53 protein-coding genes and 1 tRNA gene (2 of these 54 cut by a window edge) are annotated in these 57,054 nt (G+C 64.8%); 30 read left to right on the top strand and 24 right to left on the bottom strand.

Annotation, left to right across the window (positions count from 1 at the left end):
• The 12 genes from LV476_RS05270 to LV476_RS05215 all read right to left on the bottom strand — a co-directional run.
• A protein-coding gene (locus LV476_RS05270) for a hypothetical protein (protein ID WP_250074135.1) crosses the window boundary here: on the bottom strand, window positions 1-1,536 show its 5' portion. It extends 624 nt beyond the left edge of the window; only the first 1,536 of its 2,160 coding nucleotides appear in the window; it begins with the start codon at window positions 1,534-1,536; its stop codon lies beyond the left edge, outside the window.
• A gap of 208 nt (window positions 1,537-1,744) precedes the next feature.
• A complete protein-coding gene (locus LV476_RS05265; RefSeq protein ID WP_250074133.1) occupies window positions 1,745-3,082 on the bottom strand; it encodes a phage major capsid protein in 1,338 nt (445 codons plus the stop codon).
• A gap of 228 nt (window positions 3,083-3,310) precedes the next feature.
• A complete protein-coding gene (locus LV476_RS05260) occupies window positions 3,311-3,694 on the bottom strand; it encodes a P27 family phage terminase small subunit (RefSeq protein WP_250074131.1) in 384 nt (127 codons plus the stop codon).
• A 92-nt stretch (window positions 3,695-3,786) separates the two neighbouring features.
• Window positions 3,787-4,110, bottom strand: coding sequence for an HNH endonuclease (locus LV476_RS05255; protein ID WP_250074129.1), 324 nt, complete (start codon window positions 4,108-4,110; stop codon window positions 3,787-3,789).
• A 14-nt stretch (window positions 4,111-4,124) separates the two neighbouring features.
• Window positions 4,125-4,331 (bottom strand): hypothetical protein, encoded by a 207-nt coding sequence (locus LV476_RS05250; protein ID WP_250074127.1) that lies wholly within the window; start codon window positions 4,329-4,331, stop codon window positions 4,125-4,127.
• Window positions 4,328-5,578, bottom strand: a complete 1,251-nt coding sequence (locus LV476_RS05245) for an AAA family ATPase (protein ID WP_250074125.1) — start codon at window positions 5,576-5,578, stop codon at window positions 4,328-4,330. Before LV476_RS05245 ends, LV476_RS05250 begins: the two co-directional genes overlap by 4 nt.
• Complete coding sequence (locus LV476_RS05240) at window positions 5,575-6,084, bottom strand: hypothetical protein (protein WP_250074123.1); 510 nt, start codon at window positions 6,082-6,084, stop codon at window positions 5,575-5,577. Before LV476_RS05240 ends, LV476_RS05245 begins: the two co-directional genes overlap by 4 nt.
• 4 nt (window positions 6,085-6,088) lie before the next feature.
• Window positions 6,089-6,304, bottom strand: a complete 216-nt coding sequence (locus LV476_RS05235; RefSeq protein WP_250074121.1) for a helix-turn-helix transcriptional regulator — start codon at window positions 6,302-6,304, stop codon at window positions 6,089-6,091.
• Window positions 6,305-6,408: 104 nt separating this feature from the next.
• Entirely contained in the window at window positions 6,409-6,996 is a 588-nt protein-coding gene (locus LV476_RS05230) for a hypothetical protein (RefSeq protein WP_250074119.1), read from the bottom strand.
• Window positions 6,993-8,210, bottom strand: coding sequence for a tyrosine-type recombinase/integrase (locus tag LV476_RS05225; protein ID WP_250074117.1), 1,218 nt, complete (start codon window positions 8,208-8,210; stop codon window positions 6,993-6,995). The genes LV476_RS05230 and LV476_RS05225 overlap by 4 nt, the downstream gene beginning before the upstream one ends.
• A 222-nt stretch (window positions 8,211-8,432) precedes the next feature.
• Window positions 8,433-9,524 carry a sensor domain-containing diguanylate cyclase gene (locus tag LV476_RS05220; RefSeq protein ID WP_250074115.1) on the bottom strand — a complete coding sequence of 364 codons (1,092 nt, stop codon included), beginning with the start codon at window positions 9,522-9,524 and terminating at the stop codon, window positions 8,433-8,435.
• Window positions 9,521-9,817, bottom strand: coding sequence for a hypothetical protein (locus LV476_RS05215; RefSeq protein WP_250074113.1), 297 nt, complete (start codon window positions 9,815-9,817; stop codon window positions 9,521-9,523). Before LV476_RS05215 ends, LV476_RS05220 begins: the two co-directional genes overlap by 4 nt.
• A 354-nt stretch (window positions 9,818-10,171) precedes the next feature.
• On the opposite strand from LV476_RS05215, the gene LV476_RS05210 reads away from it, so the two are divergent.
• Window positions 10,172-10,477 (top strand): hypothetical protein, encoded by a 306-nt coding sequence (locus LV476_RS05210; RefSeq protein WP_250074111.1) that lies wholly within the window; start codon window positions 10,172-10,174, stop codon window positions 10,475-10,477.
• A 94-nt stretch (window positions 10,478-10,571) separates the two neighbouring features.
• Here the strand turns inward: LV476_RS05210 and LV476_RS05205 are convergent, their stop codons facing one another.
• Both LV476_RS05205 and LV476_RS05200 read right to left on the bottom strand, forming a co-directional pair.
• Entirely contained in the window at window positions 10,572-11,393 is an 822-nt protein-coding gene (locus LV476_RS05205; protein ID WP_250074109.1) for a mechanosensitive ion channel family protein, read from the bottom strand.
• Window positions 11,394-11,569: 176 nt separating this feature from the next.
• Window positions 11,570-12,181, bottom strand: a complete 612-nt coding sequence (locus LV476_RS05200; protein ID WP_250074107.1) for an OmpA family protein — start codon at window positions 12,179-12,181, stop codon at window positions 11,570-11,572.
• 243 nt (window positions 12,182-12,424) lie between these two features.
• Here LV476_RS05200 and mtnA point away from each other — a divergent pair, with 243 nt between their 5' ends.
• The 12 genes from mtnA to pyrF all read left to right on the top strand — a co-directional run bounded on the left by mtnA (window position 12,425) and on the right by pyrF (window position 26,911).
• Window positions 12,425-13,462 carry an S-methyl-5-thioribose-1-phosphate isomerase gene (mtnA, locus tag LV476_RS05195; protein WP_250074105.1) on the top strand — a complete coding sequence of 346 codons (1,038 nt, stop codon included), beginning with the start codon at window positions 12,425-12,427 and terminating at the stop codon, window positions 13,460-13,462.
• Window positions 13,463-13,614: 152 nt separating this feature from the next.
• Complete coding sequence (gyrA, locus tag LV476_RS05190; RefSeq protein WP_250074104.1) at window positions 13,615-16,191, top strand: DNA gyrase subunit A; 2,577 nt, start codon at window positions 13,615-13,617, stop codon at window positions 16,189-16,191.
• 129 nt (window positions 16,192-16,320) lie between these two features.
• The gene (serC, locus tag LV476_RS05185; RefSeq protein ID WP_250074102.1) at window positions 16,321-17,403 is read left to right on the top strand and encodes a 3-phosphoserine/phosphohydroxythreonine transaminase; all 1,083 of its coding nucleotides are present in this window, start codon (window positions 16,321-16,323) and stop codon (window positions 17,401-17,403) included.
• A 45-nt stretch (window positions 17,404-17,448) separates the two neighbouring features.
• A complete protein-coding gene (locus LV476_RS05180; protein WP_250074100.1) occupies window positions 17,449-18,612 on the top strand; it encodes a 3-phosphoglycerate dehydrogenase family protein in 1,164 nt (387 codons plus the stop codon).
• A 15-nt stretch (window positions 18,613-18,627) separates the two neighbouring features.
• Window positions 18,628-19,773 (top strand): prephenate dehydratase, encoded by a 1,146-nt coding sequence (pheA, locus tag LV476_RS05175; RefSeq protein WP_250074098.1) that lies wholly within the window; start codon window positions 18,628-18,630, stop codon window positions 19,771-19,773.
• Window positions 19,773-20,945 carry a histidinol-phosphate transaminase gene (hisC, locus tag LV476_RS05170; RefSeq protein WP_250074094.1) on the top strand — a complete coding sequence of 391 codons (1,173 nt, stop codon included), beginning with the start codon at window positions 19,773-19,775 and terminating at the stop codon, window positions 20,943-20,945. The genes pheA and hisC overlap by 1 nt, the downstream gene beginning before the upstream one ends.
• Entirely contained in the window at window positions 20,945-21,841 is an 897-nt protein-coding gene (locus tag LV476_RS05165; RefSeq protein WP_250076257.1) for a prephenate dehydrogenase, read from the top strand. The genes hisC and LV476_RS05165 overlap by 1 nt, the downstream gene beginning before the upstream one ends.
• A 53-nt stretch (window positions 21,842-21,894) precedes the next feature.
• A complete protein-coding gene (gene aroA / locus LV476_RS05160; RefSeq protein ID WP_250074093.1) occupies window positions 21,895-23,253 on the top strand; it encodes a 3-phosphoshikimate 1-carboxyvinyltransferase in 1,359 nt (452 codons plus the stop codon).
• A gap of 21 nt (window positions 23,254-23,274) precedes the next feature.
• Window positions 23,275-23,943, top strand: coding sequence for a (d)CMP kinase (cmk, locus tag LV476_RS05155; RefSeq protein ID WP_250074090.1), 669 nt, complete (start codon window positions 23,275-23,277; stop codon window positions 23,941-23,943).
• Window positions 23,944-24,105: 162 nt separating this feature from the next.
• Complete coding sequence (rpsA, locus tag LV476_RS05150; protein WP_250074088.1) at window positions 24,106-25,779, top strand: 30S ribosomal protein S1; 1,674 nt, start codon at window positions 24,106-24,108, stop codon at window positions 25,777-25,779.
• Window positions 25,780-25,908: 129 nt separating this feature from the next.
• Window positions 25,909-26,205 (top strand): integration host factor subunit beta, encoded by a 297-nt coding sequence (locus LV476_RS05145; RefSeq protein WP_250074085.1) that lies wholly within the window; start codon window positions 25,909-25,911, stop codon window positions 26,203-26,205.
• 1 nt (window position 26,206) lies between these two features.
• Window positions 26,207-26,911, top strand: coding sequence for an orotidine-5'-phosphate decarboxylase (pyrF, locus tag LV476_RS05140; protein ID WP_250074083.1), 705 nt, complete (start codon window positions 26,207-26,209; stop codon window positions 26,909-26,911).
• A 93-nt stretch (window positions 26,912-27,004) separates the two neighbouring features.
• On the opposite strand, the gene mltF is transcribed toward pyrF, so the two are convergent.
• The 8 genes from mltF to dapF all read right to left on the bottom strand — a co-directional run bounded on the left by mltF (window position 27,005) and on the right by dapF (window position 34,395).
• Window positions 27,005-28,474, bottom strand: a complete 1,470-nt coding sequence (gene mltF / locus LV476_RS05135) for a membrane-bound lytic murein transglycosylase MltF (RefSeq protein WP_250074082.1) — start codon at window positions 28,472-28,474, stop codon at window positions 27,005-27,007.
• Window positions 28,471-29,214 (bottom strand): bifunctional demethylmenaquinone methyltransferase/2-methoxy-6-polyprenyl-1,4-benzoquinol methylase UbiE, encoded by a 744-nt coding sequence (gene ubiE / locus LV476_RS05130; protein WP_250074079.1) that lies wholly within the window; start codon window positions 29,212-29,214, stop codon window positions 28,471-28,473. Before ubiE ends, mltF begins: the two co-directional genes overlap by 4 nt.
• Window positions 29,215-29,249: 35 nt before the next feature.
• Entirely contained in the window at window positions 29,250-29,678 is a 429-nt protein-coding gene (locus tag LV476_RS05125; protein WP_250074077.1) for a gamma-butyrobetaine hydroxylase-like domain-containing protein, read from the bottom strand.
• 13 nt (window positions 29,679-29,691) lie between these two features.
• Entirely contained in the window at window positions 29,692-31,026 is a 1,335-nt protein-coding gene (gene hslU / locus LV476_RS05120; protein ID WP_284047517.1) for an ATP-dependent protease ATPase subunit HslU, read from the bottom strand.
• Window positions 31,023-31,571 (bottom strand): ATP-dependent protease subunit HslV, encoded by a 549-nt coding sequence (gene hslV / locus LV476_RS05115; RefSeq protein WP_058574362.1) that lies wholly within the window; start codon window positions 31,569-31,571, stop codon window positions 31,023-31,025. The genes hslU and hslV overlap by 4 nt, the downstream gene beginning before the upstream one ends.
• A gap of 121 nt (window positions 31,572-31,692) precedes the next feature.
• A complete protein-coding gene (locus tag LV476_RS05110; protein ID WP_250074074.1) occupies window positions 31,693-32,676 on the bottom strand; it encodes a tyrosine recombinase XerC in 984 nt (327 codons plus the stop codon).
• Between the two features lie 7 nt (window positions 32,677-32,683).
• The gene (locus tag LV476_RS05105; protein ID WP_250074072.1) at window positions 32,684-33,385 is read right to left on the bottom strand and encodes a DUF484 family protein; all 702 of its coding nucleotides are present in this window, start codon (window positions 33,383-33,385) and stop codon (window positions 32,684-32,686) included.
• A gap of 125 nt (window positions 33,386-33,510) precedes the next feature.
• Window positions 33,511-34,395: a diaminopimelate epimerase gene (dapF, locus tag LV476_RS05100; RefSeq protein WP_349665995.1), complete on the bottom strand. Its 885-nt coding sequence runs from the start codon at window positions 34,393-34,395 to the stop codon at window positions 33,511-33,513.
• Between the two features lie 177 nt (window positions 34,396-34,572).
• On the opposite strand from dapF, the gene typA reads away from it, so the two are divergent.
• The 10 genes from typA (at window position 34,573) to LV476_RS05050 (ending at window position 48,214) form a co-directional block, all read left to right on the top strand.
• On the top strand, window positions 34,573-36,405 hold the full coding sequence (gene typA / locus LV476_RS05095) for a translational GTPase TypA (RefSeq protein WP_250074070.1): 1,833 nt from the start codon (window positions 34,573-34,575) through the stop codon (window positions 36,403-36,405).
• Window positions 36,406-36,456: 51 nt separating this feature from the next.
• On the top strand, window positions 36,457-37,812 hold the full coding sequence (gene ffh / locus LV476_RS05090; protein ID WP_250074068.1) for a signal recognition particle protein: 1,356 nt from the start codon (window positions 36,457-36,459) through the stop codon (window positions 37,810-37,812).
• Between the two features lie 121 nt (window positions 37,813-37,933).
• Window positions 37,934-38,018: transfer RNA gene (locus LV476_RS05085), tRNA-Leu, on the top strand.
• 80 nt (window positions 38,019-38,098) lie between these two features.
• The gene (gene tig / locus LV476_RS05080; RefSeq protein ID WP_250074066.1) at window positions 38,099-39,391 is read left to right on the top strand and encodes a trigger factor; all 1,293 of its coding nucleotides are present in this window, start codon (window positions 38,099-38,101) and stop codon (window positions 39,389-39,391) included.
• 78 nt (window positions 39,392-39,469) lie between these two features.
• Entirely contained in the window at window positions 39,470-40,117 is a 648-nt protein-coding gene (gene clpP, locus LV476_RS05075; protein ID WP_284047411.1) for an ATP-dependent Clp endopeptidase proteolytic subunit ClpP, read from the top strand.
• A gap of 110 nt (window positions 40,118-40,227) precedes the next feature.
• Window positions 40,228-41,553: an ATP-dependent Clp protease ATP-binding subunit ClpX gene (clpX, locus tag LV476_RS05070; protein WP_250074064.1), complete on the top strand. Its 1,326-nt coding sequence runs from the start codon at window positions 40,228-40,230 to the stop codon at window positions 41,551-41,553.
• 217 nt (window positions 41,554-41,770) lie between these two features.
• Entirely contained in the window at window positions 41,771-44,206 is a 2,436-nt protein-coding gene (gene lon, locus LV476_RS05065; protein ID WP_250074062.1) for an endopeptidase La, read from the top strand.
• 205 nt (window positions 44,207-44,411) lie between these two features.
• On the top strand, window positions 44,412-44,684 hold the full coding sequence (locus LV476_RS05060; RefSeq protein ID WP_250074059.1) for an HU family DNA-binding protein: 273 nt from the start codon (window positions 44,412-44,414) through the stop codon (window positions 44,682-44,684).
• 241 nt (window positions 44,685-44,925) lie between these two features.
• The gene (locus tag LV476_RS05055; RefSeq protein WP_250074057.1) at window positions 44,926-46,857 is read left to right on the top strand and encodes a SurA N-terminal domain-containing protein; all 1,932 of its coding nucleotides are present in this window, start codon (window positions 44,926-44,928) and stop codon (window positions 46,855-46,857) included.
• Window positions 46,858-46,909: 52 nt separating this feature from the next.
• The gene (locus tag LV476_RS05050; protein ID WP_250074055.1) at window positions 46,910-48,214 is read left to right on the top strand and encodes a dicarboxylate/amino acid:cation symporter; all 1,305 of its coding nucleotides are present in this window, start codon (window positions 46,910-46,912) and stop codon (window positions 48,212-48,214) included.
• Between the two features lie 78 nt (window positions 48,215-48,292).
• On the opposite strand, the gene LV476_RS05045 is transcribed toward LV476_RS05050, so the two are convergent.
• Together LV476_RS05045 and LV476_RS05040 are read right to left on the bottom strand one after the other, a co-directional pair.
• Window positions 48,293-48,979, bottom strand: a complete 687-nt coding sequence (locus LV476_RS05045) for a DUF4395 domain-containing protein (RefSeq protein WP_250074053.1) — start codon at window positions 48,977-48,979, stop codon at window positions 48,293-48,295.
• A gap of 195 nt (window positions 48,980-49,174) precedes the next feature.
• Window positions 49,175-49,966, bottom strand: a complete 792-nt coding sequence (locus LV476_RS05040) for an enoyl-ACP reductase FabI (protein ID WP_250074050.1) — start codon at window positions 49,964-49,966, stop codon at window positions 49,175-49,177.
• A 110-nt stretch (window positions 49,967-50,076) separates the two neighbouring features.
• On the opposite strand from LV476_RS05040, the gene LV476_RS05035 reads away from it, so the two are divergent.
• The 7 genes from LV476_RS05035 to dnaE all read left to right on the top strand — a co-directional run.
• Complete coding sequence (locus tag LV476_RS05035; RefSeq protein WP_250074049.1) at window positions 50,077-52,035, top strand: extracellular solute-binding protein; 1,959 nt, start codon at window positions 50,077-50,079, stop codon at window positions 52,033-52,035.
• The gene (locus LV476_RS05030) at window positions 52,035-52,664 is read left to right on the top strand and encodes a hypothetical protein (protein ID WP_250074047.1); all 630 of its coding nucleotides are present in this window, start codon (window positions 52,035-52,037) and stop codon (window positions 52,662-52,664) included. The genes LV476_RS05035 and LV476_RS05030 overlap by 1 nt, the downstream gene beginning before the upstream one ends.
• The gene (locus tag LV476_RS05025; protein WP_250074045.1) at window positions 52,665-53,723 is read left to right on the top strand and encodes a microcin C ABC transporter permease YejB; all 1,059 of its coding nucleotides are present in this window, start codon (window positions 52,665-52,667) and stop codon (window positions 53,721-53,723) included. It begins immediately after the preceding gene.
• A 145-nt stretch (window positions 53,724-53,868) separates the two neighbouring features.
• Window positions 53,869-54,942 (top strand): ABC transporter permease, encoded by a 1,074-nt coding sequence (locus LV476_RS05020; protein ID WP_250074043.1) that lies wholly within the window; start codon window positions 53,869-53,871, stop codon window positions 54,940-54,942.
• Between the two features lie 109 nt (window positions 54,943-55,051).
• Window positions 55,052-55,438, top strand: coding sequence for a winged helix-turn-helix domain-containing protein (locus LV476_RS05015; protein ID WP_250074041.1), 387 nt, complete (start codon window positions 55,052-55,054; stop codon window positions 55,436-55,438).
• Entirely contained in the window at window positions 55,435-56,271 is an 837-nt protein-coding gene (locus LV476_RS05010; protein ID WP_250074039.1) for a ferritin-like domain-containing protein, read from the top strand. The genes LV476_RS05015 and LV476_RS05010 overlap by 4 nt, the downstream gene beginning before the upstream one ends.
• Window positions 56,268-57,054: the start of a DNA polymerase III subunit alpha gene (gene dnaE / locus LV476_RS05005; RefSeq protein ID WP_250074037.1), read on the top strand. It continues 2,741 nt past the right edge of the window; the window shows 787 of its 3,528 coding nt (coding positions 1-787); it begins with the start codon at window positions 56,268-56,270; the stop codon falls past the right edge of the window. The genes LV476_RS05010 and dnaE overlap by 4 nt, the downstream gene beginning before the upstream one ends.

Here is a 57,054-nt window from a genome sequence, read left to right as displayed (position 1 = left end):
GCGGAGATCCTCGGCAAAGCCATTCATCAGGGCTTCATTGCTCTTCTTGCGAGTGGCCTCTGCCCATTGATTGATGCTGAGTCGTCCCCTGACGAACAGCTCGTCGAGTTCCTCTAGCTCGCGCTTGAGAACGCGCATCGGGTCGAGGCCGTCGAGAACGGCCTTTGCTGCGTCATCCAGCGCTTCGCCATAGATCCGCGCATCCTCGGCGGCACGTTCCATTTTTTCGCGTTGCTTCTCGACAGCCTTCTGGTGGGCCTCGATAGCCTCCGCGTGGCGAACGGACGCGAGTGCACCCTTGATCTCGGATTCGGTCGCTCCGGCTTGCTCCAACCTGTAACGGGCAATCTCGACTGCACTCATGCCAGCGGTTGCACCCATCTCCTTGTAACGGTCGATTAGTCGTGCAATCTGCTTGGCCTGTTCCTTGGTGCGGCTCATCGTGTCGGCACTGCCAGAGGCAATCGCGGCGAGCGGGGACGACGGCAGTCCCTGCATCGCCTTACGCTGCTGCGCAATCCGCCTTTCCGCTTCGCGTAGTGAGTCGAGCGCCTTTGTCTGCATGTCGATCGCTTCCTGCACACCGCCGGCGCGCTTGATAAGCGCCGCGTCTGCGTCAGACAGCAGCATCTTGCTGATGGGCGTTGGGTCATTCTGTACGTCATGCAGGCGCTTGATCTGCTCGCGTAGCCGCTCGGTGGCGTCGGCCGATCCATGGACGATCTTTGCCGCACCCTCGCCGAGGGATTCGGAAAAGCTCGCGAACTTGTCGGCGGCCCACATTGCGCCCTCGGCTACGTCGCCAAGCGCCTCGGCCAGTCGGGTGATCTGTTCGGCGTTCTCTGCCACACGATTGGTGAAATCCGCGCTTATCTGGCTGCGAATGTTCTTCAGCTGCTCATTGGCCTTGGATGCCTTGTCCGCTAGATCGTCGTCGAGCGCCCGACCGGTGTCGACAGCCTCTTGCATGAATCTGCGCATGGCCCTGGCGTTGTCGTCGAGCAGGGGCAGCAGTAGGGACGCATCGTTGCCCAGCGATTCCATGATCTGGATCTTCTCGGCCTGGGTGCCGACGTTATCCAGTTGGTCGGCGATGGCGAGCAATTGCTTGTCGGGTGACAGTTTGACCAGCTGCTCGGCAGACAGCCCGAGGGCGTCTAGTGCGTCCACGGCCTCGCCGCCCCCTGTGGCGTAGGCGTCCCCGATCTTCTCGCTGGTGTCCTTCAGGATGTCCCGCAGCTTCTCGGCTGGCACCTGTACCTTGTCCGCCGCGTACTGCATGGACGTGAGGGCTTCGGTGGTCGTGCCGAGTGCCTTGGCGTAGTCGTGGGCGGCGTCTGCGGCCTCGAGGGAGCGCGTGACCAGGCTGGCCGCGCCGACCGAGCCGGCAATCGCGAACAGGCCCTGTGCGGCGCGTCGTGCCTTGGCGATGCCGCGGTCGAATCGTTTGAGGCGTCGATCGACCTTCTCGATACCTCGGGAAAACTTGGCCGTATTGGTGGCAATGTCCACCGTCAGGCTTGCGAGTGTTGCCATGTCAGTGCCTCGATGTTGGGTAGGCTTGGATCTGAGCCCAAGCCTTGAATGGGTGCTGGCCGCGCACGTGGGGTGCGCTCACACGCCCGGAGGTTGTGCCGCCAGCTGTCGGGGTTTTTGCATTTCTGCGGGCACTCGCCGACCAATCCCGGCACGTTTAGAGGTGGTGAAACCGCCTCAGGGAGTGCCAGGCCCTTGCCTAGGCCGATTAGGCCGGAGTGATGCCCTCGATGACCGAGAACGCGCCAGGCTGAGCGACCGCCACGTCGGCTCGAAGATCCGCGAGGAACCCGTATTGCAGGTTGTTCGCGAACGCTTCCTGCAAGACTCGGATTCGCAGCTGGGTACGAATGCCGATCAGTAGCTGGCTGAAGTCGCCGACGATCAACGGCGAGGCATCGGTCGAAGTGCCCTGGGTGTCGTCGATCGGCACTGAGGTCGACGTGAGCATGGGCACTTCAGACACTGCCGGCGGCGGGTTGAGCGGTTGGCCGGTCGAGTCGGTCAGGCCGGCTACCTGTCGCCAGGTGCGCGGTGCCATGACCATGGCGCTCGGCTCGTTTGCGTTGGCCGCTTTCAGGTCGTGCAGCGCGTCGAGCATGGGGGAGTAATCCGTGATGGCGGCACCATCCGTGCCCATGCTTACCTGGCCGATGTTCGGGTTGTTCACCAGGCCAAGCGGCTCCGGTGCGCTACCGCTACCGAACAGGGCGACTCGGTCGAGTTCTACCGCCATGCTGCCGGCGAAAGCGTTAAGGAGCGCGTCCTCGAGGTTCACCGAATCTTGCAGCAGCTCCTGAGGCACCTTGACCAGGCAGGCGAGGGATCGCGCTTGGAACTGGACCGCCTCAAAGCTCGGGTCGCTCTCGGCGACCGCCGCATTCTCGAGACGCCAGGAAGCGGTCGGATCGCTTGCCAGCCGGGCAATGGTGGTTTTCTCGGTTTCGAGCGGAATGGAAAGCGCGCCGGCCCTGCTAGTCACCAGCTTGGATCGCATGCGGTCGATAAGCCGGCTCATGACGTGCTGCGGCACGGTCACGCCGCCTGCGCTGTCTGTGCCTTCACTCAGGGCGTTGCGCACGTCCATCGAACTGGACTGCCCGACCATGCCGCGAACGAATTCACCGAAGCCGAACTTGCCCGCGTGCGTGGCGGAATGGTTGCCTACTTGGATGCTCGCGAACTTCTCGGAGTGATCCATGGGGCGGACATTGCTGGTTGCCGTGCCCCAGTCGCTGCCATCGTCATTAACGGCTGCAACCTCAGATTGCATGTCGATCTCGTAGTCGAGGGCAGCGATGTAGTCGCCAACGGCATGCATGGCATCGGTGATCGAGTCGGAACGCTCGAAGTCCTTCTTGTCCAGTGACTTGCTCGCCTCATCTCTAAGGGCGTTTAGACCACGGCGAAGCTCAGCCTTTTTCTGGATCAGTTCTTTCCGGTCGGTAGTAGCCGGGTCGCTGGTGTCGTTCAGCAGGTTGGAAAGGGACTGGTCGCCAAGCTTGGACAGCTCGGTGACTGCGTTCATCTTGCGAGCCGGGTCCATGTGGCGGGCTCGTGCTAGGGGGGTCTCGAAAGACATAGCGGTTTCCTCTTGGTCTCTCGGCTGCCGGGTGCCGAATGCAAAACGGGCACACCCCGGCCAGCCGCGTATTCACGTCAGCTTGCGAAGGTGTGCCCGTCTCGTGGAGACCGACCACTTGCAATGCGCTGGAGCAGGCCCGTGGGGCTCCGCTCGAGGCATACTGTAATTATATACACCATTCGCGTCATGTCAAAGCTGCTCCCACGGGTCATCGGTGGCCTGTTCCTCTTTCGGCTTGATCCGCGACCGATCTGCCGGTGTCATGCCGAAGCGGCCTAGCAGGGAGTCGAGGCGAGCGATCCGGCTTGCGTTCATCTCCGCAGGCGATCGGCGTAGCTCGTCGAGCAGGCAGGAGGCAATCTCCACTGCAATGCGGTCTGAGTTGGTCAGGACGCCGGGGGCAGCGTTGCCTGAGATTTCATCCCACGCTTCTTTCTGGCTGTTCGTGAGGTGGTCTGGTGCTGCGCCAAGATCCTCGGCCGGCACAGGCTCTTGAGCGCGCTCTTTCGCTCGTTTTGGGTCGAGCCTGCCCTGTAGCTTGAGCAGCTTGGTCGGCTTCTTGTGTCGTCCCATGGTTTGGTGCTCCGAATTCAAATTTCTCTGTTGGGAAAAAACGGTGTGTGGCCCGGATCGCGCTAGGTGCGGTCTGAAGAACGACGGCGCCCCTATGCCTTGGCGTTGCCGAATCCACCGTCCTGCCGAGCTGTCTTGCGCGAGTGGCATGAGGCGCACAGTGCCGCGAAGTTGTCGGGGCTGTTGTTGTGCGAGTTCCCGTCGACGTGGTCGACCACCTTGGCCGGCGTGACTAGGCCTGACTTCTCGCACTCCTGGCAGAGCGGGTGCTCCCGCAGGAAGGCCGCACGGATCTTCCGCCACCTTCTGCTGTTGGTCCTCATCCCGCGATCCAGTTGCCGCTGTCGGTCGCTGCGGAGTCCGTGACGCTTGGCCGATACCTTGGCCGGGCTGTGTTGCTTGGGTGCGCGTGGCATCTGTCTGTCTCCTGTCACTGGCTGGCGAGTGTCACCAGGTACTCGCGGAAAGGCGGGCAGCCTTCACAGTCCTGGATCGTGTCGGCTATCTCCTGGTCGGTGCTGCCGTACCGTCGACGGCAGTACCTGGCGATGAGTGCCTTTTCCTCTGGTATCAGCTCACGCGGTGCCTCCGTTTCGGCCTTCGTGCCGGCCCGGTCGGCTTCTGCCATGCGACTCATTGGACACCTCCGGCTGACTCATGCCCCGGACGGGACAGACGGACACCCCCAAAGGGGTGTGTCCTGTCCGTCCCGGTCCGGTCATGCGGGACATGTCCGGGACGTGTCCCGTTATGTCCTGCTGTCTTGGAGCGTGCCGCGATCTCTCCAACCTCTGCCCATCGGGACTCGTTTGGAGTCAGTTGATAGACGTACTCGCTCGGTTGGATGATCGCGCCGCCATCGGCCAGGGCGGCCCTCATGCGATTGAATGCCTTGTTCTTGGTGTCGCGGCTGTCGCCGGTGTGCTTCGCGTAGAACGCATGCCGCCATGCCTCAAGACGGACGGTCATGAACTCGTCCATTGCCTCAGCGAACGTCACGACACCGAGACGCTGTGTCGGGGTCATTGGGCGTGGCGCTGCTGCGGGCTTCTCTGTCGGCAATAGAACGCCGGTGACGGCAGGAAAACCCTCGTCGTCGACAATGTCCGGGAGGGTGATCTGCTCGAACTCGAGTCCCAACTCGTCGGGCTCACGGTCGTCCTTCATCTTGGTGCAGGTCAGGAGCGCCGGGGCATCCTTTTCACGGCTCATACAGAACTCCGTGTCGATAGCGCCCTTGAGCCTCGTATGCCCACGTCCACTCTTTGGGTCTGCCTTGCTCGAGTGGTGGACAACCAGAACCGTCGCCGAGTACTCGTGGCGAAGGTGCTCGCATGCGTCGACGAATGCACCCATATCGACGCTCCCGTTTTCGTCTCCGCCGCCGAATGCCCGAGACAGGGTGTCGATCACAAACAATCCAGGTTTATCTGTCATTTGGTCGACTTGGCCTAGCACCTCCCACAAGTGGCCGCCCTCGATCATCGGGACAGCTTTGTCGGACACAAGCATCTGGTCGCCGCCAATCTCGACCTTGTGGTGGCGCTGCCACGCGACCAGGCGCTTTTTGATGCCGTTCGGGCCTTCGCCGTTGATGTAGACGACCGGGGCACGGTGGACCTTTTGACCGTTCCACGGGGTGCCGGTGGCAACGCAAGCAGCCCAGTCGATCGCCTGAAAGCTCTTGTAGACAGCTGGCGGACCGAACAGCACACCAAAGGCCTCTTGGGGTAGGTAGTGCCGGACAAGCCATTGGGTCGGCTTGGCGTTGGCGATCAGCTCAGTGACCGGCACCAGGCGAGGCGGCCGGCGCGTGATAGTGGTATTCCCCGCTTTCTCGGCCTGGTCCGCAATCGCCGCCGCTTGCTCCTCTGCATTGCTCATACTCGAAAGCCTCCCGCCTTGAGCGTTGCCTTGATCCGTCCCTCTGCGTCAGTCAGTGCTCGCATGTCGTCATCGTCGATCCAGCCATCGCGCCGGATCTGTGCGGCGCACAAGGCGACGACGATCACGTCGACGGCGAGCGCCTGCAGGGCTTGCCAGGCGGAAAAGCGCGGGCCTTTATGTGGCGACTTCTGGCGGGCGTAGCGCATGTGCTCGGGGATTAGGTCGACCGGGTCGATGCCGAGCGCGTCGCGCACCTCGAAGAATGAGCAGCCGGCGCGGCAGTGCATGAGGATGTCGCCGTCCTCGCGCTCACTGACCAACAGGCTCGGGCGCTTGTCGTTGTGGGCAGGGCACCGGCATACCGCAGCGCGGGTCATGCCGGGGGCCGGCTTGGCCGGCTTCCCCTCGACCAGCGAGGTGATGAGGTCGAACGGCGGCATGCTATGCTCAAGGTTGTCACTGCCTTGTAGCCCCTGCCGTTTGGTGGGGGTTTGCTTTTTCATGGGCTCACACCTCCTCGGCAGCAGTCCGGGAGGCGCGCTCAGCGAGCCACTTGTCGATAACGTCAGCCGGCCAGATTTTCAGTCCGGGGCTGATCTCGACTCGCGGTGGGAGGTCGCCGCGCTTTTCCATGTTGTGGATGGTTTGGCGCGTGCAGTGAAGGGCTGTGGCAAGGGTGCTTTGCCGATAGCCGAGGGGCTTGATTTGCTGTTTATTCGCCATGTTTGGCTCCTGTCTGCGCTATTGGACATTGCGTCAATGACAGGGCCGCATGCTCCGCTCTTGGCGATTTCGCTAGGAGGTCAACCCGACCAGAAAGATCGGCGTCAGATTGACCCTAAAAACTCGTTGAATGTGTTCTTAGAGAGCGGGGGCTCGCCCCGGATGGTGCAAAGCTCGAGATAGAACTTGCGGAAGTTGGTGTCTTCACCTTTCGGCGCGGGCCTACCAAATACCTTCCGATACTCGGTTGCCAGCATGGCGACTAAATGCTTTTCCTTGCGCCGATCCTCTCCCCCCGTGTTTTTTAGGGCGGAAACCCGGCCCGATGCCTCGATCAGTTGGTCGAGGTCATGTGTCCATGCCTCATGCACTCGGCTGCGGTGGTTCCTGGTGACAGCCACTAACTCGGCCTCGAGCATGTCCATGAATTCAGGGGGCGCGTTGCCCAATGCACGAGCGAGCACGCTGGCTGCCTTCTCTATCTCGACCGCTCGGGTGCGCATTTCCTCGGCGTCAACCGGAGCATCAAGGGACTTCCAGAGTTCGACAATATGCTCGGCCAGATTGACGAACTCACGGGCATTTGAGTGTTGAGACTTGCGCTTCCAGACTGAAAGCAGCTGCTCTTTCTCGTCTTCTGTGAATGAAAACGGCTCGACCCAGCCGCCGGTGCCTCGCTGAATAGTCGTCATTCCAAGCCCTCCTTAGCTGGCTGGCAATAGTCGGCCCATTCCTGCATCAGCGCCCGGCGCTTCTCGAGCAGGTCGCCGCGTCTGTAGGCGGCTTCGGCCTTGTTCTTGATGGTGTGGGCGAGCGCCATCTCGACCACCTCGTGCGGGTAGTGGGTCGTTTCGGCTGCCCAGTCGCGGAAGGTCGAGCGGAAACCGTGAATGGTCACGTCGCGCCGATCCATGCGCTTTAGCAGGGCAAGCATGGCGTTCTCGCTCATGGCGCGGCCGGTAGTCGACGGGAATACGATCTCGGGATGATCGCCCCGGACGCTCTCGAGGATCTCGACGGCGCGGTCGGATAGCGGGATCTTGTGCTCGCGCCGTTGGTTCTTGCGTCCCTTCATGCGCTCGGCGGGGATCGTCCAGACGCGGGCCTCTAGGTCGATCTCGTCCCAAGTCGCGCCGCGTACCATCGTTGTGCGTGCGGCCGTGAGGATGACGAACTCGGCGGCCTTGGCTGACATGCCGGCACGCCCGCGAAGGTCGCCCACGAAATCGGCCACCTGGTCATAGGGCAGGGCGGCGAAGTGCTGCTCGTTTTTCGCTGTGGTCGGGTCGGCCAGCAGCTCTTTAAGGTTTCCGCGCCACCGGGCCGGGTTGTCGCCCTCGCGATGCTTGGCCGCTGTAGCCCAGTCGAGGATCTTCTCGATCCGCCCGCGCACGCGGTTCATGGTCTCGGTTTTCTTGAGCCATTGGCCCTCGAGCACGCGCAGCACGTCGTCGGTGGTGATCTCGGAGACCGGCATGCTTCCCAGCTTCGGCAGGGCGTACTGGGTCAGTGTCGAGCGCCACTGTTTCGCGTGCTTGTCGTTGGACCACTGTGCCGACTTGGCCGCGAGGAAACGATCCATCGCCTTCTCGAAGGTCATGGCGCGGCTGGTGCGGGAGACAGTGGCGGCGTAGTTCTCTCGCCGCTTGCTCATGGGGTTGATGCCGCGTTTTACCTCGGCACGGAAGGCTGCGGCCTGTTCGCGTGCCTCAGCTAGCGGAAGCTCCTCGATCGACCCGAGGCCCATCCAGTGACGCTTGCCGTCGTGAGTGAACCGGAACAGCCAGGAGCGGTGTCCATGCTCGCGGTTCTGTAGGTAGAGCCCGCCGCCGTCATGGTGAACGCCCGGTGGTAGGCTTTTAGCTGTCACCTGTCGAGCGGTGAGTCGGTGGAGTGTCTTTGCCATTGCCGATTCCCTGCATACCGTCTACATACCTTCGAGTGTACGGTCGCATAACGACAATGCAAGTAAAAAGGCTCTAACCCTCTGTTTATATTGCCCCTGTTTTACCTGATTTTGCCGGGTTCTTCGGCCTGCCTCTCCGCCATATCACTGGTTCAACGAATTGGACCCACCGCGCCTGCCGGCTTGTGCCGCAGGCGTTTTTTTTTTGGCTTTGTCAGGGCGTCAGTTCGTTTCGGGAGCCGTGCTGCCTTCTACGCAGACGCGGTTCCGGCCGGATTGTTTGGCGCAATACAGCTCCCGGTCGGCTCGGGCGATCAGGGTTGAAAGGGATTCGCCCTGTCGGTGGGTGGCGACCCCGGCACTCAGCGTGACGCTCAGCACCGAATGACCGGCCCGTATTGCCGCGTTTTCCACTGTTTGCCGGATGCGCTCGGCACATTTCCGCCCTTCCGTGAGCCCTTCGCCCGGCAGGAATACAGCCATCTCCTCCCCACCGTAACGAACCGGGATGTCGCCGGCGCGGACCTCTTCGCGGATTATCGAGCCGACGTAGGCAAGTACCCGGTCGCCGGCGAGGTGGCCGTGATGGTCGTTGACCCGTTTGAAGTGATCGATGTCGAGCATGACCATCGTGAAGCCTTGGTCGGGATGCCTGTCGTGCATGGCGACGAGCGGTGGAATGGCTTCCTTCATGTACAGCCGGGTAAACAAGTCGGTCAGCGGGTCGCGCACTGCGGTGCGCAGCATCTGGGCACGGGTCATCTCCCGGAACACCAGCACCACTCCGATCAACGTGATGGCCAGGGCCGTTATGCCGCCCATCGCCGCGTAGGCCATGGCGAGCGGGGCCGAGCCGTGGGTGGACGTGAAGAAGGTAATCCGCCAGTCGGTACCCGATATCGGCGCCGTTGCGGTGCCGACGTGGTCGCTCAAACGCATGATGAGCGAATGATCGGCGCCTTCGTGACGGCTGCGGTAGGGGGCGGGCATGACGGAAGGCTGCGTCCCCGGGTAGCGGCGTTCCTGCCGGAGGCGATCCAGAGTCGCGGTCGATAGCGGGTGACGGCTTCGATGAAGCCATTCATCACGCGAGGCGGCGAAAATCACGCCGTATTCGTCCGAAAGGGCCCAGTCAACCCCATGCGTTTCGTCTTCACCCAGCTGGTGGAGCAGGTCGCCAATGGAGGACGAACGTATCTTTATTGCGATCACGCCGACGATCTGATCATCCTGGCGGATGGGGCCCGCGACGTAATAGCCGGTCTCGCGCGATGTGCTTCCCAGGGCCACATAGTGTGAGATTTGGCCGTTCATGGCGTTCTGGAAATAGGGACGGAACCCGTATTCTCGCCGACGAAATTCTCGTTGCTTGAGGCTGCTGTCGTGCCCGAGGGGCCGATCACGTAGACGGCGTCCAGTTCTAATCGACTGGCCAGGGTGCTCAGGAACGAGTTGGCGGACTCCGGCGAGGCAGAGGTAGGAATGTTTCGGACGCTGGGGAGCAGTTCGAGGGCGCGGGGCAGTAGGGTATAGCGGGAGAAGAAGGAGCTGACGGCGGGGTCCCATCGTTGCGCGAGATCGGTGGCTCGTTCATCGGCTTGCTGCATTACTGCGTTAGCGCCCCACAAGTAGCCACCTGCGGCGCCAAGTAGCGTCATGCTGAGGGTTGTAGCCAGCAGCCACCGATTTCCGACAGGACAGGTGGGGGTGTCAGCGCTCCGGCTCGTCAAGCGAGGAATCATTCGGACTCCCGACACGATTGTGTCCACCAGCATAGACGACGCAATGGTCTTTGTTTCTCATGGGTGGCGCCTCCGTGGTTTGCCACATCGTGGGGAGCCTGTCGAGCATATTCGGCAAAGCGGAACTTTTGCCTGCCGTCACTATCTGAGCTTATGCATGACAAGAATATGGTTATATTCTCATGCAAGTATGTAAGGTGACTGTACGAGAGGTACACCATGATCAAGACAAAGACCATTGCTCCTGCCCTGCTCGCTACCGCGGCCTTCCTGACTTCAGGTGTGGCCCTGGCTGACCACAACAGCCCGACGGGTGCCGGCACGGCCAACATGCCGAACGACATCCACAATACGCGCATCGATACACTGGATGACAGCGACAGCTTCGTTGCCTTTGTCCAGGGCGGTGGGGGCGCCGATTCCGTCAACCGATACCTTGACGACGATGATACGACCGTCTCTGCCGGTGGTGGCATGGGCCCCGGTGCCGGTGGCATGGGTGGCGGCTACGCCGGCGGTCGATAAGGCGCTTGTCACGTGACGGGACACGGTGTCCCGACACACATAAAAAAGCCCCGCTTCGGCGGGGCTTTTTCGTGCGTTCGGGGTTTCCCGTTCATCAGTTTTTCGACTTTTCCTCGTCGGTCGCGGCCGAGGTGATCACCATCTGTGGGAAAGGAATCGTGATGCCGTTGGCGTCGAACGTCTCCTTGATCTGCTGCTGCAGGTCGGACTTGACCAGCGGCATGTCGGCCGACCGGATCCAGGGGCGAATCAGCAGGTCGACGCTGGAGGCACCGAACTGGTTGACCAGGATTACCGGTGCCGGGTCCTTCAGGACGCGATCGTCCTTTTCGAAGACCTGCATGACCAGTTCCTTGGCCTTGGCGATGTCGTCGGCGTAGTCGATGCCCACGGCAAGATCCAGGCGACGGGTGTCGCGCACGCTGTAGTTGGTGATGGCCGCACTGTAGAGGTTGCCGTTGGGCACGATCATCTCGACGTTGTCCGGCGTGTTCATCCGGGTGTGGAAGATCCCGATCTCGTTGACTGTGCCCATCAGGCTGCCGGTGATGATGAAGTCACCGCTGCGGAACGGACGGAAGGTCAGGATCATAACGCCGGCGGCGAAGTTGCTCAGTGAGTCCTTGAGCGCCAGGCCGACGGCGATGCCGGCGCCTGCCACCAACGCGACCAGTGACGTGGTGTCCAGCCCGAGTTTCGACAGGGCGGCGATGGCGACGAACAGCAGGAACGCAGCCCGGGCGATCGCGACAACGAAGCCTACCAGCATGTTGTCCATGCCGGTCCGTTGCAGCAGCCGGGTCAGCGAGGGCGTGCCGATTTTGGCGAGGTAGTAGCCACCCACGGCGATGGCGATCGCCAAGAGAATCTTGATGATCCACGGCAGCACGTAAATAGAGAAAAAGCTCGCTTCCATGATGGGGCTCTCCTGATTTGTGACTTGCGATGGTCGTTTCGCGGGCAGGGAGTGAGTGTAGGCCGGTTATCCCGTTCGAGTCGGGTTTCTGTTTCCCATTCGGGGCAGCGTCCTACAAACAAAAAAACACCGCCCGAAGGCGGTGTTTATCGTATCCCCGCTCGTGGAGAAGGGGATTACTGGGCAGTGCCCTTGATGGTCACTTCTACGCGACGGTTCTTCTGACGGCCTTCGCGCGTCTCGTTGGTCGCGACCGGCTGGGACTCGCCCATGCCCTCGGTCTCGATCCGGTCGGCCGGGACGCCTTGCTCGATCAGGTATTCCTTGACCGAAGCGGCGCGGCGCTCGGAGAGGCCCTGGTTGTACTCGTCGGTGCCGATGCTGTCGGTGTGGCCGACGGCAGTGACTTCAGCGACCGAGTTGAGGTCACCCATGTCGCGTACCAGCGCGTCAAGCGTGTCCTTGCCTTCCGGACGGAGGAACGACTTGTCGAAGTCGAAGTAGGTGTCCGCCTCGAGGGTGACGGTCTTCATCTCCGGTGCCGGAGGCGGCTCAACCACCGGCTTCGGCGCCGGCTCGGCTTTCTGTACCAGTTCCGGGTTGCACTCCTCGATGGCCGTCTCGCTGTTCAGCGTGCCGTGGTTGTTGTACAGGCACGGGCCGTGGCCGGTCTTCACCGGGTCACCGTTGCTGTTAAACACGTACGGGGACTGACCCCCGGCAAAGGTCTGGCCAGAGAAGGCAAACGTGGCTGCGACGGAGGCAGCGATCACGGTCATTTTCTTCATCTGTGAAATCTCCTTGTTTCTTCTGAGGTCAGAGATGACTTTTATGGCTGTTGCTAGCGAAAGCCTGATTCAGGTCCGGCAACGGGTGAATCTGACCAAAATAGTAGTCGTCCATTCCGGCAAAGTGCAAAAATAGCGAAATTCAGATGGAATGTCGGGCGCAAAAACCGGTTTATCGAGCGTTCGATGACTGTGCCGGCCGTCTGATATCGGCATTTTCGATTAGTTTCACATCGGGGTTCTGTGTTGCTTAAGGCACTGATATTCAAGAAAAACGAGTTGTGGGTTCTCGATCAGCGGCTGCTGCCTCATCAGGAAGAGTGGCTGTGTTGTTCAGACGCAACGCGCGTAGCGAAAGTGATACGGGACATGGCGGTGCGTGGAGCGCCGGCCATCGGTGTGGCGGCAGCTTACGGCTACCTGCTCGGTGCCCACCGGGGGTGTGAGGAGGGCAGGGTGCTGACGCCCGAGGCGCTTCGCCCGGTCTACGACGAGCTTGCCGCGGCGCGCCCCACCGCGGTGAACCTCGTCTGGGCGCTCGATCGGATGGTGGCGTGTCTGGCCAATTGCGCCGGGCTGGATGCCGAATCAAGCCTGCAGCGGCTTGCCGACGAGGCGAGCGCCATCGAGTCGGAGGATGTCGAGTCGAATCTCGCAATGGGCCAGTACGGCTCGGCCCTGATCGAGCCGGGTCAGTGGGTCCTGACTCACTGCAACACGGGCGCGCTGGCCACTGCCGGTCAGGGGACGGCCCTCGGTGTGGTGCGAGATGCCTGGTCGGCAGGTCGACTTGAGGGCGTCTACGTTGACGAAACGCGGCCCTGGCTGCAGGGCGCTCGATTGACCGCCTGGGAGCTGGCGCAGGAGGGGATTCCCTACCGGCTGATCTGCGACAGCGCCGCGGCGAGCGTGCTGGCGAGCGGCCGCGTGGGCTGCGTGCTCGTCGGTGCCGACCGCATTGCGGCCAACGGTGATACCGCCAACAAGATCGGCACCTATTCGCTTGCCGTGCTGGCGCGCCACCACGGCGTCAAGTTCATGGTGGTCGCACCGCGCTCGACGATCGACCGGGACTGTGCCGACGGACGATCGATCGAGATCGAGCACCGTCCGGCGGACGAGGTGCGCAGCCTCGCCGGGCGTCCGGTGGCGCCGACTGACGCACCAGTCGAGAACCCCGCCTTCGACGTGACGCCGGCGGCGCTGATCGACGCGCTTGTCACCGAGGCCGGGGTGGTGCAGCGCCCCGACCGTGGCGGGATTGCGCGGCTGTTCGAATGAGCCGGGACGCTCCGCGCTCGGGGAGGGTCTCTGTGGTACTATGCCCCGGTTTATCGGCGCCCCCTCAGGAGGCGATTCCGTAGTGAGCCGGTCGCTTGCATGACGCGTTCGCGCGGATCAATCAGGACACTCGTGGGTACCAGGACACTCGAATGACTCAGTTCGCTTCAGAAATCTTCCCGGTCAATCTCGAAGACGAGATGCGGCAGTCCTATCTCGATTACGCCATGAGCGTGATCGTGGGGCGTGCACTGCCGGATGCCCGCGACGGCTTGAAGCCGGTGCACCGCCGCGTGCTCTACGCCATGCGGGAGCTGTCCAACGACTGGAACCGTCCGTACAAGAAGTCGGCACGTGTCGTCGGTGACGTCATCGGTAAATACCACCCGCACGGCGACTCCGCGGTCTACGACGCGCTGGTGCGCATGGCGCAGGACTTCTCCATGCGCAACATGCTCATCGACGGGCAGGGCAACTTCGGCTCGGTCGACGGCGACGCGCCGGCGGCCATGCGTTACACCGAAGTGCGCATGGCGAAGATTGCCCACGAACTGCTCGCCGACATCGACAAGGAAACCGTCGACTTCATCGACAACTACGACGGTTCGGAATCCGAGCCGCAGGTGCTGCCGGCCCAGTTCCCGAACCTGCTGGTCAACGGCTCTTCGGGCATTGCGGTCGGCATGGCCACCAACATCCCGCCGCACAACCTCGGCGAGGTGCTCGACGCCACGGTCGCCCTGATCGACGAGCCGGAAATCAGCGACGACGACCTGCTCGCTTACGTGCCGGCGCCGGATTTTCCCACCGCCGGCATTATCAATGGCGCGGCCGGCCTGCGTGACGCTTACCTGACCGGCCGCGGCCGCTGCGTGATGCGCGCCCGCGCCGAGTTCGAGGACAGCGAGAAGACCGACCGCACCTCGATCGTCATCACCGAGCTGCCGTACCAGGTCAACAAGGCCCGTCTGATCGAGCGCATCGCCGAGCTGGTGCGCGAGAAGAAGATCGAGGGTATCGCCGAGCTGCGTGACGAGTCCGACAAGGAAGGCATGCGGGTCGTGATCGAGTGCAAGCGCGGCGAGATGCCCGATGTGCTCCTGAACAATCTCTACCAGCAGACCCAGCTGCAGAGCGTCTTCGGCATCAACATGGTGGCGCTGGTCGACGGCCAGCCGCGTACGGTGGGTTTGCGCGAGGTCCTTAACGTCTTCCTGCGTCACCGCCGTGAGGTGGTCACCCGCCGCACCATCTACGATCTGCGCAAGGCGCGTGAGCGGGCCCATATCCTTGAGGGCCTGGCCGTGGCCCTGGCGAACATCGACCCGATGATCGCCGTGATCAAGTCCGCGCCGACACCGGCCGAGGCCAAGACCAAGCTGCTCGACGGCACCTGGGAGTCGGGTGTGGTCCGCACCATGCTGGAGAAGGCCGATGCAGCCGCCTCGCGTCCGGAGGCCCTCGGCGACGAGTTCGGCCTGCAGGACGACGGCAGCTACCGCCTCTCGCCCGAACAGGCGCAGGCGATTCTCGAGATGCGCCTCAACCGCCTGACCGGCCTGGAGCAGGACAAGATCGTCGAGGAGTACGCCAATCTGCTCGAACGCATCATCGACCTGCTGGACATCCTGCGTTCCGACGAGCGCCTGATGCAGGTGATCCGCGAAGAGCTGCTACGGATCAAGGACGAGTACGCCGACCCGCGCCGCACCGAGATCATCGTCGACTACGAGGACCTCTCCATGGAGGACCTCATCGCCGAAGAGGATCGTGTGGTCACGCTGTCGCGTGAGGGTTACATCAAGACCCAGTCGCTGGCCGACTATCGCAGCCAGCGCCGCGGCGGCCGGGGCAAGGCCTCGACCCGCATGAAGGACGAGGACGTCATCGAACAACTCTTGGTGGCCAGCACCCACGCCTGGGTGCTGATGTTCACCAATTACGGCCGGGTCTACTGGCGCAAGGTCTACCAGCTGCCGCAGGGGGCGCGTGGCGCCCGCGGCCGGCCGGTGGTCAACGTCCTGCCGCTGCAGGACGGCGAGTGCATCAATACGATGCTGCCGGTCCGCGAATTTGTCGACGACCACTACATCTTCTTCGCCACCCAGAATGGCCAGGTGAAGAAGACCCCGCTGGTCGACTTCTCCCGCCCGCGTCAGGCCGGCATCATCGCCATCGACCTGCGCGAGGGTGACCGGCTGGTGGGCGCGGCGCTGACCGACGGCACGCGCGAGATCATGCTGTTCTCGAACGCCGGCAAGGCGACGCGGTTCGTCGAGGAAGACGTCCGCTCGATGGGTCGGACCGCTGCCGGGGTGCGAGGCATCCGACTGCAGGACGGTCAGTACGTCGTCTCGCTGATCGTGGTCGACGAGGGCGAGGTGCTCACCGCGACCGAGAACGGTTTCGGCAAGCGCACGCCCATCGACGAGTTCCCGGTCTACAACCGCGGCGGGCAGGGCGTGATCGCGATCAACACTAGCGAGCGCAACGGCCAGCTGGTCGGTGCGGTGCTCGTGCGCGAGGCCGACGAGGTGATTCTGATCTCGAACCGCGGTACACTCGTGCGCACCGAGGTGTCCCAGATTTCCTCCCTGTCGCGCAATACCCAGGGCGTGACCCTCATCCGCCTGGGCAAGGACGAGCGCTTGGTCCAGGTCGAGCCGGTCACGGCGATGGACGACGAAGGCGACGAGGAGGAAGTCGAGGAACAAGACGCGGAGGAGTGATCCCCGCCGTGGCCAGGGAACGTCGCCACACCGTTACAGCCCCCGTCTGATCGGGCGGCTCTCGATTGAATATAGACCGGGCGAGACATCGCCCGGTCGCTTGTTTTCTGTTTCTGTTCAGGAGTAGTCATGGCTCGCGTTTACAACTTCAGCGCCGGTCCGGCGATGTTGCCCACCGAGGTTCTCACCCGCGCACGGGACGAGATGGTCGATTACCAGGGGACCGGCATGTCGGTCATGGAAATGAGCCATCGTGGCAAGCATTTCGTCGGCATCGCCGAGCAGGCGGAAGCCAATCTGCGCAAGCTGATGAACATCCCGGACAACTACAAGGTGCTGTTCCTGCAGGGCGGCGCCTCGACCCAGTTCGGTGCGATCCCGCTGAACCTGGGCAACGGTTCGGGCAAGGCCGACTACCTCAACACCGGTCACTGGTCGGTCAAGGCGATCAAGGAAGCCAAGCGCTTCGTCGACGTCAATGTCGTCGCCGACACCAAGCCGGACAACTTCACCACGCTGCCGGCCGAGGGCGAGATCCAGTTTTCCCCGGATGCCGACTACGTCCACTACACGCCGAACGAGACCATCGCCGGCGTCGAGTTTCCCTACATCCCGGACACTGGTGACGTGCCGCTGGTCGCGGATATGTCCTCGACCATCCTGTCGCGCCCGATCGACGTCTCCAAGTTCGGCGTCATCTACGCTGGTGCGCAGAAGAACATCGGTCCGGCTGGCCTGACCATCGTGATCGTTCGCGAGGACCTGCTGGGCAAGTCGCGCGAGAACACGCCGGCGATGATCGACTGGGCCACCCAGGCCGACGCCGATTCCATGTTCAACACGCCGCCGACCTACGCCTGGTACATGGCGGGTCTGGTCTTCGAGCACCTGCTCGCCAAGGGCGGCCTCGAGGAGATGGGCAAGATCAACCAGCGTAAGGCCGAGAAGCTCTACGCCGCCATCGACGGCAACGACTTCTACCGCAACCCGGTCGAGCCGGCCTACCGCTCCTGGATGAACGTGCCGTTCATGCTGGCCGACGACTCGCTGGACAAGACCTTCCTCGAAGAGGCCGGTCGCCAGGGTCTGGTCACGCTCAACGGCCACCGTTCGGTCGGCGGCATGCGCGCAAGCATCTATAACGCGATGCCCGAAGCCGGCGTCGACGCGCTGATCCACTTCATGAACGACTTTGCCAAGCGCCACGGCTGAGCCCCGCTCGCCGAATCGCAAGACACCCGTTTCAAGGAATCCGTCATGTACAAGATTCACACCCTCAACGCCATCTCCAACAAGGGCCTCGAGCGCCTGCCGAACGAGCAGTACGACATCGGCGCCGAGCTGAACGACGCCGACGCCATCCTGGTCCGCTCGGCCAAGATGCACGACATGGACCTGCCGGAATCGCTGCTGGCCATCGGCCGTGCCGGCGCCGGCGTGAACAACGTTCCGGTCGAGCGCATGACCGAGAAGGGCGTGGTGGTCTTCAACGCGCCGGGCGCCAACGCCAACGCGGTCAAGGAGCTGGTGATCGCCGGCATGCTGATGTCCATCCGCAACATCGGCCCGGCCTGGGACTTCGCCCGCAACCTCGAGGGTAGTGACGAGGAAATCCACAAGGCGACCGAGGCCGGCAAGAAGAACTTCAAGGGCTTCGAACTGCCGGGTCGCACCCTGGGCATCATCGGCCTCGGCGCGATCGGCGTGCGCGTGGCGAACTCGGCCAAGGCGCTGGGCATGCGCGTGATCGGCTTCGACCCGGGCATCAGCGTCGAGCGCGCCTGGGAGCTTTCCCCGGACGTCCACCAGGCGGGCAGCGTCGACGAAGTGCTGGCCAAGGCCGACTTCGTCTCCCTGCACGTGCCGCTGATGGAGCAGACCAAGGACCTGATCAACGCCGAGCGTCTGGCGTTCATGAAGGACAACTGCGTCGTCCTCAACTTCGCCCGTGACGGCATCGTCAACGAGCAGGACATGGTCGATGCACTGGACAACGGCAAGGCGCTGTCCTACGTCTGCGACTTCCCGACCAACCTGACCAAGAACCACCCGAAGTGCCTGACCCTGCCGCACCTGGGCGCCTCCACCGACGAGGCCGAGGACAACTGCGCGGTCATGGTCGCCGACCAGGTGCGCGACTACATCGAGAACGGCAACATCAAGAACTCGGTCAATATGCCGCACGTCCAGATGGCCCGTTCCGGTGCGCAGCGCATCGCGATCGCCAACCTCAACCGTCCGGACATGGTCGGTCAGATCTCGCACATCCTCGGCAAGTCCGGCGTGAATATCGAGCACTTGGTCAACGAGTCGCGTGACCAGGTCGCCTACACGCTGCTGGACGTCGACCGCGAGGTGCCCGCCGAGACCCGCGACGAGCTCGCGGCGATCGACGGCGTCCTGCGCCTGCGTCTGCTCTGATCACCGTTCGGGGCCATGGGCGGCACTGATGCCAACGCCGCGGCGAACGCGGCACTGCCCGAGAGCCTGGACGAGGTCCGCGGGCTGATCGACTCGATCGATCGGCAGATTCTCGACCTGCTCAGCCAGCGTGCGCGCCTGGCCGAGCAGGTCGCGTTGATTAAGGAGCGCGACCCCGACCATCGCCCGGGGCAGTCCTTCTATCGTCCGGAGCGCGAGGCGCAGGTGCTCTCGCGCATCCGCGAACTCAATCCCGGTCCGCTGGACGACGACACCGTTGCCTGGCTGTTCCGCGAGATCATGTCGGCCTGTCTGGCCCACGAACGGCCGCTGGCAATCGCCACGCTCGGCCCGTCCGGCACGTTCTCCGAGCTGGCCGCGGTCGAGGCCTTCGGTCACGGCGGGCAGTTGCGGTTCGAGCCGGGCATTCCCGAGGTCTTTCGTGCGGTCTCGGCCGGTAGCGTCGACTACGGCGTGGTGCCGCTGGAGAACTCCACGGAAGGCAGTGTCTCGGTCACGCTCGACTCGCTTGCCGGCAGCGACCTGCTGCTCTGCGGCGAGGTGGCGCTGCGCATCGACCAGCAGCTGATCGCGCACCCCGAGGCGCCAGATACCCCGCGCGTGATCGTCTCGCACGCCCAGTCGCTGGCGCAGTGCCGCGAGTGGCTGGACGCCCACTTCCCCGGTATCGAGCGCATGGCCGTGGCCAGCAACAGTGCCGCGGCCCAGCAGGCAGCGCGCGACCCCGAGGTCTTCGCCGTGGGGCCGGCATTCGCCGCCGAGCGCCATGGACTGGTGGTGCGGGCATCCAACATCCAGGACAACGTCCAGAACACCACCCGCTTCGCCGTGCTCGGTCGCGAACCGATCGCTCCCTCGGGCAACGACAAGACCGCGCTGCTGCTGTCGGTGACCAATGAGCCCGGCGCACTCTCGCGACTGCTGGTGCCGTTGTCCGATGCCGGCATCGACGTGCTGCGGATCGAATCCCGGCCGGCACGTGACCGGGTCTGGGACTACGTCTTCTTCATCGACATCGCCGGGCACCGCGACGACCCCAAGGTCGCCAAGGCGCTCGAGCAACTGCGTCCGCACTGCGGTCAGCTGCGGGTGCTGGGTTCCTATCCGGTGCCGGTAATCGGCCACCCGGGAGGCGAGTGATGGCAGAGACGCCAAACGGACTCGCCGGCGGACAGGCGCGGGCCTGCGTCGAGGCAATCAGCCCCTATGTGCCGGGCAAGCCCGCCGAAGAGGTCGCCCGGGAGTACGGGATCGAGGAGGTGGTCAAGCTCGCCTCGAACGAGAACCCGCTCGGTCCGTCGCCGCGCGCCATCGAAGCGCTCCACGAGGGCATTGCAGACCTGCACGTCTACCCTGACGGCAGCGGTTTTCACCTCAAGCGGGCCATCGGCGAGCATTACGACGTCCGTCCCGAACAGGTCACGCTCGGCAACGGTTCGAACGACGTCCTCGAGCTGGTGGCGCGTGCCTACCTCGAGCCGGGTGTCAACGCGGTGTTCTCCCAGCACGCCTTTGCGGTCTACGCGCTTGCCACGCAGGCGGCCGGGGCCGAGGCCAAGGTGGTGCCTGCCCGTCCGGCGGATGATCCGGAGATGCCTTTCGGTGCGGATCTCGAGGCGATGGCCGCCGCGGTCGACGAGCAGACCCGCGTGGTGTTTCTCGCCAACCCGAACAACCCCACCGGCACCTGGGTCGAGTCAGCCCAGCTGCGTGCGCTGCTGGATGCCGTGCCGCCGGAGGTGATCGTGGTGCTCGACGAGGCCTACACCGAATACGTCGACGACCCGGCCTTCCCGGACGGGCTCGAGCTGTTGGCGCACTACCCGAATCTCGTGGTGACGCGCACCTTCTCCAAGATCTTCGGCCTGGCGGCCCTGCGGGTTGGCTTCGCGGTCAGCGATCCCGCGATCGCGAGCCTGCTCGATCGGGTCCGCCATCCGTTCAACGTCAATGCACTCGCGTTGCGTGCTGCCGAGGCGGCCCTGGACGACGGCCAGTTCATTGCCGAGAGTCGGGCGGTCAACCGCATCGGGCTGGCGCAGTGGCAGCGTGCGGCCGAGGCGCGCGACTGGCAGACCGTGCCGAGCCGGGCGAATTTCATCACCGTGATCACGCCGTTCGCCGCCGGCCGCGTGTTCGAGGCCCTGCTACGCGAGGGCGTGATCGTCCGCCCGCTCGGTGGCATGGAGGCCTGTGGCGGTCTTTCGCAGGCGCTGCGGATCACCATCGGCACTGAGGCGCAGAACGCCCGCGCCATCGAGGCGCTCGAGCGGGTGCTCCAACGGCTGGTCGGGGAGGGCGCCTCGGCATGATGTTCCGTCGCGTCGCACTGATCGGTACCGGCCTGATCGGCGGCTCGCTGGCATTGGCTCTGCGCGAGCGCGGCGAAGTGGGTGAGGTGGTCGGTTACGCCCGGCGCCTCGAGACCCGCTTGGCCGCCGAGCGTCGCGGCCTGATCGACCGGCCGGCCGATTCGATCGCCGAGGCGGTCGAGGGGGCGGATCTCGTCTTTCTTGCCACGCCGGTCAAGGCGATGGACGCGGTGCTCGGCGAGCTGGCAGGCGTCCTTCCGGACGATGCCCTGATCACCGATGGCGGTAGCGTCAAGGGTGCGGTGGTCGAGCGGGCGCGGGCGCAGCTGTCGGCCGAGCAGCTTGCCCGCTTCGTGCCGGGTCACCCGATCGCCGGACGCGAGCGCAGCGGTCCCGAGGCGGCCACGGCGGAGCTCTACCGTGGCCACCGCGTGATCCTGACCCCGATCGAGGAAAATCGCGCCGAGGACGTCGCCCGCATCGAGGCGATGTGGCAGGCGACGGGCGCCCGCGTCGAGCGTCTCGACGTCGCCCATCACGACCACGTCCTCGCGGCGACCTCGCACCTGCCGCATGCAGCGGCCTTCGCCATGGTCTCCTCGCTCGCCCGGCTGGCCGAGCGTTACGAGGTGTTCCGCTACGCCGCCGGCGGCTTCCGCGACTTCACCCGCATTGCCAGTTCCGACCCGGTGATGTGGCGTGACATCTGCCTCGACAACCGCGACGAGATCCTCCAGATGCTCGATCACTATCGGGCCGAGCTCGACGGGCTACACGACATGCTCGCGTCTGCCGATGGCGAGGCGATCGAGCGCTACTTCGCCGAGGCCAAGGCGGTGCGCGACGCGCTCTATCCCGTCGTCGAGGCCGGTGACGGCGAACAGGACGATGGCTGACGCCGACCCGCTCCGCATTCTTTCTCTCAGTCCAACCTCCGGATGACCGCGCCATGACCGCAGCTCATGATTCCGCTTCCCTGACCTTCCGCAGCACGGCCGCCGCCCAGCCCCTCGAGGGCGAGGCGCGCGTGCCGGGCGACAAGTCGATCTCACACCGCTCGATCATGTTCGGCTCGCTCGCCGAGGGGGCCACCGAGGTGACGGGCTTTCTCGAGGGCGAAGACAGCCTCAACACGCTGCGCTGCTTCCGCGCCATGGGCGTGTCCATCAGCGACCCGGTCGACGGCCGGGTGACCATTGAGGGGGTGGGTCTGCACGGCCTCAAGGCACCGGGGAAACCGCTGTACGTGGGCAATTCAGGCACCTCGATGCGTCTGATGTCCGGCATCCTGGCCGGACAGGCGTTCGACTCGGTGCTCGAGGGCGACGCCTCACTGTCGCGTCGACCGATGAAGCGCGTGATTGACCCGCTGACCGCGATGGGTGCGCGGATCGAGTCCGGTCCGGAAGGTCGTTCGCCGTTGATCATCCGTGGCGGGCAAGCCCTTAAGGCGATCGATTACGCCATGCCGATGGCCAGCGCGCAGGTCAAATCCTGCGTGCTGCTCGCCGGTCTGTACGCCGAGGGACGCACCTGCGTCACCGAGCCGGCGCCGACGCGGGATCACACCGAGCGCATGCTCTCGGGGCTGGGTGTGTCCGTGGCACGCGAGGGTGCCCGTGTCTGCCTCGACCAATCCGACCCCGCCGAGCGCCGTCTGGTCGGTCGTGAGTTGGAAGTCCCGGCGGACATTTCCTCGGCGGCCTTCTTCCTGGTCGCGGCGAGCATCGTGCCGAATTCGGAGGTCGTGCTGACCCACGTCGGTCTCAATCCGACCCGCACCGGGGTGATCGACATCCTCCAGGCGATGGGTGCGGACATCCGAATCGAGAACCGCCGCGAGGTCGGTGGCGAGCCGGTCGGCGATCTGCGGGTCATGAGCGCCGAGCTCCACGGCATCGAGATCGACGAGGCGCTGGTGCCACTGGCGATCGACGAATTTCCGGTGATCTTCGTTGCCGCCGCCTGCGCGAAGGGGCGGACGGTGTTGACCGGCGCCGAGGAGCTGCGGGTTAAGGAATCCGATCGCATCGCGGTAATGGCCGACGGCCTGGAGAAGCTCGGTGTTGATGCCACGCCCACCGAGGACGGCATGGTCATCGAAGGGCGGGGTGAGCCGCAGCCGTTCGGTTCGGCCACCATCTACGCTCAGGGCGATCATCGCATCGCGATGGCGTTTGCGGTGGCCGGCCTGAAGGCGCGCGGCGAGATCACGATTCACGACTGCCAGTTCGTCGAGACCTCGTTCCCGGGGTTTGCCGAGCTGTTCAACCGTCTCGGCGGCTGCCTCGAGCTGTCGCGTCACTGAATTTTCCCTCAAGGAGGTCCCATGGTTCCCGTCATCACCATCGATGGTCCCAGTGGTTCGGGCAAGGGCACCGTTGCTCGTCGACTGGCCGTGCGACTCGGCTTCGGCATGCTCGATTCCGGCGCGCTGTACCGCCTGACTGCCCTGGCCAGCCAGCAGGCAGGTCTTGCGCCTCAGGCCCCCGAGATCGTCGACATCGCCCGGCATCTGGCCTGTCGTTTCGACGAGGAGGGCAACGTCTTTCTCAACGAGGAGAACGTCAGCCGCGAACTGCGTACCGAGACCACCGGCGCGATCGCCTCGCAGATCGCCGCCCGTCCCGAGGTGCGCGAGGCGCTGCTGCAGCGCCAGCGCGACTTTGCCAAGGCCCCGGGGCTGGTCGCCGACGGCCGCGACATGGGTACGGTGGTGTTCCCGGACGCGCCGGCGAAGATATTCCTCGATGCCAGTGCCGAGGTCCGCGCCGATCGACGTTATAAGCAGTTGATCGAGAATGGATTCGATGCTAGTTTTACCGCCCTCGTCGAGGAGATCCGCCAACGGGATGAGCGGGATCGCAATCGATCGGTCGCGCCGCTGCGCCCGGCCGAGGATGCGTTAGTCGTTGATTCCAGCGATCTTTCCATCGACGAGGTGGAGGCCACGCTGTGGCGCTACATCCAGGATCGGCTCGCCGATCAGGACGTGTAGCGGCCCGGCGGGGCCGTTGACTCGTGTTTTTGTGCGGGCAATGTCGCCCGGTCATCAACCCGTGAGTCTGGCAAACCCAGGGACCGGATACGCCAGTGTTTTTTCACCACGACGGACAGCTTTTGGAACGTCCAGTCGTCAACCCTTTGGAAATGCGGATTAATGTCTGAAAGTTTTGCCCAGCTTTTTGAAGAAAGCCTCCAGAATGCCGTCATGCAGGCGGGCTCGATCGTCTACGGCAAGGTCGTGGACATCAACGACGATTACGTCACTGTCGATGCCGGCCTGAAGTCGGAAGGGATCATCCCCACCGACCAGTTCCGTGACGAGAACGGCGAAGTCAATATCACCGTTGGTGATGAGGTCGAGGTTGCTCTCGATGCCGTGGAAGACGGCTTCGGCGAGACCCGCCTGTCGCGCGAGAAGGCTCTGCGTGCCCGCGCCTGGAAGAAGCTGGAGAAGGCTTTCGAGGCAGACGAGATCGTCACCGGCCGCATTTCCGGCAAGGTCAAGGGCGGCTTCACCGTCGAGCTTGGCGACGTCCGTGCGTTCCTGCCGGGCTCGCTGGTCGACGTCCGCCCGATCCGGGATACCACGTATCTCGAAGGCAAGGACATCGAGTTCAAGATCATCAAGCTCGACCAGCGCCGCAACAACGTGGTCGTATCCCGTCGCGCGGTTGTCGAGGAAGAGTACAGCGCCGAGCGCGAAGCGCTGCTCGAGCAGCTGCAGGAAGGCATGGTCCTCCGCGGTATCGTCAAGAACCTCACCGACTACGGTGCGTTCCTGGACCTCGGCGGCATCGACGGCCTGCTGCACATCACCGACATGGCGTGGAAGCGCGTCAAGCATCCGTCCGAGATGGTCAACATCGGCGACGAGATCGACGTCAAGGTGCTGAAGTTCGACCGCGAGCGCAACCGCGTTTCGCTGGGCCTCAAGCAGCTGGGCGAGGATCCGTGGAACGACATCTCCCGTCGTTACCCGACCAGCACCCGTCTGTTCGGCAAGGTCACCAACATCACCGATTACGGCTGCTTCGTCGAAATCGAGGATGGCGTCGAAGGTCTGGTACACGTCTCCGAGATGGACTGGACCAACAAGAACGTGAACCCGGGCAAGCTGGTCAACGTCGGCGACGAGGTCGAGGTGATGATCCTGGACATCGACGAGGATCGCCGCCGCATCTCGCTGGGCATGAAGCAGTGCCAGCCGAACCCGTGGGACGCCTTCGCCGCGTCGCACACCAAGGGCGACAAGGTCGTCGGTCAGATCAAGTCGATCACCGACTTCGGCATCTTCATCGGCCTGGAAGGCGGCATCGACGGTCTGGTTCACCTCTCCGACCTGTCCTGGAGCGAGCCGGGCGAAGACGCCGTTCGCCAGTTCAAGAAGGGCGAGGAACTCGAGGCGGTCGTCATCGCCATCGATCCGGAGCGCGAGCGCATCTCGCTGGGCCTCAAGCAGCTCGAGGACGATCCGCTGTCCAACTGGGCGGCCGAGAACCCGAAGGGCAGCATCGTCAAGGGCACGCTGCGTGAAGTCGACGCCCGTGGCGGCGTGGTCGAGCTGGCCGAAGGCATCGACGGCTACATCCGTGCCTCCGACATCGCTCGCGAGCGCATCGACGACGCCCGAACCGTCCTGAAGGAAGGTGAGGAAGTCGAGGCCAAGTTCATGGGTATCGATCGCAAGAACCGCATGATCAGCCTGTCGATCCGCGCCAAGGATCACGCCGAGGAAGCCGAGGCGATGGACGAGCTCAACAAGCAGCCGTCCACCTCCTCGCCGACTCTGGGCGACCTGCTCAAGGAACAGCTCGGCAAGTCGGAGTAATCCGGTTCGTTTGAGTCTGGGAAAACGCCATCCTATGTGATGGCGTTTTTTGTGGGTGGCCGGTTCGGGCCGGCCACCGCCGATTTCAGAAGCGTGCCCATCGTGGGGCGCCGAAGGGAGTTTTGACCGATGACCAAGTCGGAACTGATCGAACGGCTGGCGGATCGCCAGCAGTACCTGCCCATGCGCGACATCGAGACCTCGGTGCGTCTGATGCTCGACGAGATGATGGATGCCCTGAGCGCCGGCGAGCGGATCGAGATCCGCGGCTTCGGCAGCTTCTCGCTGAACTATCGTCGCCCGCGCCTGGGGCGCAACCCCAAGACCGGCGAGACCGTGTCGCTTGGGGCCAAGTATGTGCCGCACTTCAAGCCGGGCAAGGAACTGCGCGAGCGGGTCAACGCTGCCGTGAAGCTGGGTGACTGAGATGGCGACGCATCGTCCCCAGCCGCGCATCTACGTGGCGCTGGATGCGGCCGATAAGACACGGATCCGTTTCCTCATGGAGGCGCTCGATCCGGCGCTGTGCGGGATCAAGATCGGCAAGGAGGCATTCACGGCCTTCGGCCCGCAGGTCGTGGGTTGGGCGCGGGAGCGAGGCTTCCCGGTCTTCCTCGACCTCAAGTTCCACGACATCCCCAACACGGTCGCTCAGGCCTGTCGTGCCGCTCGTGATCTGGATGTCGCCCTGGTGAACGTTCATGCCAGCGGTGGGCGCCGGATGCTTGAGGCGGCACGCGAGGCCCTGCCAGCCGGCGAGGAGTCGCCGGGGCTGATTGCGGTGACCGTGCTGACCTCGATGGAGGATGCCGACCTGGCCGAGATCGGGGTCGGTGGCACTGCCGAGGCACAGGTGGAGCGGCTGGCGCGTCTCACGGCTGACTGCGGACTTGACGGGGTCGTGTGTTCGGCGCGTGAGGCGTCGGCCATGCGGGCGGTATTCCCGGGCGAGACCGGGCTGGTCGTGACACCGGGCGTGCGCCCGGCGGGGAGTGCCGCTGACGATCAGCGTCGTGTGGTGACGCCGGCAGAGGCGCTCTCGGCGGGCGCGACCAGCCTCGTCATCGGCCGACCGATTACCGGCGCTTCCGATCCGGGCAAGGCCCTGGAGGCCATTGTCGCCGAGTTGTGACGTGGAGAGGGTGCCGCTTGGAACCCGCCCACAAGAAAGGCCCGTGACCGCATGGCGGTGCGGGCCTTTCTTTTTGCATTGATCCCGCCCGACTTACTGTCGCGCGGCGAGGAGGTTCTCGCGGGTCGCCATCCAGATCATCAGATCGTGGAAGGCGCGGATGTTCTCGACGTAGTTCACCGTCTCGCTGCCGCGCGCGTAGCCGTAACGCATGTCACGGTAGATGGCCGGGTCGGAGAGCTGCGGCAGCCGTTCGCGGACGGCAGCCCACTGGGTGGGGTCGCCGCCCTGGCGGCGGGTGAGCACCAGGGCGTCACTCAGGTGGCCGATGCCGACGTTGTAGGCAGCCAGGGCCAGGTAGGTGCGATCCGGTTCGGTGGCTTCCTCCGGCACCAGTTCACGCAATTGAGCAATGTACTTCGCCCCGGCCATGATGTTCGCCGTGGGGTTGCTGGGGTCGGTCAGGCCGAGCCCGCGGGCCGTGGGCAGGATGATCTGCATGAGCCCGTAGGCGCCCTGGTGGGAGACCGCGTCCGGTTGCCACTTTGATTCCTGGTAGCCCACCGAGGCGAGCAGCCGCCAGTCGATCTCGTAGCGTTCACCCGCGCGGCGGAAGGTGCGCAGGTAGGGGCGGGCGCGGGTCTCCAGATCCTGCAGGAAACGACGCGAGAGCGACTCGTCGAGCCGTTCGAACTGGGCGTAATGACGATCGACCAATCCGCGGAGCTGCTGATCACTGCGGATCTCGGCGAAGAAGCGACGTGCCGCCTTGAGCAGCGAGTCGTCGGCCTCGCGCGAGAAGGCCCATGCCAGCGAAACCGGCGGGCCGACGATCGGGCCGATGGCGACGTCGTCGGAGAGCTTGTGGGCGAGCAGGGCCGTGTGGGACAGGGTCAGGGCGTATTCGATATCGCCATGGCGAATGCCTTCGAGAATCGCCAGCTTGTCCTGCCGTTCCTCGATGGTCAGCGGTACCGCGCCCGGCTGACGGCTGATGCGCTCGAGCCAGTGTCGATTCGCCGAGCCGGCCGGCACCGCCACCGTCAGACCGGCGAGCTCGGTCAATCCCGAGGGAATCGGCTGATCGACGGCGTGAATCAGCTTGCGGCTCACGGTGAGGTAGGGCGGGCTGAAGGCGAAGCGCTCCTGGCGTGCCGGGTCGATTGCCAGCCCGGCGGCCGCCAGATCGGCGCGGTTCTCGGCCACCGCCTCGTACGCCGCATCGATGTTCGGGACCACCAGGTATTCGACGTCGACGCCGAGCCGGTCGGCGAATCGCCCGGTGAGGTCGTACTCCAGCCCCTGCGGACGATAACTATCCGGAATGTACAGGGTGGGTTCGATCATGGTGGCGACCCGCAATACGCCACGATCGCTCACCTGGGTGAGTTGCGGCGTGCGCTTGAAGCTGTCGGCGACGTCGATGGCAGCCAGACGGGTCGGCTGCTCGCCCGGCGTCCAGGTGTGGATCCACCAGGCGAGCGGGGCGGCGAACAACGCGCCCACGCCGACGAGCGGGATCAGCCAGCGGCCGATCCCGCGTTTCCGCCGGGGCTGCTTCAAAACTTGAAGCCCACGTGGATGGCCACCACGCCGAAGGTGAGGTTGTGGACGTCGACGTGGTCGAAGCCGTTGTCGAGCATCATCTGCTCGAGGTTCTCCTGGTCCGGGTGCATGCGGATCGACTCGGCCAGGTAGCGGTAGCTGTCGGCATCGTTCGCCAGTAGCTTGCCCATGACCGGCAGCGCGGAGAAGGAGTAGGCATCGTAGACGCGCTCGACCAGCGGGCTGGTCGGCTTGGAGAACTCGAGGATCACCACCCGGCCACCGGGTTTGACCACGCGGGCCATCTCGGCAAGCGCTCGGGCCTTGTCGGTGACGTTGCGCAGGCCGAAGCCGATGGTGACGCAGTCGAAGCGGTTGCTCTCGAAGGGCAGGGCCTCGGCGTTGGCCAGCCCGTACTCGACGTTGTTGAAGATGCCTTGCTCGTCGAGCTTTTCGCGGCCGATCGAGAGCATGCTGGCATTGATGTCCGAGAGCACCACCAGCCCGGTGTCGCCGACGATGCGTGCCATGCGCGCGGCGAGGTCGCCGGTGCCGGAGGCGAGGTCGAGCGCCTGGCCGCCACGCTTGAGGCCGGTGTATTCGAGCGCCACCCGTTTCCACAGTCGGTGGATGCCGAACGACATGGCATCGTTCATCAGGTCATAGCGGCCGGCGACCGAATCGAAGACCGACCCCACCAGCCGGGACTTTTCCTCACGGGGGACTTCCCGGTAGCCAAAGTGCGTCTTCTCGGTCATGGTCGGCTCTCTCGTCAGGGAAACGGGGTCTCGATTCAGTCCGGCTTGGCCGGTTTCGATGACGATAATACATCGTACGGCCCGGCCGGTTCCTCACGATCCGGGTTGCGCTCGATGCCGGCGGATGCCAGTCGGTCGAGGTAATAGGTCCAGTTCCCCTCGCGCCGATCGCCCAGCTCGCGCAGCAGCCCCCAGTCGTACAGACCGCTGTCGTGGCCGTCGTCGAACACGAGTTTGACTGCGTACCGGCCCACCGGTTGCACATCGAGAATCTTCACCTGCTCCTTGCCGAGCACCAGCATCATCTCGCCGCCGCCGTGACCGCGCACCTCCGCCGATGGGCTGAATACACGCAGGTACTCGGCGGAGAGATCGAAGGCGGCCCCGTCGGGGAAGACGAGGCTCAGCGAGCGGCGGTCCTTGCCCAGACGGATCTGGCGCGGGGCGGGGTGGTTGTCTGCCATGGCGTGCCTCGACTTACAGGATGTAGCGGCTCAGGTCTTCGTCGCGCGCCAGCTCGCCCAGGCGCTCCTCGACGAAGTCCGCGTCCAGCGTCAGGGTCTTGGACTCGCCGTCGGCCTCGAAGCTCAGATCCTCGAGCAGGTGCTCCATGACCGTGTGCAGGCGCCGGGCCCCGATGTTCTCGGTGCGGTGGTTCACCTCGAAGGCGATCTCGGCGATCCGTCGGATGGCATCGTCGGTGAAGTCGATCGAGAGGCCATCGGCGGACAGCAGGGCGGTGTGTTGGCGTGTGAGCGCGGCATCGGGCTCGGTCAGGATGCGCACGAAGTCGTCGCTGGACAGCGCCTGCAGTTCGACGCGAATCGGCAGCCGGCCCTGCAGTTCCGGAATCAGGTCCGAGGGGCTGGCGACGTGGAAGGCGCCCGAAGCGATGAACAGGATGTGGTCGGTGCGCACCATGCCCACCTTGGTGTTGACGGTCGAGCCCTCGATAAGCGGCAGCATGTCGCGCTGCACGCCCTCGCGGGAGACCTCGCCACCGCCGTGCTCGGCGCGCTTGGCGACCTTGTCGATCTCGTCGATGAAGACAATGCCGTTCTGCTCGACGCGCTCGGCCGCCTCGGCGCGGATCTCCTCTTCGTTGATGAGGTTGGCCGCCTCTTCCTCGGTCAGCGCGGCGAGGGCCTCGGCGACCGTCATGCGTCGGGTCTGAGTCTTGTCCTGCCCCATGTTCTGGAAGACCGAGCGCAGCTGGCTGGCCATTTCCTCCATGCCCGGCGGGGTCATCACGTCGATGCCGGCCGGTGCCTGGCGCAGTTCGATCTCCACCTCGCGCTCGTCGAGCTCGCCGCGGCGGATCTTGTCGCGGAATTTCTCGCGGGTGCTGCGGTAGGCCTCCTCGCCGTGGCTGTCGTCGCTTTGCCACGGATCCCGCGGAGCAGGCAGCAGGGCGTCGAGCACGCGATCCTCGGCGGCCACCTTGGCCCGATCCTTGACCTCGGCCATGGCCTCCTGGCGCACCATCTTCAGTGCGTACTCGGCCAGGTCGCGGATCATCGATTCGACGTCACGGCCGACGTAGCCCACCTCGGTGAACTTGGTCGCCTCGATCTTCAGGAACGGCGCGTTGGCGAGCTTGGCCAGACGGCGGGCAATCTCGGTCTTGCCCACGCCGGTCGGGCCGATCATGAGGATGTTCTTGGGCGTGATCTCGCTCTTGAGCGGCTCGTCGACCTGCTGGCGGCGCCAGCGGTTCCGCAGGGCGATGGCCACCGCCTTCTTGGCGGCGTTCTGGCCGACGATGTGCTTGTCGAGTTCCGAGACGATCTGGGTCGGTGTCAGGTTCATCAGTCGAGTTCTTCGATGGTGAGCTTGTGATTGGTGTAGATGCAGATATCGCCGGCAATGTGCAGTGCCGTCTCGACGGTCTCCCGCGCGGGGAGTTCCGAGTGGCGCATCAGGGCGGTGGCTGCCGACTGGGCGTAGGCGCCGCCGGAGCCGATCGCAATCAGCGAATCCTCCGGCTCGATCACGTCGCCGTTGCCGCTGATGGTGAGCATGGCGTCACGGTCGGCCACCACCAGCATCGCCTCGAGCCGGCGCATCATCCGGTCGGTGCGCCAGTCCTTGGCCAGCTCCACGGCCGAGCGCAGCAGGTTGCCGCTGTATTTTTCCAGCTTGGCCTCGAAGCGTTCGAACAGGGTGAAGGCATCCGCGGTCGCGCCGGCGAAACCGGCGAGCACCTGCCCGTTGTAGAGCGTGCGCACCTTGCGCGCGTTGCCTTTGACCACGGTATGGCCGAGCGTGACCTGGCCGTCGCCGCCGATGACGGTCTGACCGTTCTTGCGCAGGCAGAGGATGGTGGTGCCGTAAAGGGTTTCGTCGTGATGAGCCATGGAGTTATGGGTCGGTCCGATTGATTGTTAGGCGAGTCGATGATGGGCGTCGTGCCGGTCCAACAGGTGGTGTGGGCCGGAGCGCCTGAACCGGGGACAGTGTAGGCGACCGGTCGGGTTTTCAACCCTGATCGTCGGCGGGCGGCTCGGACTGGCTGTCTCGACGGGCGGCTCGTGGGTGGGCGCGCTCGTAGACATTCATCAGATGCTGGAAGTCGAGGTGGGTGTAGATCTGCGTGGTCGTCAGGCTTTCGTGGCCGAGCATTTCCTGCACGGCGCGCAGGTCGCCTGAGGACTCGAGCACGTGGGTGGCGAAGGCGTGGCGCAGTTGGTGTGGATGCAGCGGGGCATCGAGGCCCGCCTGGCGACTCGCGCGGTTCAGGCGCAGTTGCACCGAGCGCGCCGACAGTCGCCGGCCGCGATCGCTGATGAAAACGGCCGGAGAACCCTGCCGGTCCCATTGCCGCCGTTGTGACAGCCAGTCGCGCATGGCGCGAGCCGCTGCCCGTCCTACCGGCACGATGCGGGTCTTGTCGCGCTTGCCGGTAACGCGTGCCTGCCCGGCGGCCAGATCGATATCGGTCAGGTCGAGCGACACGAGTTCGGCCAGTCGCAGGCCACTGCCGTAGAGCCACTCGAACAGGCAGTGGTCCCGGCTGCGGCGGATCTCGTCGGCACGCCTGGCGGCGGGTGAGGATTTGTTGTTGCTGTTCTCGGTCGGATCGCTGTCGAGCAGTCGCGTCACCGTCTCGATGTCCGGAGCGTCCGGCAGGCGCTTCGGGGCGCGCGGGGCCTTGAGCAGCAAGGGATCGGCCGTGAAGGGAATATCGAGCCGTTGCCAGAATCGCAGCAGACGCTTGAGTGCGCTGACATGGCGGGCGATGGAGCGGGGCGACTGGTCGTCACGGGACAGTTGGGCGAGAAAACGGCGCAGGCAGCGGTCGTCGATCGCCTCGGTGGAGGAAACGTCCCTTTCGTCGAGATAACGCCGGAACCGCGCCCACGAGGCCTGATAGGCCTTACGGGTGAGCGGGTTGAGGCGATGGTCGGCGGCGAGCGCCTCGCCGGCCTGGTCGAAGGCCGTGGTCAGCGGGGCGGTGCCCATGGGTGGGTCAGGCGTTGTCCTTTGCCGCCGACGGGCTGAGGAAGGCTGCCGCAAGCTCACCGATCTGCTCGAGGAAATGCGTGCCCTGCGCCGGGTTGAAGCCGTCTGGCAGGCGGCGGCCAAGCGCGACGATATAGCGCGCGCTGGCGTCGCCGTCGGTTGTGACCGAGATCAGGGCCGCCGATCCGGTCTGGGGCAGGGCGTCGCCGAAGAGTGTCTCGCGGACCGTGTCGTGGAGCCGGCCGCAGTGCGGCACCGGGTTCTCCAGCCAGCCGGCCAGTTGTCCACGGGTCTCACCGTCCAGTTCGCTCAGCGGGGCCACCCGGCAGGCGTCGACCTCGAAGGTTTCACCGATCAGCCGTTCCAGCGTAGCGGTGGAGCGGTCGGTCGCCCCGAGCAGCGTCTGGCAGAAACGGTGCAGGAGGCGGTCGGCCTCGGCATTGTCGGCTGCCACCTGGTGGAGCTGGTCGAGGGCGCTTTTCTGGCTCATGGCGCGATGGCGCCAGCGGCGCAGCTGCCAGTGATGCAGCGAAACGATCGGCTGCGGCGGTCCAGGCAGTTCGACGGCGTCGAGGATCTCCGGGTGGTCGAGGAACAGCTCCGGGTGGGCCCGGAGGTAGTCGAGCACCGCTTCGGCGGTAGGTTTCTCCCCGCCAGATTCGGCGGTGGCATCCGTGTCGGCAAGTTCGAGGGCCGCGTTCTCGTTCATGCGATTTCCCTTGGCGATGTTCGTGGTGTTTGGTTCCGGGTTCTGTGTCCGGTTGGCAAGCGCCTCTTCGGGCGTTTGTTCCACCTTACTCGCCCCCCGGCGCGGCGGCAATCCTTGCTCATGGGTCAGTCAGTTGACTCGACGACCACCTCGCCGTCGAAGACGAATTCGGCCGGACCGGTCATGAACAAGGTGTCGCTCTCACGGCCGGACCAGTCGATGACCAGCGTGCCGCCGGGCAGATCCACCCGGCAGGGGGTCTGCAGTCGATCGGCTCGGATGCCGGCAGCGACTGCCGCGCAGGCTCCGGTGCCGCAGGCCAGCGTTTCGCCCGCGCCGCGCTCGTAAACCCGCAGCCGGATGTGGTCGTCGGCCTGCTGTTCGACAAAACCGACATTCACCCGCCGCGGGAAGGCCGGATGGGATTCGACCACCGGGCCGACCGCTTCCACCGGGAAGGCGTCCACGTCGTCGACCTGGATTACCGCGTGAGGGTTGCCCATGGAGACCGCCTCGAGGGTGACCTTGTCGAGCCCGCCGGGCCGGCCACTGAGCATCAGCGTGTAGGGCGAACCGGTCGCGGTTACCGGCGGCTTGAACGGGATTTCCTCGGGGGTGAAGCGCGGTCGACCCATGTCGACACAGACCTGGCCGTCGTCGGTCAGGTGCAGCACGATCGGGCCGCCGGCGGTCTGCACCCGGATCTCGCGGCGATCGGTCAGCCCGCGTTCGGCGACGAACCGGGCGAAGCAGCGCGCGCCGTTGCCGCACTGTTCCACTTCGCTGCCGTCACCGTTGAAGATGCGGTAGCGAAAGTCGGACTGGCGTCGGGCCGGCGGTTCAATCAGCAACAGCTGGTCGAAGCCGATGCCGAAATGGCGGTCTGCCCAACGACGGATGCGCTCCGGGGTCAGCCATTTCGCGACCGGGAACTTCTGACTCACGGCATCGATGACCATGAAGTCGTTGCCCAGTCCCTGCATCTTGGTGAAAGCCAGCCGGTCGGCCATCGGAGCGCCTCTTGCCATGTCGAATGAATGTAACGGTCATTTTATCATCCGGCCGACGCCACCGACGGACCATCGACGAAGAGCCGATTCGGCGATGGATTTCCAGATTCACCTCGGTCCGAAGGGCAATTGTGTTTATACTGCGCGCCCTTATTTCAATCCCTTGGACCGTTTTTCGTGATCGCCAATCTCCGTAATATCGCCATCATCGCCCACGTTGACCACGGCAAGACCACGCTGGTCGACCGCCTCCTGCAGCAGTCCGGCACCCTCGATGCCCGTGCCGACCACGGCGACCGGGTGATGGATTCCAACCAGATCGAGAAGGAACGGGGCATCACGATCCTGGCCAAGAACACGGCGATCAAGTGGCACTCCCCCGAGGGACAGGACTGGCGCATCAACATCGTCGACACCCCGGGCCACGCCGACTTCGGCGGCGAGGTCGAGCGGGTCATGTCGATGGTCGACTCCGTGCTGCTGCTGGTCGACGCGGTCGACGGCCCGATGCCGCAGACGCGCTTCGTCACGCAGAAGGCCTTCGAGCACGGCCTCAAGCCGATCGTGGTCATCAACAAGATCGATCGTCCGGGCGCGCGTCCGGACTGGGTCATCAATGAGGTGTTCGACCTGTTCGACCGCCTGGGCGCGACCGACGACCAGCTCGACTTCCCGATCGTCTACGCCTCGGCCCTGAACGGCTACGCCAGCCTGGACGAGAACGTCCGCGAGGGCGACATGACTCCGCTGTTCGAGGCGATCGCCGAGCGCGTTCCGGCCCCGGACGTCGATCCGGACGGCCCGTTCCAGCTGCAGGTCTCGAGCCTCGATTACAACTCCTATGTCGGCGTCATCGGCGTCGGCCGGATCAAGCGCGGCAAGGTCTCGACCAACACGTCGGTGAAGGTCGTCGGTCGCGACGGCGAGGTACGCAACGGCCGCGTCCTGCAGATCATGGGCTTCCACGGTCTGGACCGCGTCGAGGTCGATTCCGCCCAGGCCGGCGACATCATCGCCTTCTCGGGTATCGATCCGCTCTACATCTCCGACACGCTCTGTGACCCGGAGGCCGTCGAGGCGCTGCCGGCACTGACCGTCGACGAGCCGACCGTCTCGATGACCTTCCAAGTCAACACCTCGCCGTTCGCCGGTCGCGAGGGCAAGTTCCTCACCAGTCGTCAGATCCGCGAGCGCCTCGACCGCGAGCTGGTCCACAACGTGGCCCTGCGCGTCGAGCAGCTCGACGACCCGGACAAGTTCCGCGTCTCCGGCCGCGGCGAGCTGCACCTGTCGGTGCTGATCGAGAACATGCGCCGCGAGGGCTACGAGCTGGGCGTCTCCCGACCGGAGGTCATCGTCCGCGAGGTCGACGGCGAGAAGCAGGAGCCCTACGAGCAGCTGGTCGTCGACATCGAGGAGCAGCACCAGGGCGCGGTGATGGAGAAGCTCGGCCTGCGTCGCGGCGAGATGCGCAACATGGAGCCGGACGGCCAGGGCCGCGTGCGCCTCGAGTTCATCATCCCGTCGCGTGGCCTGATCGGCTTCCGCACCGAGTTCCTGACCGCGACCCAGGGCACCGGCCTGATGTTCTCGGTGTTCGACCACTACGGCAAGTACCAGCCGGGCATGGTCGGCCAGCGCATCAACGGCGTACTGATCGCCTCCGAGACCGGCAAGGCGCTCGCCTACGCCCTGTTCAACCTGCAGGACCGCGGTCGCCTGATGATCGGCCACGGCGATGAGGTCTATGAGGGCCAGGTGGTCGGTATCCACGCCCGCGACAACGACCTGACCGTCAACGTGCTCAAGGGCAAGAAGCTGACCAACGTCCGTGCCGCCGGTACCGACGAGGCGCTGACCCTGACCCCGCCGGAGCGCTACACGCTTGAGCAGGCGCTGGAGTTCATCGATGATGACGAGCTGGTCGAGGTCACCCCGGAATCCATCCGGATTCGCAAGAAGCACCTGACCGAGAACGAGCGCAAGCGCGCCAGCCGCGCCGCCTCCTAAGGGGCAGCCGGTCGGAAGACCGGTGGCGCATCGGGATGAGAGTGGCAAGCGATGTTTGACAATCTTTCCAAGCGACTCGGCGGATTGCTCGACGGCCTCAAGGGCCAGGGGCGACTGACCGAGGACAACATCAAGGATGCCCTGCGCGAGGTGCGCATGGCACTGCTGGAGGCCGACGTGGCCCTGCCGGTGGTGCGCGAGTTCATCAAGGACGTGCGCGAGCGGGCGGTTGGCGCCGAGGTGGCCAAGAGCCTCCAGCCGGGCCAGGTGTTCGTCAAGATCGTCAACGACGAGCTGACCCGCCTGATGGGCTCGGAGAACGCCGAGCTCGATCTCGCCGCCCGTCCGCCGGCGGTCATCCTGATGGCCGGCCTGCAGGGCGCGGGCAAGACGACCACGGCGGGCAAGCTCGGTCGCTGGCTGAAGAAGAATCAGAAAAAGAAGGTGCTGGTGGTTTCCTCGGACGTCTATCGTCCGGCGGCGATCGACCAGCTCGAGACGGTGGCCAAGCAGGTCGGCGTCGACTTCTTCCCTTCGTCGAGCGATCAGGATCCGGTCGAGATCGCCAAGGCCGCCCGCGCCGAGGCGGAGCTCAAGTTCTACGACGTGTTGATCGTCGATACCGCCGGTCGCCTGCACGTCGACGAGGAGATGATGGGCGAGGTCGCCCGTATCCACGGTGCGGTCGATCCGATCGAGACCTTGTTCGTCGTCGACTCGATGACCGGTCAGGATGCGGCCAACACCGCCCAGGCCTTCCACGAGCAGCTGCCGCTGACCGGCGTGATCCTGACCAAGGCCGACGGCGATGCCCGCGGCGGTGCCGCACTGTCGGTCCGGCAGGTCACCGGCAAGCCGATCAAGTTCCTCGGTGTCGGCGAGAAGCTCGACGCCCTTGAGCCATTTCACCCGGATCGGATCGCCTCGCGCATCCTCGGCATGGGCGACGTGGTCTCGCTGGTCGAGCAGGCCCAGGAGACGGTCGACGCCGACAAAGCCAAGGCGCTGGCGGACAAGGTTCGTTCCGGCAAGGGCTTCACGCTCGAGGACATGCGCGACCAGTTCAGCCAGATGCTGAAGATGGGCGGCATGGGCGGACTGATGGACAAGCTGCCCGGCATGGGCAAGCTGGGCGCCGATGCGCAGAAGCACATCGACGACAAGGACATCAAGCGCATGATCGCCATCATCGACTCGATGACCCCCGGCGAGCGTCAGCGCCCGGACATCATCAAGGGCTCGCGCAAGCGTCGCATCGCGAACGGCTCGGGCATGCAGGTGCAGGACGTCAACCGCCTGCTCAAGCAGTACCGCGACATGCGCGACATGATGAAGAAGCTTTCCGGCGGCGGCATGAAGAAGATGATGCGCGCCATGAAGGGGCGCATGCCCGGCATGCCGTTCTGAATTGGCCGGGCCCGTCCGGTGCGCGTTTGGGTGGCCTGCTTTGGGCGCGCCCTCGGCTCCGGTATACTGCCCGGCTTTGACCGTCAGGGAAGTGCGCCTTCGTGCCCAGCTTCCCTAGCCAGCGAGAGTGGCGGAATTGGTAGACGCACTGGCTTTAGGTGCCAGCGCCTGACGGCGTGAGAGTTCGAGTCTCTCCTCTCGCACCAGATCCCGAACATGAGCCCTGCCGGCGTGCCGGCAGGGCCAGCAACACCACAGACATTCGTTTTTTTGAGGTATCGCATCCATGCAGGTTGAATTGCAGCCGGCCGACGGCCTGACCCGCCGCCTGGCGATCGAAGTTCCCGCCAACGAGATCGACGAGCAGGTCGAGAAGCGCCTGAAGGACATGCGTGGTCGCGTGCGCATCGACGGTTTCCGTCCGGGCAAGGCGCCGCTGTCGGTCATCCGGATGCAGTACGCCGCCCGCGTTCGTGATGACGTCATCGGCGACATCATGGGCCAGAGCTTCCAGAAGGCGGTCGAAGAGAACGACCTGCGCGTCGCCGGCCAGCCGAGCATCGAGTCGATCGAGAACAACAAGCAAGGCGAGGACCTCAAGTTCACCGCCGCGGTCGAGGTCTACCCGGAGATCGAGCTGGGCGACATGTCCAAGCTCAAGGTCGAGACCCTGACCAGCGAAGTGGGTGACGAGGACGTCGACGAGATGATCGACACCCTGCGCAAGCAGCACGCGTCCTGGAAGACCGTGCGTCACATGGCGCGCAAGGGCGAGAAGGTCACCATCAACTTCGTCGGCAAGATCGACGGCGAGGCGTTCGAGGGCGGTTCGGCCGAGGACGTCGAGGTCATCATCGGCGAAGGCCAGATGCTGCCGGAGTTCGAGAAGGGCCTGAAGGGTATCAAGCCGGGCAAGCCGGTCACCATCGAGGTGAACTTCCCGGAGGACTACCAGGCCGAGCATCTCGCCGGCAAGACCGCCGAGTTCGAAATCGAGGCGACCAAAGTCGAGGAGCAGGTGCTGCCGGAAGTCGACGACGAGTTCGCCAAGCAGTTCGGTGCCGATTCGGCCGACAAGCTGCGCGAGGACGTGCGCGAGAACATGGAGCGCGAGCTCAAGCAGACCTCGCGTCGCCGCAACAAGGACCGCACCATCGAGGCGCTGACCGAGTCGCTGGAGTTCGACGTGCCGGCATCGCTGGTCGAGGAAGAGGCCAAGTCAATGCGCGACCAGTTCGTCCGCAACCAGATGCCGCAGGCTGACGCCAGCAAGCTTGACCCGTCCCTGTTCAACGAGCAGGCGGAGAAGCGCGTCCGCATGGGTCTGGTTATCATGGAAGTCGTCAAGGACGCCGACCTCAAGCCGGACGACAAGCGCGTTGACGACTTCATCAACGAAGTCGCCTCGGCCTACGACGAGCCGGATCAGGTCGTTGCCCACTACAAGGGCGATCATCAGATGATGAGCAATGCCCGTACCGTCGTCCTTGAAGAACAGGCGGTCGAGCATATTCTTGGCAAGGCCAAGGTCAGCGAGAAGAAGGTTCCGTTCAAGGAACTGATGAACCCGCAGGGCTGATCGCCCGCGGCTCGCGACCAACCCGTCAGGATCAAGGCCGCCCTCGAGGCGGCCGAACCGTATATACCGAGGTGACGAATGAAAGAGGCGTTTGAAAGCCACAACGGCGGCCAGGCGGAGATGAACGCGCTCGTGCCGATGGTCGTCGAACAGAGCTCCCGCGGCGAGCGTGCCTACGACATCTACTCGCGTCTGCTCAAGGAGCGGGTGATCTTCGTCATCGGCCCGATCGAGGACCACATGGCGAACCTGATCGTGGCCCAGATGCTGTTCCTCGAGTCCGAGAATCCGGACAAGGACATTCACCTCTACATCAACTCGCCGGGTGGCGTGGTGACCGCCGGCATGGCGATCTACGACACCATGCAGTTCATCAAGCCGGACGTGTCGACCCTGTGCATCGGCCAGGCGGCCAGCATGGGCTCGTTCCTGCTGGCCGGCGGGGCGGAAGGCAAGCGCTACGCCCTGCCGAACTCGCGCATCATGATCCACCAGCCGCTGGGCGGCTTCCAGGGTCAGGCCTCGGACATCAAGATCCACGCCGAGGAGATCATCAAGCTGCGCGAGCGCCTCAACGGCATCCTGTCGCATCACACCGGTCAGAGCCTCGAGCAGCTCGAGCGCGATACCGATCGTGACAACTTCATGACGGCCGACGAGGCTTGTGACTACAATCTGGTTGACAAGGTGCTCACCAGCCGCCAGAAGGCCGGCAAGGCGGACTAACTGCCTGCGCACACCGGCCGCGCCTTGGTGGTCGGTGACGCCATTCGGCCGAACGGCCACGCCCGCAACAGCGGCGAGGCCCGACCCAAGAGGTTCGACGAAACACAGCTATGGCTGAGAACACGAAAGATACGCAGGATCTGATCTGCTCGTTCTGTGGCAAGAGCCAGGACGAGGTGAAGAAGCTTATCGCCGGTCCGAACATCTACATTTGCGATGAGTGCGTCGAGCTCTGCAACGACATTCTGCGTGAAGAGGTGGAGAGCGAGGCTGAAGGTGGTCCGGAGCGCCTGCCGACGCCGCAGGAGCTGGTCGAGGCGCTCGACGAGTACGTCATCGGTCAGATGCAGGCCAAGCGCGCGCTCGCCGTGGCGGTCTACAACCACTACAAGCGCCTGAACCTGTTCGGCGAGCGTCGTCGCGAAGCGGAAGAGGACGACGTCGAGCTGTCGAAGTCCAACATCCTGCTGATCGGTCCGACCGGTTCGGGCAAGACCCTGCTGGCGCAGACGCTCGCGCGGGTGCTGGATGTGCCGTTCACCATCGCGGATGCCACCACGCTTACCGAGGCGGGCTACGTTGGCGAGGACGTCGAGAACATCCTGCAGAAGCTGCTGCAGCGCTGCGACTACGACGTCGAGAAGGCTCAGCACGGCATCATCTACATCGACGAGATCGACAAGATCACCCGCAAGTCGGAGAACCCGTCGATCACGCGCGATGTCTCCGGCGAGGGCGTGCAGCAGGCGCTGCTGAAGATGATCGAGGGCACTACCGCCTCGGTCCCGCCTCAGGGCGGGCGCAAGCACCCGCAGCAGGAATTCGTCCAGATCGATACTAGCAACATGCTGTTCATCTGTGGTGGTGCGTTCGCGGGGCTGGAGAGCATCATCCGTCAGCGGGTCGAGAAAGGCGGTATCGGCTTTGCCGCCGAGGTGAAGTCGGAGCTCGACCGGAAGGCCACTGACGAGCTGATGGCGCAGATCGAGTCCGAGGATCTCACCCGCTTCGGCCTGATCCCCGAGTTCATCGGCCGTCTGCCGGTCATCGCGACGCTGACCGAGCTTGACGAGGATGCCCTGATTCGCATCCTGACCGAGCCGAAGAACGCGCTGACCAAGCAGTACGAGCGGCTGTTCGACATGGAGGATGTCGAGATCGAATTCCGCGAGGATGCGCTGCGCGAGATCGCCAAGAAGGCCATCCGCCGCCGCACCGGCGCGCGTGGTCTGCGGACGATCATGGAGCACATCCTGCTCGACACCATGTACGAGGTGCCGTCGCTCAACAACGTCGACAAGGTCGTCGTCGACGGCGCGGTGGTCCGCGACGAGTCCGAGCCGTACATCGTCTACGGCAATGGCCGTGACGCCGCGGCCACGGCGGACGAGGGGAAGGAAGACAGCACACACGACAAGGCGTCGTCGGATCGCTGAACCGCGACTGTCGCGCCAACTCCGACGATCGGACACCCCGGCCCCGGCCGGGGTGTTTTTTTGTCTTCCGATCGTCGCGGCGTGCCTGACAGGGGGTGGTTGAAAAGCTATTCTCAGGACATACGTCAGGGGAAACCCCGATCTTCCGGCCACCGCGATTCAGCGGCCGCCGACACACCGCATACTCGCCACGAAGGCGCTACAGGTATACCGACATATGAGTCACAACGAACAAACATCCGAAGTCATCCCGGGCTCGCCGCGCCAGGTCGACGTCCTGCCGTTGCGCGACGTCGTGGTCTACCCGCACATGGTGATCCCGCTGTTCGTCGGCCGGCCAAAGTCGGTCGCCGCACTGGACGAGGCGGTCAAGGGCAGCAAGCAACTGCTGCTGGTGGCGCAGAAGGATGCCGAGAAGGACGATCCGGGCATCCAGGACCTGCACGGCGTGGGTACGCTTGCCTCGATTCTGCAACTCCACAAGCTGCCCGACGGCACCATCAAGGTGCTGGTCGAAGGCATTGAGCGTGTCGAGCTGGACCGCGTTCATGAACTCGACGGCCACCTGACCGCCGAGGTCCACTCGATCGAGTCCACGGCGGGCCTCGAGGAGCGCGAGGTCGAGCTGGAGGCGCGCGCGCTGCTCAACCAGTTCGAGAGCTACGTCAAGCTCAACAAGAAGACCCCGCCGGAGGTGCTGACCTCGCTGTCAGGCATCGACGACGTCTCGCGCCTGGCCGATACGATCGCCGCGCACATGGCGCTTGGCCTGGAGGAAAAGCAGGCCATCCTCGAGACCATCGACCTGCACCAGCGCATCGAGCGGTTGATGATGCTGATCGAGTCCGAGATCGACACGCTGCAGGTCGAGCGCCGCATCCGCGGGCGCGTGAAGCAGCAGATGGAGAAGAGCCAGCGCGAGTACTACCTCAACGAGCAGATGAAGGCCATCCAGAAGGAGCTAGGCGAGCTCGAGGACGGTGGCAACGAGTTGGACGATCTCGAGAACAAGATCGAAAAGGCGGGCATGACCAAGGAAGCGCGCGAGAAGGCCCGCTCCGAACTCAACAAGCTCAAGATGATGTCGCCGATGTCCGCCGAGGCGTCGGTGGTGCGCAGCTACCTCGACTGGATGGTCGCGGTGCCGTGGAAGAAGCGCACGCGCATCAAGCACGATCTCGAGGCCGCCGAGGCGGTGCTCGAGGCGGATCACTTCGGCCTGGAGAAGGTCAAGGAGCGGATCATCGAGTACCTCGCGGTCCAGACCCGCGTGCGCAAGATGGCCGGTCCGATCCTCTGCCTGGTCGGCCCGCCGGGCGTCGGCAAGACCTCGCTGGGCAAGTCGATCGCCAAGGCGACCAACCGCAAGTTCGGCCGTATTGCCCTGGGTGGCGTGCGTGACGATGCGGAGATCCGCGGCCACCGTCGTACCTACGTCGGCGCCTTGCCCGGCCGGATCGTGCAGGCACTGTCCAAGGTCGGCACCAAGAACCCGCTGATCCTCCTGGACGAGGTCGACAAGATGGCCTCGGACTTCCGTGGTGATCCGGCGGCGGCGATGCTCGAGGTACTCGACCCCGAGCAGAACAAGGCGTTCGCCGACCACTACATGGACGTCGACATCGACCTGTCCGAGGTGATGTTCGTCTGCACGGCGAACAGCTACAACATCCCCGGGCCGCTGCTCGACCGGATGGAGACCATCCGCATCGCCGGCTACACCGAGGACGAGAAGACCGAGATCGCCAAGCGCTACCTGCTGCCCAAGCAGATCAAGGCCAACGGCCTGAAGGACGGCGAGCTCAAGGTGAGCGACAACGCCATCCGCGACATCATCCGCCACTACACCCGCGAGGCGGGCGTGCGCAATCTCGAGCGCGAGCTGGCGAAGATCTGCCGCAAGGTGGTGCGTGAGCTGATCACCGCCAAGGACAAGTCGGGCGTCTCGGTCACGCCAAAGAACCTCGACAAGTACCTGGGCGTGCAGCGCTTCGACTTCGGTCGCGCCGAGGAAACCGACCAGATCGGGCAGGTTACCGGCCTGGCCTGGACCGAGGTGGGCGGCGACCTGCTGACCATCGAGGCGACTACCGTGCCGGGCAAGGGCAACCTCAAGTACACCGGCAAGCTCGGCGAGGTGATGCAGGAATCCATCCAGGCGGCCCTGACCGTTGTGCGTGCCCGTGCCGATGCCCTGGGCATCGATCCGGACTTCAACCAGAAGACCGACATCCACGTGCACGTGCCGGAAGGGGCGACGCCCAAGGACGGTCCGTCAGCGGGTGGCGCGATGTGCACCGCGATCGTCTCGGCGCTGACCGGGATTCCGGTCAAGGCGTCGGTCGGCATGACCGGCGAGATCACCCTGCGCGGCGAGGTTCTGCCTATCGGCGGGCTGAAGGAAAAGCTGCTCGCGGCCCAGCGTGGCGGGATCGAGACGGTGCTGATCCCCGAGCAGAACCGCAAGGATTTGGCCGAGATTCCCGACCAGATCAAGAAGAAGCTCGACATCCGTCCGGTGCGCTGGATCGACCAGGTTCTCGAGGCGGCCCTGATCCGCATGCCGATGCCAAACGAGACCACGCCGTCGGGCGATGTCGGTCTGATCGAGAAGAAGAAGCGCGGCGGCAAAGGCAAGAATCTGGCGCACTGATCGGGGCGAAAATTGTTGGTTATGCCAACCGTCCCCGCCAGAAAGCGCTTTGCGCGGGCGATTTGCGTGTTGACACGCCGAAGGTCGCACTTGTATAACTGTTTTCGCTGTTTCCGTGCGGTGGCCAGCTGCGCGGCGCCCTGGCGGGGACGCGCGTTGAGCCGGGACCCGAACAGACACTTTTTTCACCAAGGGATGACAAGGTATGAACAAATCTGAACTGATCGATGCGATGGCCGAGAACGCTGGTATTTCCAAGTCGGCGGCCGCGAGTGCCCTGGATGGTTTCATCGATGCTGTTGGTGGTGCGCTGAAGAAGGGTGACCAAGTCACGCTGGTTGGCTTTGGCACGTTCCTGGTCCGCGAGCGCGAGGCCCGCACTGGCCGCAACCCGCGCACCGGTGAGACGATCAACATCAAGGCATCCAAGTTGCCGTCCTTCAAGGCGGGCAAGGGCCTCAAGGACGCGGTCAACTAAACGACCAGTCACAGAGAAATTGCGGGTGCAGGCCGGTTCGCCGGCCGCGCATCCAACGAGAAGGGGCGGAGACGCCCCTTTCTTTTTGCCCCTCTCTTTTGCCTGTTGTCGGCTAGGAGGGCAGGGCGCGCATGGGCCCTGAGCTCGGCCCTGCTATCATGCCCCACGATTCGCGGTGCCGATGGGCCGACCGCGGGCAACGCCCCACACAGAACAGACCCGAGACGGGAGTGACGCAGACATGTTGATGGATATCCGCGAGAAGATTCGCGGCTGGCTGGCTTATGTAATCGTTGGTTTGATCAGCATTCCGTTCGCGCTGTGGGGCGTGGGCGAATACCTCGGTGGCGGCAAGGAGCAGCCGGTCGCCGTGGTCGACGGCAACGAGATTACCGCTCGTGAACTGGACCAGGCCTTCAGCGATCGCCGCCAGCAGCTGATCGCGCAGAGCAACCGTCAGATCACTGCCGAGATGATCGAGCAGATGGGGCTCAAGCGCCAGGTGCTCGACCAGATGATCAACGAGCGGCTGCTGGTGACCTTCGTTCGCGAGCAGGGCTACGTCGTCCCCGATCAGCTGGTGGCCGCGACGATCCGCGACATCTCCGCGTTCCAGACCAACGGGCAGTTCGATCGCGAGGTCTACCAGCGCCGTCTGGCCCAGCAGGGCATGACGGTCGATCAGTTCGAGAGCGACGTCCGTCGTGATCTGCTGTTCAACACCCTCGACAACGCGCTGGTCGGCAGCGCCTTCGTCACCGACCCCGAAGTGCAGCAGCTGGTGGCACTGCGCGACCAGTCGCGCCGTCTCGGCCTGATGCGTATCGACCGCGATGCGGTGGCCGATGCGATCGACCCGGCCGACGAGGCCACCCTGCGTGCCTACTACGAGGAGCACGAGGCGGATTTCCAGCGCCCGGAACAGGTGCGCCTGTCCTACGTCGAGATCACCCCCGAGACGCTGGCAGCCGAGCAGGAGATCAGCGAGGCGGCACTGCAGTCCGCCTATGAGGACTTCAAAGCCCGCGAGGCGGGCGAGGCTGTGCGCAAGGCGCGTCATATCCTGATCCAGGTGCCGGGCGACGCCGATGCCGAGACGATCGAGTCGGCCCGCGAGCGCCTCGAGAATGCCCGTCAGGCAATCGCCGATGGTGAGGCGAGCTTCGAGGACAAGGCCGCCGAGCTGTCCGACGATGCGAGCACCAGCGACCGCGGTGGCGACCTGGGTCGCGTCGAGGAGGGCGATATCTCTGAATCGTTCTACCAGGCCGTCGCGGATCTCGAGGAGGGCGCCGTAAGCGAGCCCGTTCGCACCCGGTTCGGCTGGCACCTGATTCAGGTGTACGAGGTCGGTGAGGCCGAGGTAGCACCGCTCGAGGCCGTGCGCGATGACCTGCTCGCCGACCTGCGTCGCGATCAGGCGGAAAGCGCCTACTACGACGCGGCCGAGACCCTGGCAAGCACCAGCTACGAGCAACCCGACAGCCTCGTCCCGGCCGCCGAGGCCCTCTCCCTGTCCGTCGAGACCAGTGACTGGATCAGTCGTGAAAAAGGCAAGGGCATCGGCCAGTACCCGGCGGTGCGTGCCGCTGCTTTCGACGAGGCGGTGGTCGGCGAGCGCTTCAACAGCGAGCTGATCGAACTGGACAACAGCCACGCCGTGGTGGTGCGTGTCGAAGCGCATCGGGACGCCGAGGCCCGACCGTTCGAGGCCGTGCGCGACGAAGTCGCCGCTCAGTGGCGTGCCGAGACGCTGGAGACCACGCTGGCCGAGCGGGCCGACGCCCTCCAGGAGGCATTGGCCAAGGGCTCCGATCCGGCTGCCCTGGCCGAGGAGTCGGCCGCTGCATCCTGGCTGGCTCCCGCCTGGTACGAGCGCCGCGACGCCGGTGAGGACATGCCCGCCGCTGCCCTGACCGCCGGCTTCGCCCTGACGCCGCCGGGCGAGGGTGAAATCGCCACGGCGTCCACCACCCTCAAGGGCGGCGACAAGGCCGTGGTGGCCCTGATGGGAGTCAAGGCCGGCCAGCCGGCCGAGCTCGACGCCGAAACGCGGTCACAGCTGGCGCGCCAGCTGCAGAACAACCAGGCCAACCGCCTGATCGAGGCGTTCATGCGCTCGCTGCGCGCCGAGTCCGAGGTTGAGATCCGCGAAGACGCTCTCGACGACTGACGACCGCCGACCCGACCCGCCACTTCGGTGGCGGACAAGACGGAGTTGAGTCATGGCCTTGCACTGGCAGATCGTCACCGCCCTGATCGCCGCCTTCATCATGGGCGCACTGTTCGGCACCGAGGCGGCCGGGATTCCCCTGGGCAGCATCTACGCGTTCGTCGGGGGACTGTTCCTCGACGCGCTCAAGATGCTGATCGTGCCGCTAATCGTCGCGTCGATCATTTCCGGGGTGGCCAGTATCGGGAGCGCCGGCGGCGTCGGCGCGCTGGCCGGACGCACCGCGATCTACTACCTGTTCTCCACGACCCTGGCCGTGACCACGGCGTTGCTGGTGATGAATACCCTGTTGCCGGGTGTGTCCGACGGCCAGCCGCTGTCCGAGACGGTGGCCCTGCCGCCGATCGGCGACGAGGTGAGCGGCCGGCTGGAGGGCAAGGAGCTGTCCGAGTTCTTCAACATCCTGCGTGACATGGTGCCGGCGAATATCGTCGCGGCCGGTGCCGAGGCGCAGATGCTCGGTCTGATCTTCTTCGCCATCCTGTTCGGCATCGCGCTTACGCGCGTGACCTCGCCCAAGCAGCAGGTGGTCAAGGACTTCTGGGCCGGCGTGCAGGACGTGATGATCCAGATCACGCACTGGGTGATGCGGGTCGCGCCGATCGGTGTCTTTGCCCTGGTGGCCGGCGTGATTGCCGAGAGCGGCCTGTCGGTGCTGTTGCCGATGCTGGACTTCTTCATGGCGGTGGTGATCGGTCTGGCGATCCACGCGGTGGTGGTCCTGCCGCTGGTGATCTGGCTGGTGGCGCGCCGCTCGCCGATCCGATTCGTCCAGGCGATCTGGCCGGCGTTGCTGGTGGCTTTCTCCACCAGTTCCTCGGCAGGCACGCTGCCGGTCACCCTCAATGCCCTGACGCAGCGGGCCCGTGTGTCCCGCGAGACCTCCTCGTTCGTCCTGCCCTTGGGGGCCACCATCAACATGGACGGTACGGCGCTGTACGAATGCGCAGCGGTCCTGTTCATCGCCCAGGCGTACGGCGTCGACCTGTCGCTTTCGATGCAGGTGCTGATCGTGGTGCTGGCGCTGGTCACCTCCATCGGGGTGGCCGCCGTGCCCTCGGCGAGCCTGGTGGCCATCGCCCTGATCCTAGGCGTACTCGGTCTGCCGCTGGAGGCGATGGGGCTGCTGCTGGTGGTCGACCGACTGCTCGACATGCTGCGCACCTCGGTGAACGTCTACAGTGATGCCACCGGTGCGGTGGTCGTGGCCCGGCTGCGCGGCGAGGAGCGCGTGCTGATGGATACCCGCCCGGACGAAGCCGAGGCTGCAGAGGACACCGCCGGCGAGCGGAGTTGACCGTTCCGAGCGCGCACCGCACAGCGTAAAAAAAGCCCGCCAGACGGCGGGCTTTTTTGTTTTCCGACGGTCTCGTCGTCAGTAGGAGAGGCTGTCGAGGTCGATCTCGTCGAAGTTCCGGTCGGTCACCTCGACGTTGTCCTGGATGTTCCAGAGGTTGTACTCGGGAATGGCCCACAGCAGCGCGAGGAAGCCGACTACCAGCAGCACCTGCCACCACTTGACCCGCTGGATCGGTTCGAGCTGCTTGATCTTGCAGGCGCCGCCCGGGCAGAGCTGGGCCTTCTGGCCGGTCAGGAGGTTGTAGGTCACGCAACCCAGGCAGATGCCGAAGGCGGCCTCGAAGGCGAGGAAGAACAGACAGGCCGAGCAGCCGATCAGGTTCATCAGCCCCGTGTTCGCCTCGATGAAGACCACCCAGATCATGAAGGCCGCGATCAGCAGGCCGATCCCCCAGGCGACGCGCTTCTGCGGGGCGCCCACGTATTCCACTTCCTGGTTCCGCGTGATCAGGCGGCCCATGATCATGAACGGTGCGAACTGCGGGTTGACCAGCACCCGAAGGCCGAACTCCACCGTGAAGGCGAGGATCAGCAGCCGTTCCCACATGAAGTTGCCCGTGAGGAAGCCTTGGGCGAAGGCGAAGCCTGCAAACAGGGCGAGCAGGCCGGCTGCTGCCCGCGCCTCACGTTCGTTGATTACCCGAACGGGGTACTCGTCAACGCGCTCGCCGAAGTGAAAGATCTTGCGCAGGCCGGTATCCATTTCCGATCTCCTCCAGAATGTTCTGAAAAGCTGATGCATCCATTGACCCGGATGGTGGCGCTGCGTTCGGTGTAATACCAATTAAACTTTTCTCGCCGCGGTATTCACGCTTTATCAATCGGTGCGTTGTCGATGCACCAAAAAAAGGGCGCCCGAAGGCGCCCTGCGTGACTCTCGTCGGTTGGGGGGCGAAGGTCAGTCCTCGCAGCGGCCCATGCCGGTGATGAAGTAGCCCGAGTCGACATGCACGTTCTCGCCGGTCACGCCCGAGGCCAGATCCGAGCAGAGGAAGGCGGCGGTGTTGCCGACCTGCTCGATGGTCACGTTGCGACGCAGCGGCGCGTTGGTGGCGACGTAGTCGAGGAAGCCCTTGAAGTCACCGATGCCGGAGGCGGCCAGCGTCTTGATTGGGCCGGCGGAGATCGCGTTGACCCGGATGCCGCGCTCGCCCAGGCGCGAGCCGGCGAGGTAGCGGACGGTCGCTTCCAGCGAGGCCTTGGCGACGCCCATGACGTTGTAGTTTTTCATCACGCGCTCGGCGCCGAGGTAGCTCAGGGTTAGCAGCGCGCCCTCGTCGCGGATGTGTTTCTCGCCGGCCTTGGCCAGCGCGGCGAGCGAGTAGGCCGAGACGTCGTGCGCCTGAGCGAAGGCCTCGCGGGACATGCCGTCGAGGAAATCGCCGTCGAGCGCTTCGCGCGGGGCGAACGCCATGGCATGGATGACGATGTCGACGCCTTCCGGCCAGTGCTCGGCCAGCGCCGGGAACAGGTTGTCGACCTGCTCGTCATCGGTAGCGTCGAACGGCAGGTAGATGTTCGAACCCAGATCCTTGGTGGCCTTCTCGACCTTCGGCTTGAAGCGCTCGTTGAGGTAGGTGAAGGCGAGTTCGGCGCCTTCGCGGTGCATGGCCTCGGCGATGCCGTAGGCGATCGAGCGGTTGTTGGCGATGCCGGTGATCAGGGCACGCTTGCCGGATAGGAATCCCATGGGTCTCTCCTGTGTTCCAAAAGATGGCGACGGCCGCATCTTTTCCGGCGGTGAAAACCACCGGACGATGCTTGGTCTGTGTCCGATTTTCACCGTATTGTATTCGCCTGATGAGCAACAAGCATCCCAAAACCGGGCATTGCCCGCCGTCCGGTCCCGAGTCGAACTCCGTCGGGGCAGGGCAGAACCTCCTCTCGCCGGATCGGCGCCTGTTCCTGCGCCGCATGGCCGGCATCGGCGGAATGGCCGCAACCGGCGCATGGCCGGGGCTGGCTCAGGCGGCCGGCTTCGCCGAGGGCCTGGGGTACGACCCGGGCTACCCGGCGGATATGCCGCATTTCGAGTACGTCAACGCCGACGCGCCGCGCGAGGGGTCGCTGACCCTGTCGGTATTCGGCACCTTCGATTCGCTCAATCCCTTCGTCCTGAAGGGGCTGTCCGCCACCGGCACCAACAGCCTGCTGTTCGACACGCTGGTGGTGCGTTCCTGGGACGAACCGTTCTCGGTCTATGGCCTGCTGGCCGACCGGCTGGAGCTGGCCGAGGATGGGCTCTCGGCCACCTTCCGCGTCAACGCCGATGCCCGCTTCGTCGACGGCCGACCAGTCACCGCGCATGACGTGGTGTTCAGCTTCGAGACCCTGGTGGGCGAATCGGCCCACCCCCGCTATCGCTACTACTGGGCCGACGTTGCCAGCGCCGAGGCGGTCGATTCCCTGCATGTCCGCTTCGATTTCCGCCGCGTCAATCCCGAGCTGCACATGATCATCGGCGAGCTGCCGGTGTTCTCGCGCGATGCGCTGGCCGAGGTGGATTTCGCCGAGTACTCGCGGACGCCGCTGCCGGGCAGCGGGCCGTACATGATCGAGGCGATCAATTTCGGCCGCGATATTCGCTATCGCCGCCGCGACGACTACTGGGCGCGCGACCTCGGCGTGAACCAGGGCATGCACAACTTCCGTACCCTGGGTTTCAAGTACTACAAGGACGAGACCGTTGCGCTCGAGGCGTTCAAGGCCGGCGAGTTCGACGTCTTCCACGAAACCAATTCCAAGCGCTGGGCGCGCGCCTACGAGGGCAAGCCCTTCGCCGAGGGGCGCATCCGCCGCCGCGAGATCCCGCATCACAACAATGCCGGCATGCAGGGCTTCGCCATGAACACGCGCCGGCCGCTGTTCGCGGACCGGCGCGTGCGTCGGGCGCTTAACCTGGCCTTCGATTTCCACTGGTCGAACGTGCACCTGTTCTACGGCCAGTACAGCCGCTGCGAGAGCTACTTCTCCAACAGCGAGATGGCGGCCACCGGGATCCCGGAAGGGCGAGAGCGAGAGCTGCTCGAACCGTTTCGTGACCAGTTGCCGGCCGATCTGTTCGACGAGCCTCACGTGGTGCCGTTTGCTGCCGACCCCGATGTGCAGCGTGGCAACCTGGTCGCGGCGCAGACCTTGCTGGCCGAGGCCGGCTGGGAGGTGGTCGACGGCTGGCTGCGCAACGAGCGCGGTGAGCCGTTTCGCTTCGAGATCATGCTGGCCCAGCGCGGCTTCGAGCGTATCGTCGCTCCCTTCGCCTACAATCTGCGCCGGTTGGGGATCGACGTCTCCTACCGCACCATCGACGTGGCGCTGTACCAGCGGCGCATGAACCGCTTCCAGTTCGACATGACGGTGGTTGCCTACGGTCAGTCGCAGTCGCCGGGCAACGAGCTGCGCGAGTTCTTCGACAGCGCCGCGGCTAGCCGCGACGGCTCGCGCAATTACTGCGGCATCGAGCACCCGGCCGTCGACGCGATGATCGACGAGGTGATCTACGCCAAGGATCGCGAGGCGCTGGTGATCGCCTGCCGTGCGCTCGATCGTGTCCTGATGTGGAACGAGTACCTGGTGCCCAACTGGTACATCGGTGCCCACCGGATGGCGTGGTGGAATCGCTTCGGCTACCACGACGAGCCGTTGCCGCGCTATTTCAGCGCCGCCGAGTGGGTCATGCAGAGCTGGTGGGAGACCCATGCCGAGGCACAGCCCGGCCCGGTAATCAACGATGTGAGCAGCCTTGACGGAGGGAAGGCGTGATGAGAATCCCGATCCGATCGATCACGGCCGGCTCGGCCTTCATGCTTGCAGCGGCCGTTCTGCTGGCCGGCTGTGCAGGCCCGCGTTATGCCACCGAGGTGCGCTACGTGCCGCCGACCGGCGAGGAAGGCAAGAGCTGCATACAGGGCTGCCAGACCGAGCAGAAAGCCTGTCAGGCCGACTGCCAGTCGCAGCGCGAGTCGTGCATCGCGAACATCCAGCCGACGGTGGATGCCGCTTTCGACCAGGCCCTGCGGCAGTACGAGTCCGAGCGCCAGGTCTACATGCGCGAACGCAAGTTCTACCAGCTCGACCGCCGGTTGAGTTTCAGCGCTCACCGCGCGCCGTTCTTCCGTAGCTACCCCGATCCGTTCTGGTACATAGACCACCCGTACTTCGAAGATCCGCCTGTGCCGCCGGTGGCACCTGGGCGTGCCGGCATCCGCGAACAGATCATCAACGAGGAATGCAACGCCGACTGCGGCTGCCAGGACACATTCGACCAGTGCTACGTCGGTTGCGGCGGGCAGGTCGAGCGCCGGGTGGTCTGCGTCGAGAATTGCGAGGGCGAGGCGCAGGAATCGCGCCCGCCGGAGAAGCCCGCCGAGACGCCGGGAGGCGGCGACTAGATGGGCGCCTATATCGCCAAGCGCCTGGCGCTGATGATACCGACGCTGTTCGGCATCCTCCTGATCTCGTTCGCCGTGATCCAGTTCGTTCCCGGCGGGCCGGTCGAACAGCTGATGATGCAGCTGAAAGGGGGCACGCAGGGCGCGGCGGCCGAATCGGGCGGCCAGTTCACCGGCGGGCTCTACCGCGGCGAACAGGGCCTGGGCGAGGAGCAGATCGAGCAGTTCCGCGAGTTCTACGGCTTCGACCAGCCGGCCTGGAAGCGCTTCGGCGACATGCTCGGTAACTACCTCACCTTTGATCTCGGCGAGTCGTACTTCTACCAGCGCTCGGTAGGCGAGCTGATCGTCGAGAAGCTGCCGGTGTCGATCAGTCTCGGGGTGTGGACCTTCCTACTCACCTATCTTGTCTCCATCCCGCTCGGGGTGGCCAAGGCGGTGCGTGATGGCACCAAGTTCGACTCGATCACCTCGACCGTGATCCTGGTCGGCTACGCGATTCCCGGTTTCGTGCTGGGTCTCGTATTGCTGGTGCTGTTCGGCGGCGGCAGCTTCGTGCAGTGGTTCCCGCTGCGCGGGCTGACCTCGGACAACTTCGAACAGCTCTCGTTGATGGGGAAGATCGTCGACTATTTCTGGCACCTGGCACTGCCGATCACCGCGATGGTGGTGGGCAACTTCGCCGTGATGACCATGCTGACCAAGAACAGCTTCCTCGAGGAGATACGAAAGCAGTACGTGCTGACCGCCCGCGCCAAGGGGCTGGCCGAGCGCACGGTGCTCTACCGCCATGTCTTCCGCAACGCGCTGATCCCGATCATCACCGGCTTTCCGGCGGCGTTCATCGGCGCGTTCTTCACCGGCAGCCTGCTGATCGAGACCATCTTCTCGCTCGACGGGCTGGGGCTGTTGTCCTACAACGCCGTGCTGCAGCGCGACTACCCGGTTGTGCTCGGCACGCTGTACGTCTTCAGCCTGATCGGCCTGTTCGGCAAGCTGCTCTCCGACCTGGTCTACGTCTGGGTTGATCCACGCATACACTTCGAGGCGGTGCGCTAATGACGGCACCACGCAAAAACTACTGCGCCACCCGATTGCGGCGTCGCGTGCTCGCTTGCTCCTCGCCTATCCGTTCGATATGTCTCGTCGCTCGCTGTGCGGCTCCTTGCACTCGGGCGGCTCGTGACGTTTTTGCGAGGTGCCTGTGAGTATTGTCGATGCCGGAGCCGAATCCGCGGTCGCCAAGGGCAGTGGTGCCGAGACGCAGATCTCGACGGCCTCGCGTGCCTGGAAGCGCTTTCGCCGCCACCGCCGCGGCTGGATCAGCCTGTGGGTGTTCCTGGCGCTGTTCGTCCTCAGCCTAGGTGCCGAGCTGATCGCCAACGACCGCCCGCTGCTGGTCCAGTACCAGGGCGAGCTGCTCTTTCCGCTGTGGAACGACTACCCCGAGACGCGTTTCGGCGGCGACTTCGCCACCTCGGCGGATTACACCGACCCGCACGTGATCGAACTGATCGACCGCAACGGCTGGGCCCTGCGCGCGCCGATCCCGTTCTCCTTCGATACCATCGACTACTACAACGAGGCGCCCAATCCGGCCGCGCCCAACAGCCGCCACCTGCTGGGTACCGACGACCGCGGCCGCGACGTCGCCGCCCGGCTGATCTACGGCTTCCGCATCTCGGTGCTGTTCGCGCTCGCCCTGACGGTGATCGGCACGGCCATCGGCGTGCTGGCAGGCGCGGTGCAGGGCTATCTCGGCGGCAAGACCGACTTGGTGTTCCAGCGCTTCATCGAGGTCTGGTCGGCGTTGCCGGAGTTGTATCTGCTGATCATCTTCGCCTCGATCTTCGAGCCGTCGATCGGGCTGTTGCTCGCGCTGCTGGCCCTGTTCGGCTGGATGGGGCTGTCGGACTACGTCCGCGCCGAGTTCCTCAAGGGCCGCAACCTCGACTACGTCCGGGCCGCCCGTGCGCTGGGGGTCTCCGGCCCGCGGCTGATGTTCCGCCACTTGATGCCCAATGCGATGACGCCGGTGATCACCTTCCTGCCGTTTCGCATTTCCGGGGCGGTGCTGGCGTTGACCAGTCTCGACTTTCTGGGTCTGGGCGTGCCGCCGAGCACCCCGTCGCTGGGCGAACTGCTCTCGCAGGGCAAGGCGAACATCGATGCCTGGTGGCTGTCGGTCTCGACCTTCTTCGTCCTGGTCGGCACGCTGGTGCTCCTGATCTTCGTCGGCGAGGCCACCCGCGACGCACTCGACACCCGGCGCGGCTGAGGCAGCCGCCCTGAACCCCTCCGGTTCCGGTTGCCACCCGGGCGACTCGCTCGGGTATCATGTCGCGCAGAGATAGTCCCCCATACGCCCCGTCACGGATCGATCGCGCATGCCCAAGAAATCCCGCCAGAATCGACTTCCCGGCCAGGCCTACGCACCGGGGATTCACGCCCGGCTGTGGCTGATCGACGAGGCCGGCGAGCACTATCTCGGCGTGGGCAAGGTGCGCCTGATGGAGGCGATCGACGAACTCGGTTCGATCAGCCACGCCGCCCGCACCCTCGGCATGAGCTACAAGCGCGCCTGGTCGCTGATCCAGGAGGTCAACCAGCTCGAGGACGAGCCCTACGTGGCCAAGGAGGTCGGCGGTGCGGGCGGCGGGCACGCCACGGTCACCGAGACCGGCCGCGCGGCGATCGCCCGCTACCGCGAACTCGAGGATGACCTGCGCGCATTCCTTGCCCAGCGGGCCGCCAAGCGGGGAGGGCAGGCATGACCGACACGCTTCGCGAGCGCGCCGGCCGGGCCCTGCGCGACAACGACCCGGCCACCAAGGCCGATGCCGTGCGCGCCCTGTACGACGAGTCGATGGCCATGCCGGATGATCAGGTGCCACTGCCGCCGTCCTCGGTCGAACCAATACCCGATCCGGGCCGCCCGTCGCGCCCCGAGCTGGTCGCCCCGCGCGACGTGCCCAAGCGCGGCCCGGCCACGCCCGAGGGCCGGGCATCGATGGCGCATTCCTTCGCGCACATCGAGTTCAACGCCATGAACATCGGCCTGGATGCCTGCTACCGCTTCGATGCCATGCCGGCGGATTTCTACCGCGACTGGCTGTCGGTGGCGCGCGACGAGGCCAAGCACTTCGAGTTGCTGGACGCCTACCTGCGTGAGCGCGGCTACCAGTACGGCGCGTTCCCGGCGCACGCGAGCCTGTGGGAGACTGTGCACGGCACCGAGCATGACGTGCTGGTGCGCATGGCGCTGATCCCGCGCGTGCTCGAGGCCCGCGGGCTGGACGTCACCCCCGGCATCCAGCGCAAGCTCGCCCAGTACGACGACGAGCCGCTGATCGAGATCCTCGATGTCATCTACACCGAGGAAATCGAGCACGTCCACATCGGCACGCGCTGGTTCCGCTATGCCTGCGAGCAGCGCGGCGTCGACCCGCGCGCGACCTTCCGCGAGCTGTTGCAGCAGTACATGAGCGGGCGTATCCGCGGCCCCTACGACGAGGTCGGCCGCAAGGCCGCCGGCTTCACCGACGGCGAGATGCAGGATCTCAAGGACATGGAAGCCGAGACACTCGCCATGCTGGAGGGCAAATGAGCTTCGTCCACCTCCACGTGCACAGCGAGTACTCGCTGATCGACGGCACCCTGCGCGTCAAGGACGCCGTCAAGCAGGCCAAGGAACGCGGCATGCCCGCCATCGCCCTGACCGACCAGGGCAACCTGTTCGCGATGGTGAAGTTCTACAAGGCCGCCCTTGGTGCCGGCATCAAGCCGATCTTCGGCGCCGACTGCTTCGTCTACGAGAACGCCCAGACCCCGCCGTTGCGCGTGGTGCTGCTCGCGCAGAACGACGCCGGCTTCCTGCATCTCACCGAACTGCTCTCGCAGGCCTACTGCGAGGGCCAGCACGACGACAAGCCCTGCCTGAACCGCGACTGGCTCACGCCCGAGAAGACCGACGGGCTGATCGCGCTGATCGGCGTGGACAGCGATCTCGGCCGCGGGCTGGTCCACGGGCTCGATCACGTGGTCGACGAGGCGCTCGCATTCTGGACGCAGCGCTTCCCCGACCGGCTGTATCTCGAGCTCACGCGCACCAACCGCGTCAACGAGGGCGCGTTCATCGAGTCGGCGGTGGATCTGGCCATCGCGAAGGATCTGCCGGTCGTTGCCAGCAACGACGTGCGCTTTCTCGACCAGACGGACTTCGACGCCCACGAGGTGCGCGTCTGCATCAACCAGGGCCGCACGCTCGAGGACCCGCGCCGCCCGCGCGACTACTCCGATCGCCAGTACCTGCGAACGGCGAACGAGATGCGCGAGTTGTTCGCCGACATCCCCGAGGCGATCGACAACAGCCTCGCCATCGCCGAGCGCT

This window comes from Guyparkeria hydrothermalis (assembly GCF_023555385.1).
Classification (GTDB): Bacteria; Pseudomonadota; Gammaproteobacteria; order Halothiobacillales; family Halothiobacillaceae; genus Guyparkeria; species Guyparkeria hydrothermalis_A.
This window is presented reverse-complemented; position numbering and strand designations above follow the sequence as displayed.

Bases quoted from the DNA above. Each gene is read 5' to 3' on its own strand.
- LV476_RS05245 (WP_250074125.1), bottom strand. From the start codon at position 5,578: ATGAGCAATGCAGAGGAGCAAGCGGCGGCGATTGCGGACCAGGCCGAG.
- LV476_RS05165 (WP_250076257.1), top strand. From the start codon at position 20,945: ATGTTCCGTCGCGTCGCACTGATCGGTACCGGCCTGATCGGCGGCTCG.
- LV476_RS05055 (WP_250074057.1), top strand. From the start codon at position 44,926: ATGTTGATGGATATCCGCGAGAAGATTCGCGGCTGGCTGGCTTATGTA.
- LV476_RS05025 (WP_250074045.1), top strand. From the start codon at position 52,665: ATGGGCGCCTATATCGCCAAGCGCCTGGCGCTGATGATACCGACGCTG.
- LV476_RS05215 (WP_250074113.1), bottom strand. From the start codon at position 9,817: ATGCAGCAAGCCGATGAACGAGCCACCGATCTCGCGCAACGATGGGAC.
- serC (WP_250074102.1), top strand. From the start codon at position 16,321: ATGGCTCGCGTTTACAACTTCAGCGCCGGTCCGGCGATGTTGCCCACC.
- LV476_RS05035 (WP_250074049.1), top strand. From the start codon at position 50,077: ATGAGCAACAAGCATCCCAAAACCGGGCATTGCCCGCCGTCCGGTCCC.
- hslV (WP_058574362.1), bottom strand. From the start codon at position 31,571: ATGGCTCATCACGACGAAACCCTTTACGGCACCACCATCCTCTGCCTG.
- ffh (WP_250074068.1), top strand. From the start codon at position 36,457: ATGTTTGACAATCTTTCCAAGCGACTCGGCGGATTGCTCGACGGCCTC.
- LV476_RS05260 (WP_250074131.1), bottom strand. From the start codon at position 3,694: ATGGGACGACACAAGAAGCCGACCAAGCTGCTCAAGCTACAGGGCAGG.
- LV476_RS05220 (WP_250074115.1), bottom strand. From the start codon at position 9,524: ATGAACGGCCAAATCTCACACTATGTGGCCCTGGGAAGCACATCGCGC.
- LV476_RS05145 (WP_250074085.1), top strand. From the start codon at position 25,909: ATGACCAAGTCGGAACTGATCGAACGGCTGGCGGATCGCCAGCAGTAC.
- LV476_RS05200 (WP_250074107.1), bottom strand. From the start codon at position 12,181: ATGAAGAAAATGACCGTGATCGCTGCCTCCGTCGCAGCCACGTTTGCC.
- LV476_RS05010 (WP_250074039.1), top strand. From the start codon at position 55,435: ATGACCGACACGCTTCGCGAGCGCGCCGGCCGGGCCCTGCGCGACAAC.
- LV476_RS05235 (WP_250074121.1), bottom strand. From the start codon at position 6,304: ATGGCGAATAAACAGCAAATCAAGCCCCTCGGCTATCGGCAAAGCACC.
- LV476_RS05050 (WP_250074055.1), top strand. From the start codon at position 46,910: ATGGCCTTGCACTGGCAGATCGTCACCGCCCTGATCGCCGCCTTCATC.
- LV476_RS05210 (WP_250074111.1), top strand. From the start codon at position 10,172: ATGATCAAGACAAAGACCATTGCTCCTGCCCTGCTCGCTACCGCGGCC.
- LV476_RS05105 (WP_250074072.1), bottom strand. From the start codon at position 33,385: ATGAACGAGAACGCGGCCCTCGAACTTGCCGACACGGATGCCACCGCC.
- rpsA (WP_250074088.1), top strand. From the start codon at position 24,106: ATGTCTGAAAGTTTTGCCCAGCTTTTTGAAGAAAGCCTCCAGAATGCC.
- gyrA (WP_250074104.1), top strand. From the start codon at position 13,615: ATGACTCAGTTCGCTTCAGAAATCTTCCCGGTCAATCTCGAAGACGAG.
- LV476_RS05180 (WP_250074100.1), top strand. From the start codon at position 17,449: ATGTACAAGATTCACACCCTCAACGCCATCTCCAACAAGGGCCTCGAG.
- pyrF (WP_250074083.1), top strand. From the start codon at position 26,207: ATGGCGACGCATCGTCCCCAGCCGCGCATCTACGTGGCGCTGGATGCG.
- LV476_RS05225 (WP_250074117.1), bottom strand. From the start codon at position 8,210: ATGGCAAAGACACTCCACCGACTCACCGCTCGACAGGTGACAGCTAAA.
- LV476_RS05265 (WP_250074133.1), bottom strand. From the start codon at position 3,082: ATGGACCCGGCTCGCAAGATGAACGCAGTCACCGAGCTGTCCAAGCTT.
- LV476_RS05250 (WP_250074127.1), bottom strand. From the start codon at position 4,331: ATGAGTCGCATGGCAGAAGCCGACCGGGCCGGCACGAAGGCCGAAACG.
- LV476_RS05205 (WP_250074109.1), bottom strand. From the start codon at position 11,393: ATGGAAGCGAGCTTTTTCTCTATTTACGTGCTGCCGTGGATCATCAAG.
- LV476_RS05230 (WP_250074119.1), bottom strand. From the start codon at position 6,996: ATGACGACTATTCAGCGAGGCACCGGCGGCTGGGTCGAGCCGTTTTCA.
- LV476_RS05125 (WP_250074077.1), bottom strand. From the start codon at position 29,678: ATGGCAGACAACCACCCCGCCCCGCGCCAGATCCGTCTGGGCAAGGAC.
- lon (WP_250074062.1), top strand. From the start codon at position 41,771: ATGAGTCACAACGAACAAACATCCGAAGTCATCCCGGGCTCGCCGCGC.
- LV476_RS05255 (WP_250074129.1), bottom strand. From the start codon at position 4,110: ATGCCACGCGCACCCAAGCAACACAGCCCGGCCAAGGTATCGGCCAAG.
- LV476_RS05045 (WP_250074053.1), bottom strand. From the start codon at position 48,979: ATGGATACCGGCCTGCGCAAGATCTTTCACTTCGGCGAGCGCGTTGAC.
- clpP (WP_284047411.1), top strand. From the start codon at position 39,470: ATGAAAGAGGCGTTTGAAAGCCACAACGGCGGCCAGGCGGAGATGAAC.
- ubiE (WP_250074079.1), bottom strand. From the start codon at position 29,214: ATGACCGAGAAGACGCACTTTGGCTACCGGGAAGTCCCCCGTGAGGAA.
- pheA (WP_250074098.1), top strand. From the start codon at position 18,628: ATGGGCGGCACTGATGCCAACGCCGCGGCGAACGCGGCACTGCCCGAG.
- dapF (WP_349665995.1), bottom strand. From the start codon at position 34,395: ATGGCCGACCGGCTGGCTTTCACCAAGATGCAGGGACTGGGCAACGAC.
- cmk (WP_250074090.1), top strand. From the start codon at position 23,275: ATGGTTCCCGTCATCACCATCGATGGTCCCAGTGGTTCGGGCAAGGGC.
- LV476_RS05015 (WP_250074041.1), top strand. From the start codon at position 55,052: ATGCCCAAGAAATCCCGCCAGAATCGACTTCCCGGCCAGGCCTACGCA.
- LV476_RS05060 (WP_250074059.1), top strand. From the start codon at position 44,412: ATGAACAAATCTGAACTGATCGATGCGATGGCCGAGAACGCTGGTATT.
- LV476_RS05240 (WP_250074123.1), bottom strand. From the start codon at position 6,084: ATGAAAAAGCAAACCCCCACCAAACGGCAGGGGCTACAAGGCAGTGAC.
- hisC (WP_250074094.1), top strand. From the start codon at position 19,773: ATGGCAGAGACGCCAAACGGACTCGCCGGCGGACAGGCGCGGGCCTGC.
- LV476_RS05030 (WP_250074047.1), top strand. From the start codon at position 52,035: ATGAGAATCCCGATCCGATCGATCACGGCCGGCTCGGCCTTCATGCTT.
- aroA (WP_250074093.1), top strand. From the start codon at position 21,895: ATGACCGCAGCTCATGATTCCGCTTCCCTGACCTTCCGCAGCACGGCC.
- clpX (WP_250074064.1), top strand. From the start codon at position 40,228: ATGGCTGAGAACACGAAAGATACGCAGGATCTGATCTGCTCGTTCTGT.
- LV476_RS05040 (WP_250074050.1), bottom strand. From the start codon at position 49,966: ATGGGATTCCTATCCGGCAAGCGTGCCCTGATCACCGGCATCGCCAAC.
- tig (WP_250074066.1), top strand. From the start codon at position 38,099: ATGCAGGTTGAATTGCAGCCGGCCGACGGCCTGACCCGCCGCCTGGCG.
- LV476_RS05110 (WP_250074074.1), bottom strand. From the start codon at position 32,676: ATGGGCACCGCCCCGCTGACCACGGCCTTCGACCAGGCCGGCGAGGCG.